56 protein-coding genes and 1 tRNA gene (1 of these 57 only partly in view) are annotated in these 55,533 nt (G+C 60.0%); 27 read left to right on the top strand and 30 right to left on the bottom strand.

Translation table 11 applies throughout. From position 1 onward, the window contains the following. The 4 genes from P775_RS27005 to P775_RS26990 form a co-directional block, all read right to left on the bottom strand. Window positions 1-503, bottom strand: the 5' portion of a protein-coding gene (locus P775_RS27005; protein ID WP_099913892.1) for an ABC transporter ATP-binding protein. 211 nt of this gene lie to the left of the window's left edge; 503 of the gene's 714 nt are visible here — the first part of the coding sequence; it begins with the start codon at window positions 501-503; its stop codon lies off the left edge, out of view. Between the two features lie 141 nt (window positions 504-644). Continuing rightward, window positions 645-1,424 carry an ABC transporter ATP-binding protein gene (locus tag P775_RS27000; protein WP_099913891.1) on the bottom strand — a complete coding sequence of 260 codons (780 nt, stop codon included), beginning with the start codon at window positions 1,422-1,424 and terminating at the stop codon, window positions 645-647. Window positions 1,425-1,520: 96 nt separating this feature from the next. Then, window positions 1,521-2,717 carry an ABC transporter substrate-binding protein gene (locus P775_RS26995; protein WP_099913890.1) on the bottom strand — a complete coding sequence of 399 codons (1,197 nt, stop codon included), beginning with the start codon at window positions 2,715-2,717 and terminating at the stop codon, window positions 1,521-1,523. A 103-nt stretch (window positions 2,718-2,820) separates the two neighbouring features. After that, window positions 2,821-3,822 carry a GlxA family transcriptional regulator gene (locus P775_RS26990; protein ID WP_099913889.1) on the bottom strand — a complete coding sequence of 334 codons (1,002 nt, stop codon included), beginning with the start codon at window positions 3,820-3,822 and terminating at the stop codon, window positions 2,821-2,823. Between the two features lie 174 nt (window positions 3,823-3,996). Between P775_RS26990 and P775_RS26985 the strand changes: the two genes are divergently transcribed. Continuing rightward, window positions 3,997-5,364, top strand: a complete 1,368-nt coding sequence (locus P775_RS26985) for a class II 3-deoxy-7-phosphoheptulonate synthase (protein ID WP_099913888.1) — start codon at window positions 3,997-3,999, stop codon at window positions 5,362-5,364. A 78-nt stretch (window positions 5,365-5,442) separates the two neighbouring features. Here the strand turns inward: P775_RS26985 and ggpS are convergent, their stop codons facing one another. The 3 genes from ggpS to P775_RS26970 are packed head-to-tail and all read right to left on the bottom strand — an operon-like array spanning window position 5,443 to window position 8,784. Next, window positions 5,443-6,957, bottom strand: a complete 1,515-nt coding sequence (ggpS, locus tag P775_RS26980; RefSeq protein WP_099913887.1) for a glucosylglycerol-phosphate synthase — start codon at window positions 6,955-6,957, stop codon at window positions 5,443-5,445. A gap of 1 nt (window position 6,958) precedes the next feature. Further along, window positions 6,959-7,738 carry an HAD-IIB family hydrolase gene (locus tag P775_RS26975; RefSeq protein ID WP_099913886.1) on the bottom strand — a complete coding sequence of 260 codons (780 nt, stop codon included), beginning with the start codon at window positions 7,736-7,738 and terminating at the stop codon, window positions 6,959-6,961. Beyond that, window positions 7,735-8,784 carry an NAD(P)H-dependent glycerol-3-phosphate dehydrogenase gene (locus P775_RS26970; RefSeq protein ID WP_245875890.1) on the bottom strand — a complete coding sequence of 350 codons (1,050 nt, stop codon included), beginning with the start codon at window positions 8,782-8,784 and terminating at the stop codon, window positions 7,735-7,737. Before P775_RS26970 ends, P775_RS26975 begins: the two co-directional genes overlap by 4 nt. 561 nt (window positions 8,785-9,345) lie before the next feature. Between P775_RS26970 and P775_RS26965 the strand changes: the two genes are divergently transcribed. Then, window positions 9,346-10,254, top strand: coding sequence for a UTP--glucose-1-phosphate uridylyltransferase (locus P775_RS26965; protein ID WP_099913884.1), 909 nt, complete (start codon window positions 9,346-9,348; stop codon window positions 10,252-10,254). A 70-nt stretch (window positions 10,255-10,324) separates the two neighbouring features. On the opposite strand, the gene P775_RS26960 is transcribed toward P775_RS26965, so the two are convergent. Continuing rightward, on the bottom strand, window positions 10,325-10,960 hold the full coding sequence (locus P775_RS26960; RefSeq protein WP_245875883.1) for a PAS domain-containing protein: 636 nt from the start codon (window positions 10,958-10,960) through the stop codon (window positions 10,325-10,327). Between the two features lie 303 nt (window positions 10,961-11,263). Here P775_RS26960 and P775_RS26955 point away from each other — a divergent pair, with 303 nt between their 5' ends. From P775_RS26955 to P775_RS26945, 3 genes are read left to right on the top strand one after another with little or no spacing between them, the layout of a single operon-like run. Then, on the top strand, window positions 11,264-12,142 hold the full coding sequence (locus tag P775_RS26955; RefSeq protein WP_245875882.1) for a YicC/YloC family endoribonuclease: 879 nt from the start codon (window positions 11,264-11,266) through the stop codon (window positions 12,140-12,142). A gap of 3 nt (window positions 12,143-12,145) precedes the next feature. Further along, the gene (gmk, locus tag P775_RS26950) at window positions 12,146-12,790 is read left to right on the top strand and encodes a guanylate kinase (protein ID WP_099913881.1); all 645 of its coding nucleotides are present in this window, start codon (window positions 12,146-12,148) and stop codon (window positions 12,788-12,790) included. Continuing rightward, a complete protein-coding gene (locus P775_RS26945; RefSeq protein ID WP_099913880.1) occupies window positions 12,787-13,308 on the top strand; it encodes a gamma carbonic anhydrase family protein in 522 nt (173 codons plus the stop codon). Before gmk ends, P775_RS26945 begins: the two co-directional genes overlap by 4 nt. Before the next feature lie 94 nt (window positions 13,309-13,402). Here P775_RS26945 and rocF read toward each other — a convergent pair whose 3' ends face one another. The 3 genes from rocF to P775_RS26930 form a co-directional block, all read right to left on the bottom strand. Continuing rightward, the gene (gene rocF / locus P775_RS26940) at window positions 13,403-14,326 is read right to left on the bottom strand and encodes an arginase (protein ID WP_099913879.1); all 924 of its coding nucleotides are present in this window, start codon (window positions 14,324-14,326) and stop codon (window positions 13,403-13,405) included. A gap of 131 nt (window positions 14,327-14,457) precedes the next feature. Further along, the gene (locus P775_RS26935) at window positions 14,458-14,919 is read right to left on the bottom strand and encodes a disulfide bond formation protein B (RefSeq protein ID WP_099913878.1); all 462 of its coding nucleotides are present in this window, start codon (window positions 14,917-14,919) and stop codon (window positions 14,458-14,460) included. Beyond that, entirely contained in the window at window positions 14,916-15,494 is a 579-nt protein-coding gene (locus P775_RS26930; RefSeq protein WP_099913877.1) for a YqaA family protein, read from the bottom strand. Before P775_RS26930 ends, P775_RS26935 begins: the two co-directional genes overlap by 4 nt. Window positions 15,495-15,696: 202 nt before the next feature. On the opposite strand from P775_RS26930, the gene P775_RS26925 reads away from it, so the two are divergent. The 3 genes from P775_RS26925 to P775_RS26915 all read left to right on the top strand — a co-directional run bounded on the left by P775_RS26925 (window position 15,697) and on the right by P775_RS26915 (window position 18,693). Then, window positions 15,697-15,780: transfer RNA gene (locus P775_RS26925), tRNA-Leu, on the top strand. A 669-nt stretch (window positions 15,781-16,449) separates the two neighbouring features. Continuing rightward, entirely contained in the window at window positions 16,450-17,784 is a 1,335-nt protein-coding gene (gene tig, locus P775_RS26920; RefSeq protein WP_099913924.1) for a trigger factor, read from the top strand. Between the two features lie 159 nt (window positions 17,785-17,943). Then, window positions 17,944-18,693, top strand: a complete 750-nt coding sequence (locus tag P775_RS26915; protein WP_099913876.1) for a lysozyme family protein — start codon at window positions 17,944-17,946, stop codon at window positions 18,691-18,693. Window positions 18,694-18,839: 146 nt separating this feature from the next. Here P775_RS26915 and rplI read toward each other — a convergent pair whose 3' ends face one another. From rplI to rpsF, 3 genes are read right to left on the bottom strand one after another with little or no spacing between them, the layout of a single operon-like run. Continuing rightward, a complete protein-coding gene (gene rplI / locus P775_RS26910) occupies window positions 18,840-19,469 on the bottom strand; it encodes a 50S ribosomal protein L9 (RefSeq protein ID WP_099913875.1) in 630 nt (209 codons plus the stop codon). A 12-nt stretch (window positions 19,470-19,481) separates the two neighbouring features. Next, window positions 19,482-19,709 carry a 30S ribosomal protein S18 gene (gene rpsR / locus P775_RS26905; RefSeq protein WP_073249614.1) on the bottom strand — a complete coding sequence of 76 codons (228 nt, stop codon included), beginning with the start codon at window positions 19,707-19,709 and terminating at the stop codon, window positions 19,482-19,484. A gap of 21 nt (window positions 19,710-19,730) precedes the next feature. Further along, window positions 19,731-20,126, bottom strand: coding sequence for a 30S ribosomal protein S6 (gene rpsF / locus P775_RS26900; RefSeq protein ID WP_099913923.1), 396 nt, complete (start codon window positions 20,124-20,126; stop codon window positions 19,731-19,733). Window positions 20,127-20,395: 269 nt separating this feature from the next. Between rpsF and P775_RS26895 the strand changes: the two genes are divergently transcribed. Continuing rightward, window positions 20,396-20,968, top strand: coding sequence for a YceI family protein (locus P775_RS26895; RefSeq protein ID WP_099913874.1), 573 nt, complete (start codon window positions 20,396-20,398; stop codon window positions 20,966-20,968). A gap of 416 nt (window positions 20,969-21,384) precedes the next feature. Next, the gene (locus P775_RS27795) at window positions 21,385-21,963 is read left to right on the top strand and encodes a VPLPA-CTERM sorting domain-containing protein (RefSeq protein WP_143521011.1); all 579 of its coding nucleotides are present in this window, start codon (window positions 21,385-21,387) and stop codon (window positions 21,961-21,963) included. A 106-nt stretch (window positions 21,964-22,069) separates the two neighbouring features. Here P775_RS27795 and P775_RS26885 read toward each other — a convergent pair whose 3' ends face one another. Beyond that, window positions 22,070-23,275, bottom strand: coding sequence for a cytochrome b/b6 domain-containing protein (locus P775_RS26885; protein WP_099913872.1), 1,206 nt, complete (start codon window positions 23,273-23,275; stop codon window positions 22,070-22,072). Between the two features lie 175 nt (window positions 23,276-23,450). Between P775_RS26885 and fabD the strand changes: the two genes are divergently transcribed. The 3 genes from fabD (at window position 23,451) to P775_RS26870 (ending at window position 25,689) form a co-directional block, all read left to right on the top strand. Next, complete coding sequence (gene fabD / locus P775_RS26880) at window positions 23,451-24,389, top strand: ACP S-malonyltransferase (RefSeq protein ID WP_099913871.1); 939 nt, start codon at window positions 23,451-23,453, stop codon at window positions 24,387-24,389. A 101-nt stretch (window positions 24,390-24,490) separates the two neighbouring features. Continuing rightward, complete coding sequence (gene fabG, locus P775_RS26875) at window positions 24,491-25,228, top strand: 3-oxoacyl-ACP reductase FabG (RefSeq protein ID WP_099913870.1); 738 nt, start codon at window positions 24,491-24,493, stop codon at window positions 25,226-25,228. A 227-nt stretch (window positions 25,229-25,455) separates the two neighbouring features. Next, window positions 25,456-25,689 (top strand): acyl carrier protein, encoded by a 234-nt coding sequence (locus P775_RS26870; RefSeq protein WP_089269757.1) that lies wholly within the window; start codon window positions 25,456-25,458, stop codon window positions 25,687-25,689. 182 nt (window positions 25,690-25,871) lie between these two features. Here P775_RS26870 and P775_RS26865 read toward each other — a convergent pair whose 3' ends face one another. Then, entirely contained in the window at window positions 25,872-26,873 is a 1,002-nt protein-coding gene (locus P775_RS26865; protein ID WP_099913869.1) for a Fe(3+) ABC transporter substrate-binding protein, read from the bottom strand. 131 nt (window positions 26,874-27,004) lie between these two features. Beyond that, window positions 27,005-27,811, bottom strand: a complete 807-nt coding sequence (gene mazG / locus P775_RS26860; protein WP_099913868.1) for a nucleoside triphosphate pyrophosphohydrolase — start codon at window positions 27,809-27,811, stop codon at window positions 27,005-27,007. 62 nt (window positions 27,812-27,873) lie between these two features. Here mazG and P775_RS26855 point away from each other — a divergent pair, with 62 nt between their 5' ends. From P775_RS26855 to P775_RS26825, 7 genes are all read left to right on the top strand, one after another. Further along, window positions 27,874-29,061: a M20 aminoacylase family protein gene (locus P775_RS26855; protein ID WP_099913867.1), complete on the top strand. Its 1,188-nt coding sequence runs from the start codon at window positions 27,874-27,876 to the stop codon at window positions 29,059-29,061. A 55-nt stretch (window positions 29,062-29,116) separates the two neighbouring features. Continuing rightward, a complete protein-coding gene (locus tag P775_RS26850) occupies window positions 29,117-30,277 on the top strand; it encodes a M20 aminoacylase family protein (protein WP_099913866.1) in 1,161 nt (386 codons plus the stop codon). Window positions 30,278-30,352: 75 nt separating this feature from the next. Then, entirely contained in the window at window positions 30,353-31,315 is a 963-nt protein-coding gene (gene speB / locus P775_RS26845) for an agmatinase (protein WP_099913865.1), read from the top strand. Between the two features lie 88 nt (window positions 31,316-31,403). Next, a complete protein-coding gene (locus P775_RS26840; protein ID WP_099913864.1) occupies window positions 31,404-31,814 on the top strand; it encodes a DUF1499 domain-containing protein in 411 nt (136 codons plus the stop codon). Between the two features lie 118 nt (window positions 31,815-31,932). Then, window positions 31,933-32,982, top strand: a complete 1,050-nt coding sequence (gene prfA / locus P775_RS26835) for a peptide chain release factor 1 (protein ID WP_099913863.1) — start codon at window positions 31,933-31,935, stop codon at window positions 32,980-32,982. Continuing rightward, window positions 32,979-33,824, top strand: a complete 846-nt coding sequence (gene prmC / locus P775_RS26830; protein ID WP_099913862.1) for a peptide chain release factor N(5)-glutamine methyltransferase — start codon at window positions 32,979-32,981, stop codon at window positions 33,822-33,824. The genes prfA and prmC overlap by 4 nt, the downstream gene beginning before the upstream one ends. A gap of 212 nt (window positions 33,825-34,036) precedes the next feature. Further along, complete coding sequence (locus P775_RS26825) at window positions 34,037-34,897, top strand: DUF4167 domain-containing protein (protein WP_099913861.1); 861 nt, start codon at window positions 34,037-34,039, stop codon at window positions 34,895-34,897. Window positions 34,898-35,096: 199 nt separating this feature from the next. Here the strand turns inward: P775_RS26825 and rsmA are convergent, their stop codons facing one another. The 6 genes from rsmA to lptF are packed head-to-tail and all read right to left on the bottom strand — an operon-like array spanning window position 35,097 to window position 42,558. Then, window positions 35,097-35,945 (bottom strand): 16S rRNA (adenine(1518)-N(6)/adenine(1519)-N(6))-dimethyltransferase RsmA, encoded by an 849-nt coding sequence (rsmA, locus tag P775_RS26820; protein ID WP_099913860.1) that lies wholly within the window; start codon window positions 35,943-35,945, stop codon window positions 35,097-35,099. Continuing rightward, window positions 35,942-36,913 (bottom strand): 4-hydroxythreonine-4-phosphate dehydrogenase PdxA, encoded by a 972-nt coding sequence (gene pdxA / locus P775_RS26815; RefSeq protein WP_099913922.1) that lies wholly within the window; start codon window positions 36,911-36,913, stop codon window positions 35,942-35,944. Before pdxA ends, rsmA begins: the two co-directional genes overlap by 4 nt. Further along, window positions 36,913-38,154, bottom strand: a complete 1,242-nt coding sequence (locus tag P775_RS26810) for a peptidylprolyl isomerase (protein WP_099913859.1) — start codon at window positions 38,152-38,154, stop codon at window positions 36,913-36,915. The genes pdxA and P775_RS26810 overlap by 1 nt, the downstream gene beginning before the upstream one ends. Continuing rightward, a complete protein-coding gene (locus tag P775_RS26805; protein ID WP_099913858.1) occupies window positions 38,145-40,328 on the bottom strand; it encodes an LPS-assembly protein LptD in 2,184 nt (727 codons plus the stop codon). Before P775_RS26805 ends, P775_RS26810 begins: the two co-directional genes overlap by 10 nt. Then, complete coding sequence (lptG, locus tag P775_RS26800) at window positions 40,328-41,422, bottom strand: LPS export ABC transporter permease LptG (RefSeq protein ID WP_099913857.1); 1,095 nt, start codon at window positions 41,420-41,422, stop codon at window positions 40,328-40,330. The genes P775_RS26805 and lptG overlap by 1 nt, the downstream gene beginning before the upstream one ends. After that, window positions 41,419-42,558, bottom strand: coding sequence for an LPS export ABC transporter permease LptF (gene lptF / locus P775_RS26795; protein ID WP_099913856.1), 1,140 nt, complete (start codon window positions 42,556-42,558; stop codon window positions 41,419-41,421). The genes lptG and lptF overlap by 4 nt, the downstream gene beginning before the upstream one ends. Before the next feature lie 124 nt (window positions 42,559-42,682). Here lptF and P775_RS26790 point away from each other — a divergent pair, with 124 nt between their 5' ends. Both P775_RS26790 and P775_RS26785 read left to right on the top strand, forming a co-directional pair. Continuing rightward, window positions 42,683-44,155 carry a leucyl aminopeptidase gene (locus P775_RS26790; RefSeq protein WP_099913855.1) on the top strand — a complete coding sequence of 491 codons (1,473 nt, stop codon included), beginning with the start codon at window positions 42,683-42,685 and terminating at the stop codon, window positions 44,153-44,155. A gap of 1 nt (window position 44,156) precedes the next feature. Further along, window positions 44,157-44,615, top strand: coding sequence for a DNA polymerase III subunit chi (locus tag P775_RS26785; RefSeq protein ID WP_099913854.1), 459 nt, complete (start codon window positions 44,157-44,159; stop codon window positions 44,613-44,615). Between the two features lie 4 nt (window positions 44,616-44,619). Here the strand turns inward: P775_RS26785 and P775_RS26780 are convergent, their stop codons facing one another. The 3 genes from P775_RS26780 to P775_RS26770 form a co-directional block, all read right to left on the bottom strand. Beyond that, on the bottom strand, window positions 44,620-45,201 hold the full coding sequence (locus tag P775_RS26780; protein ID WP_099913853.1) for a retropepsin-like aspartic protease family protein: 582 nt from the start codon (window positions 45,199-45,201) through the stop codon (window positions 44,620-44,622). 57 nt (window positions 45,202-45,258) lie between these two features. After that, window positions 45,259-45,879: a MarC family protein gene (locus P775_RS26775; RefSeq protein WP_099913852.1), complete on the bottom strand. Its 621-nt coding sequence runs from the start codon at window positions 45,877-45,879 to the stop codon at window positions 45,259-45,261. 227 nt (window positions 45,880-46,106) lie between these two features. Then, entirely contained in the window at window positions 46,107-47,960 is a 1,854-nt protein-coding gene (locus P775_RS26770) for an ABC-F family ATP-binding cassette domain-containing protein (RefSeq protein WP_099913851.1), read from the bottom strand. 281 nt (window positions 47,961-48,241) lie between these two features. Here P775_RS26770 and ndk point away from each other — a divergent pair, with 281 nt between their 5' ends. Further along, window positions 48,242-48,664, top strand: a complete 423-nt coding sequence (gene ndk, locus P775_RS26765) for a nucleoside-diphosphate kinase (protein ID WP_099913850.1) — start codon at window positions 48,242-48,244, stop codon at window positions 48,662-48,664. A 51-nt stretch (window positions 48,665-48,715) separates the two neighbouring features. On the opposite strand, the gene P775_RS26760 is transcribed toward ndk, so the two are convergent. The 4 genes from P775_RS26760 to P775_RS26745 all read right to left on the bottom strand — a co-directional run bounded on the left by P775_RS26760 (window position 48,716) and on the right by P775_RS26745 (window position 50,951). Then, window positions 48,716-49,096: a DUF4112 domain-containing protein gene (locus tag P775_RS26760; protein ID WP_099913849.1), complete on the bottom strand. Its 381-nt coding sequence runs from the start codon at window positions 49,094-49,096 to the stop codon at window positions 48,716-48,718. After that, window positions 49,093-49,266 carry a YqaE/Pmp3 family membrane protein gene (locus tag P775_RS26755; protein ID WP_099913848.1) on the bottom strand — a complete coding sequence of 58 codons (174 nt, stop codon included), beginning with the start codon at window positions 49,264-49,266 and terminating at the stop codon, window positions 49,093-49,095. The genes P775_RS26760 and P775_RS26755 overlap by 4 nt, the downstream gene beginning before the upstream one ends. A 67-nt stretch (window positions 49,267-49,333) precedes the next feature. Beyond that, window positions 49,334-49,681 (bottom strand): TfoX/Sxy family protein, encoded by a 348-nt coding sequence (locus P775_RS26750; protein ID WP_099913847.1) that lies wholly within the window; start codon window positions 49,679-49,681, stop codon window positions 49,334-49,336. Between the two features lie 70 nt (window positions 49,682-49,751). Further along, window positions 49,752-50,951, bottom strand: a complete 1,200-nt coding sequence (locus P775_RS26745) for a pyridoxal phosphate-dependent aminotransferase (protein ID WP_099913921.1) — start codon at window positions 50,949-50,951, stop codon at window positions 49,752-49,754. Between the two features lie 174 nt (window positions 50,952-51,125). On the opposite strand from P775_RS26745, the gene P775_RS26740 reads away from it, so the two are divergent. The 4 genes from P775_RS26740 to P775_RS26725 form a co-directional block, all read left to right on the top strand. After that, the gene (locus P775_RS26740; protein WP_099913846.1) at window positions 51,126-51,509 is read left to right on the top strand and encodes a VOC family protein; all 384 of its coding nucleotides are present in this window, start codon (window positions 51,126-51,128) and stop codon (window positions 51,507-51,509) included. A 208-nt stretch (window positions 51,510-51,717) separates the two neighbouring features. Further along, a complete protein-coding gene (gene cysS, locus P775_RS26735; RefSeq protein ID WP_099913845.1) occupies window positions 51,718-53,085 on the top strand; it encodes a cysteine--tRNA ligase in 1,368 nt (455 codons plus the stop codon). An 87-nt stretch (window positions 53,086-53,172) separates the two neighbouring features. Beyond that, window positions 53,173-54,795 (top strand): citramalate synthase, encoded by a 1,623-nt coding sequence (gene cimA / locus P775_RS26730; protein ID WP_099913844.1) that lies wholly within the window; start codon window positions 53,173-53,175, stop codon window positions 54,793-54,795. Between the two features lie 152 nt (window positions 54,796-54,947). Beyond that, a partial coding sequence (locus P775_RS26725) for a squalene/phytoene synthase family protein (RefSeq protein ID WP_099913920.1) occupies window positions 54,948-55,533 on the top strand: 586 nt, incomplete at its 3' end.

Below are 55,533 nucleotides of genomic sequence, written 5' to 3'. Positions count from 1 at the left end.
ACGCCGGCCGTCGGCTCGTCCAGCATAAGCACGCGGGGCTGCGTCATCAGCGCGCGCCCCACCGCCACCTGCTGGCGCTGCCCGCCCGACAATTCGCCCGCCGCCTGGTATCGCTTTTCCTTGAGGATCGGAAACAGGTCATAGACCTGCGCCAGCGTGCCACGGAAATCATCGCGCCGGATAAACGCCCCCATCTCCAGATTTTCCTCGACCGTCATCGAGCCAAAGATGTTTTGCGTCTGCGGCACAAACCCCATGCCCTTGGCGACCCGGTCCTGCGGCGAAAGCTGGGTGATATCCTCGCCCGCCAGCCGCACCGATCCTTCGCGCAAATTCAGCATGCCAAAGACCGCTTTCATCGCCGTCGATTTGCCCGCCCCGTTTGGCCCCACAATCACCGCGATTTCGCCGCGCTCCACCGCGATGGTGCAGCCCTGCAGAATGTCAGCGCCGGTGCCATAGCCCCCGGTCATGGCCTCGCCAATCAGATACGGCTCACCCATGAACAGACCCCGTCTTCATCTGCCCAAAAATATCCCAGAGAGTGTGAGAGACAGCGTCTCTCATATCCCGCAGGGATCCAAAACGGACTGTATGCGCGCCATACGAAAACCATACGCTTTCCATACGCATTCCATATTGCCTCATCCCACGGTTTCCTTGTTCTTCAGTCCCGTGCCCAGATAGGCCTCGATCACCGCGTCATTGGCCTTGATCTGCGCGATTGACCCCTCGGCCAGAACCTTGCCCTCGGCCATCACGATGACCGGATCACAGAGCCGTCCGATAAACTCCATGTCATGTTCGATCATGCAAAATGTATATCCGCGCTCCTGGTTGAGCCGCAGGATCGCATCGCCGATGGTGTTCAGCAGGGTGCGGTTCACCCCCGCGCCGACCTCGTCCAGAAAGACGATCTTGGCATCCACCATCATGGTCCGCCCCAGCTCCAGCAGCTTTTTCTGACCACCGGACAGGTTCCCGGCCTTTTCATCCTTCAGATGTGAAATTGTCAGAAAATCAAGAACTTCGTCGGCTTTCTTCAACAAACCCGCCTCTTCCTGCGCAATCCGCCCGCGTCCGAACCAGGCGTTCCACAGCGTCTCACCCGATTGCGCGCCGGGTACCATCATCAGGTTTTCGCGGCAGGTCATCGAGCTGAATTCATGCGCAATCTGAAAGGTCCGTAGCAGCCCCTTGTGAAACAAGGCATGGGGCGGCATCCCGGTGATGTCCTCACCATCCATGAACACCTTGCCGGATGTGGGTTCAAGAACGCCAGCTATCACATTGAAAAGCGTGGTTTTTCCGGCGCCGTTGGGCCCAACGAGCCCGGTGATCGACCCGGTGGCGATCTCTAGGCTCGCGCCATCAACGGCACGAAATCCGCCAAAGTGGCGGTGCAGGGTCTCGACCCGGATCACATGACTATCCCTTTGTCCCAGGCGCCTTTGGTGGCGCCTTTCCTTATGATGACAGCCCGGATCGCGCCGGGCTGCCGTGCCTGCTAACCGGTTGTGTTACCGGAAATCAACCGTTTCGAAGGCACCATCGGTGATGGTGTAAAAGCGATAGCTGCCCGCCGCTTCGCCCGGTCCGATCAGCTCCACATTGGTGGCGCCGACATAGTCGATATCGCCGCCGTCCTTAAGGATTTGCAGTGCCTTGCCCAGCTCACCCGGCAGGATCTGTTCACCGGGGGCGTTGGCCACTGCCAGCAGGTTGTCCTTGACCGCTTCAGATGTCGCCTCACCGCCCGCCATCATCGCCAGCGCAATCAGCGCCGCCGCGTCATAGCTTTCGCGGGTATAGGTCGATTCGCCATTGATCCCGGCGGCGTCGCTGACTTCCTTGAACTTTTCCGTGCCCGGGCCTTCGCTCCACGGTACGGATCCAAAAGATCCGTCCAAATCCGTCCCCAGATCGGCCAGCAGGGCATCGCTGTACATGCCATCGCCCAGCATGAAGGTGTCAAAGGCGCCGGTGTCCAGTGCTGAGCGGATCATGCCCTTGCCGCCGGAATCCGAATAGCCCAGAACCACCAGCAGATCGCCCCCGGCAGAGGCCAGCGCGCCAATCTCTGCGGAATAGTCGGCCTTGTTGTCCTCGTGCGGAGCGCTCAGCGTCACGGTGCCGCCATTCGCCTCGAAGTTGGAGATGAAGGCGTCCGACAGGCCCTTGCCATAGTCATTGTTTGTATAGGTCACCGCGACCGTGCTGATGCCCTTGTCGGCAAGGATTCCGGCCAGAACCTCGCCCTGACGTGCATCAGAGGGGGAGGTGCGGAAAAACAGACCGTTGTCTTCGGCAGTGGTCAGGCCCGGCGATGTGGCCGAGGGTGACACCATCGGGATGCCGTTCGGCAGGGCCACATTCGACAGCACAGCGCCGGTCACACCCGAACAATCCGCGCCCATGATCGCCACGACACCATCGGTGCTCACCAGTCTTTCGGCAGCGGCGGTGGCAGCAGCGGAATCAACGCAAGTCGAATCGGCCCGCACCGGCGTCAGCGTCACACCGTCAAGGAAGTTGCCGGAATCATTGACTTCTTTGAGCGCGAGCTCCGCGCTGTCTGCCATCATCGGGGTGAGCGATTCAATTGGGCCGGTAAAGCCCAGAATCACACCGATTTTCGCTTCAGAAGTCTGCGCTTCGGCAAAGCCTGTGCCTGCCGTCAGCGCCGTGGCCACAGAGGCCAGCAGCAATTTTCTCATGATCTTCTCCCAGTTGGAACAGAATGCCCGGAGCGGAGCCTAAGCGGCGAATTTGTAAAAGAAAAGTCCCAAGATGCGTCGTCGCGAATGCCGTCAGGTCCCGTCAGACCGGCACCCGCGCCGCATGGGATCCGCGTTCGCGATAGGGGGTGGTTTCGTAATGGGCGCGGTAGCATTTGGAAAAATGCGACGGGCTGGCAAAACCACAGGCAAGGGCGACATTGATCACGCTCATGTCTGTCTGCATCAGCAGGTTGCGCGCCTTCTGCAGGCGCAGTTCCATGTAATATCTCTTGGGGCTGCGGTTGAGGTAGCGGCGAAACAGCCGCTCCAGCTGACGGGTGGACAAGCCGACGTCCGTTGCCAGAAGCGCCGGGCTGATCGGTTCTTCGATATGGCTTTCCATCATCTGGATCACCATGCTCAGCTTGGGGTGTCGCACGCCGATCCGGGTCGGTACCGACAGGCGCTGGGTGTCCTGATCCGTGCGGATCGAGGAATAGATCAACTGGTCCGCGACGGCATTCGCCAGCTCTTCGCCATGGTCATCCGCAATCATTTTGAGCATAAGATCGATGGAGGACGTGCCCCCCGCAGTGCTCATCCGGTTGCCATCGACGACAAAGACCGACTTGGTCAGATGCACCTCTTCGAAATCCTCGGCAAAGCTGTCTTGGTTTTCCCAGTGGATCGTCGCCTTCTTGCCATCCAGCAGCCCGGCGCGCGCCATGGCATAGCTGGCCGTGCACAGCCCGCCCACCTTGAGCCCACGTCGCGATTCCCGTCGCAGCCAGTTCAGCAGTTTCTTGGTGGTCGCCGCCTGTACATCAAGCCCGCCGCATACAAGCACCGTGTCGTCGCGGCTCAGTTCCGGCAGATCGCATTCCAGCTTGAAAGCGGTGCCCGCGGAACAGCTGATCGTGTCGCCGCCTTCGCCGGTCACCGTCCAAGTGTAAAGTGTCTTGTTCGCCATGCGATTGGCGATCCGCAAGGCGTCTACCGCAGCGGCAAAGCACAGCAACGTAAAGCGGGGCAGCAGGACAAAGATAAAGCGACTTGGCTTTCCGCTGGCTTCGACCTCGATGATCTGACGCTGGGCATCCATGGCCGCGCTCCCTGTTCCGACGACTTTGACGCGTCGTGTGATTTTGATCCAAATGGACAGAATGGTTCACAAGCGTCAAGGGATGTCGTTTATTTCACGTATAGCCAGCAGGGCTTTGCTTTTGTATAGAGCGCTGTGCAAAGTTTACGACCTCTTACTGACCGGAGACACCAGATGACCGAGTGGCAAAAGACGAGCTGGCGCAACAAGCCTCGGGTGCAGATGCCCGACTATACGGATTCCGACGCCCTGCATGCCGTAGAGGCGCAGCTGGCCAAGTATCCGCCGCTGGTGTTTGCAGGTGAGGCGCGCAAGCTCAAGAAGGCCCTCGGCGCGGCGTCGCGTGGCGAGGCGTTCCTCTTGCAGGGTGGCGATTGCGCCGAGTCCTTTGAACAGTTCAGCGCCAATGGCATCCGCGACACCTTCAAGGTGATGCTGCAGATGGCAATGGTGCTTACCTTTGGCGCCAAGGTGCCGGTGGTCAAGGTGGGTCGCATGGCGGGTCAGTTCGCAAAGCCGCGTTCGGCCCCAACCGAGGTTGTGAATGGCGTAGAACTGCCCAGCTACCGCGGCGATATCATCAACGAGCTGGGATTTTCCGCCAAGGAACGCATTCCCGACCCCAAGAAGATGCTGCAGGCCTACACTCAGGCGGCGGCAACGCTAAACCTGCTGCGCGCGTTTTCGACCGGTGGCTATGCCGATATCAACGAGGTGCATTCCTGGACTCTCGGCTTTACCGAGGGCGAAAAGGCGGCCAAGTATCGCGATATGGCGAACCGGATTTCGGATGCGCTCGACTTCATGCGGGCGGCGGGTCTGGAATCCGAAACGAACCACAACCTGCGCACAGTTGATTTCTACACCAGCCATGAATCGCTGCTGCTGGAGTATGAAGAGGCGCTGTGCCGTATGGATTCAACCTCTGGCAAATGGCTGGCGGGGTCAGGCCATATGATCTGGATCGGGGATCGCACACGTCAGCCGGATGGCGCGCATGTGGAATTTGCCCGTGGCGTACTGAACCCTGTTGGTCTGAAATGCGGCCCGACCACCACGGCAGAAGATCTCAAGGTTCTGATGAACCGGCTGAATCCGACGAACGAGGCGGGCAAGCTGACCCTGATCGCGCGTTTCGGTGCGGGCAAGGTGGCAGAAAACCTGCCGCGTCTGATCAAGGCGGTGCGCGAAGAGGGGGCCAATGTCACCTGGGTCTGCGATCCGATGCATGGCAACACGATCAAAAGTTCGTCCGGCTACAAGACACGGCCGTTCGATCTTGTCCTGCGCGAGGTGCGTGAATTCTTTGCCGTTCACAATGGCGAAGGCACCATCCCGGGTGGCGTGCATTTCGAGATGACCGGTGATGACGTCACCGAATGTACCGGCGGCGTGCGCGCCGTGACGGATGAGGATCTGAGCGACCGCTATCACACCGCCTGCGATCCGCGCCTGAACGCGTCGCAGTCGCTTGAACTTGCCTTCCTCGTCGCCGAGGAGCTTACTGCTCGCCGCACGGATGCTGCAGCCGCCAACGGTTGAACCCCCACAAGAGCACAAAATAAAACCGGCCCCGAAAGAGGGCCGGTTTTTTCATGTCTTCAATGTTCTCTGGATAGATCAGGCGGCAGCCGTATCCTTGTCCTTGTCGAACACCTCGGGGGAAAGCAGTATCAACTGCGCGCGCGCCCAGGCTTCCGTGTCGTATTTAGCAACCATCCGGCGCAATTCCTTCATCCGGATGTGCCGCTCTTCATCGGGCATTTCCAGCGCCATTTCGATGGCGTGGTCCATTGAGCGGTTGGAATAGGGGTTGGTCAGAACAGCCGAGCTCAGCTCGATCGCGGCGCCGGCGAATTCGGACAGGATCAGAACGCCATCCCCATCTGTACGCGAGGCAGCAAATTCCTTCGCAACCAGATTCATCCCGTCCGCAAGCGGCGTGATCCAGGCGACATCAGCCGCACGGTAATAGGCGACCAGAGTCTCAAATGGGATCGCACGCGAAATCAAAGTGACTGGGGTTGAGGTGAAAGACCCGAATCTGCCGTTGATCCGCCCTGCGATCTGTTCGATCTCTTCCTGAATCTCTCGGTAGACGCTCATGTTGCGGTTTGCACTGACCGAGACGTGCAGCAGGCGCACATTGCCCACCAGATCAGGGCGGCGTTGCAGCAGGCGTTCGAACGCCAGCAACTGATCCGCACCACCTTTGGTATAGTCTGTCCGCCCCACGGACAGGATCAGTTGTGCGTTTCCCAACTCTTCCTTGATGCCACGGGCACGGTCTGCAGTGTCCTGCCGTCCTGCCACTTCGTTGATATAGCTGGTGTTTACGCCAACCGGCGTCGTGCCAAGCTGCACGATATGGTTGTTGCTGTCTTCGAGGTGGATCGACGTTGGCACCGTCCGGTCACTTAGCGCAGAGCCTTCCGAGATGAAATCCGGGTCGACCTTGATTCGCGGCACTGAACCGACGTCGCGCAGGGATCGCACGACAGAGACAAAGTTCGCGGCATAGCGCGGGATGTGGAATCCAACCACGTCACAGGCCAGCAGGCTGTCGATGATCTCTCCGCGCCAAGGCAGCACGTTGAACATATCTGCCGACGGGAAAGGCGTGTGGTGAAAGAAAGAAATCCGCACGTCTGGGCGCAACTGGCGCAGATACCCGGGCACGAGCCAGAGGTTGTAGTCATGCACCCAGACCGAAGCACCTGGTTTGGCCTCGGCGGCGGCGGCCTCTGCAAAGGCCCAGTTCACTTCGCGGAAGGTGGGCCAGTCAACGGGGTCATAGTTATACTTTTCCTTGAACCCGTGCAGGATCGGCCAAAACGCCTCTTTCGACGTGACGTGGTAAAAGCTTTTGACCTGCGCCTCCGTCAGGGGTAGGCGGGACACGGTGTATTTGCCAAAGCTGTCCTCGATTTCGATGACACGTTCAAACCCGGGGTTCGAAGTGTCTTCGGCCTGCTTCCAGGCGACCCAAGCGGCATTGTCGACTGCGCCGAAAAAACTTTTGAGCGTTGGAACAATTCCATTTGGGCTTTTGTTCTCTTTGAAGACGATTTTGCCGTTTTCTTCCACCTCCTCATAAGGTTGACGGTGATAGACGATCACGAGATCGCTGGGCATATCAGTCTCCTTTCGGTGTCGCGTGTAGATTTCGCACGGACACCGCCTCAAGAATACCGGCGGCGCCAATGGCGGTCGCTTTGTGGACCTGCTCCAGATCCCTAACGCGTGAGAGGAGATCCGGTTCCGATCCGCCGACTGCAACAGCCGGAAGGCCGCATTGCAACATAGACAGATCGTTCATTGTATCGCCCGCAGCCAGCACCGTTTTAGGGTCGATACCCAGATGCGCCACCAGCCGTTTCAGCGATGGCCCCTTGCTGACACCGCGGGGCAGGACGTCAAAGTATTTGTTGTCCGACACAAGCGTATCATACCCCAATTGCTGCACGATGTCATGCGCTGCGGGATCAAAGTCGTCGGGATGCAGGTCATAGCTTACCCGATAGCGGAATTCCGTGGGCTGCAATGACAGGCCCGGGTGCCCCTCAAGCGCTGCGCGCACGGATGCACCGGCGTCACCCCAGCGGCTGGCGATGTCCTCTTCCAAGGGTATGATAGGGTCGATCACCCGGTTGTTCACCTTGGCGATGGTGGTACCCACGTCGCCAATCACATATTCGGGCCATGGCACCCCACCATCGCACAGCTCGCCGATGAACTTGGGGTCACGTCCGGTGACAAAGATCAGGCCGATCGTGTCGCGGTTCGCCTCGATCCAGTCATAAAGTGTCTTGCGGTCAGCGTCAGACCCACCAAGAAAAGTCCCGTCCAGATCTGTCGCCAGAACGAATTTGCGGGCGTTGATCGGAACAGCGGTCACTGGGGTGTGCAGGGTCATAGGGTCTCTCGCAATAATGTTGTCGGATGCGCCAGTTCTATATCCAGCGCCCGAGGTTCTGATTCGATGGGCCGAGCCCAGAGGTCGGAAAAGGCTTTGCCCAGATCGGCGCCTTCATAGAGGATGGAATGCACTGCCTCGCAGATCGGCATGCTGACACGGATGCGATGGGCGAGGTCGACGACGGAAACGGCGTTCACTTCGCCCTCGACCACCACATCTCGGCCATCAAAGCATTCGCTGCGTGGTATGCCCTTGCCCAGCTGGACGCCCAGCGACATGTTGCGTGAGGTCATGCTCGAACAGGTCAGCGTCAGGTCACCCGCACCGGAAAGGCCGGTCACTGTTTCGCGCCTGCCGCCAAGCGCTTCGGCCAGGAACTTCATCTCGTCGATGCCTCTGGTGATCAGCGCGGCGCGGGTGTTCTCGGCGAAACCGGCGCCGGTCATCATCCCGCAGGCGATGGCAATGACGTTCTTGACCGCACCTCCGATTTCAACGCCCACGAGGTCATCTGAAACATAAGGGCGGAACGCGGCGGAGGACATTGAAACGGCAAGACGCGCCGCGGGACTTTTGGCCGGGTCGAGCCGGTCCTGATAGCTGAAAGGAAAGGCGATTGTGGCCGCTGTGGGATGACCGAGCGCGGTTTCTTTGGCAAAGGTTGGCCCCGAGAGGGCACCGACCGGATGACCCGGCAGCTCTTCGGACACCAGATGCGACAAAAGAAAGCCTGTGCCCCTCTCAATACCTTTGCAGCATAGCGCAAGCGGGATGCCCTTGGGCAGATGTGGGCGGATCGACGCACAGACTTGGCGCAAAGTGAGCGATGGTGTCACGATCAGCACGGCCTCGGATCCCTCCAGCGCCTTGGCCAGATCGCTGGTTACCATGATCCTGTCATGCAGAGGCACGTCGGGCAGGTATTCCGCGTTGATTCGCGTGGCGTTGACCGCTTCGCTCAACTGGTTGCGTCGCCCCCAGAGCCGCACGTCACGTCCCGCAGTAGCGGCAACCATGGCCAGTGCCGTGCCCCAGCTGCCCATGCCAAGCACGGTGATCTGTCCATATGGGTGGGCATGCACACGTCCCGAACTCGCATTGTTTGTCCGAGTGAATGAATTCTCCAAACTGTCTCCGTCCATTTTGTTTCTGATCTGTGGCTCTAAGTCTGGCACCGCTCTGTTGATCTCATCAAGAGAGCTAGGAGTGCCTGCAAGCCTGTCTAGCATGACACGGGCACCTTTTGCCTGTCATCCGATGTGAAGCCAAGATTGACTTAATTTTATACAGTTTTGGCCGCAGCCTGCGCAGATTATAGGCGGCAACAGTCGGGGTAGGGCAATTTCAACCACAAACATGACCTCTGTATCGGACGGGCATGATCGGAATTTCGGGTGCTTCGCGAAAACTGTCGCAAAACTGAAATCGACGCAAGGTACTGAAATTAAACCATAGCGTGAGTGACAAGGAACCCTGCACATTTTTGCGCGTTGTAGCCCAGACTTAGACTTTTTGACTCAACCGCTTGCTTGAATAAGTTGGCCGAATATGCTGCGCTGCAGCGATCACTGCAATTTGAACCTCTGACCAGGAGACGCGATCAAATGGAACCGAAAGAAACTGCAACACCTCTGAGTGTACGCACTGCGATCTTTCCTGTCGCTGGCTTGGGGACCCGCTTTCTTCCTGCGACCAAGGCGACACCGAAGGAGCTTTTGCCGGTGCTGGACCGTCCGCTTATCCAGTTCGCCATCGACGAGGCGCGCGCCGCAGGGATCGAACGCATGATCTTTGTCAGCCATCCTACGAAGTCCGCCATCGAACGGTATGTGACTCATGACGCGGATCTGGACGCACAACTTTGTGCCAAGGGCAAACATGAGCTGGCCCAGCGTTTGAAGGACAGCGCGCTGGACACAAAGCAGATTGATGTGCGGTTTGTAATGCAGGACGAGCCTCTTGGACTTGGCCACGCTGTGCTCTGTGCCGCCGATGATGCACTGCCGGGCCCGGTTGCTGTGGTGCTTCCCGACGATCTGATCCTCGGTGAGATCGGCTGCCTTTCCGAGATGATCGAAGCCTATCAAAAAGGTGGCGCTGGCCACATGGTCGCAACAATGCAGGTCGAGCAGGATGCGGTGAAAAGTTACGGCATTCTGTCAGTGACGGGTCGTGATGAAAATGTCCTCTGGGCCGATGGGATGGTCGAAAAGCCGGAACCTGCCGATGCTCCGTCACGTCAGGCTGTTGTCGGGCGCTACGTGCTAGACGGTTCGATCTTTGATGATCTGCGCGATCAAGAACCTGGTGCGGGTGGTGAGATTCAGCTGACAGACGCCATTTCCCGAGCAACTCCGCGCGTGGGATTGTCTGGTTTCCGCTTCAGCGGTCAGCGGTATGATTGCGGTTCCAAGGAAGGGATGCTGCGCGCGATTCTTGCGTATGCAGGCGCATCGCCCGAATTCCGCGAAGTGCTCAGCGAACACAAAGCTAGCCTGTTTGCTGCTGAGTAAAATCGCTTATCTCATGTGGAAAGGCCGCTGTGGATATTCACAGCGGCCTTTTTTTGAGCTGCAGTTGAGTTCAGTCGTTTGATACAACGATGCGCAAATGTGAGCGCTTTGAAATGTGACCGCTCACGACTTTAGGCGCTTTGGGCGCGTGCAGTTCACTAACAGGGATCAAAGCAGGCTTTTTCTGGGTCTCTGTTGCCGTTTCGGGTTGTTTTTCGGGAATGATCGCAGCCTTGTGGAAGACTGGTGTGACTTCGGAACTTCCAATTAAAAAGCGCCGAGGCGCGCGGCCAACGCGTCCACGCGTGATCAGACACCCCAGAGCCCGGGTGATATCCCCCATATCCGACCGCAGCGGCAGTATCAGCAGTTGTCCGCTGATCTCAGGTTTGCCGAAGCCTTCTTCGCCACGTAGATAGGCGCGCAAGATCGCCGGTTCCGCAAAGACGCGCGCGATGTCGCGCGCTAGGGCCTCACGCGCGCTGGGCGCAAACAGGCTGCTGAGTGGCATACCGGATACTTCCATGCCCATCAGGTCCGAAAGATGCGATCCGGCGACACGGATCTTTGCCATGCCCGGCGCAATGCGCTCAGCCAGGAAGGCATATTCAAGCGCGCCTTCCATACCACGCGGATCAATCTGGCTGCGCGCAGGCACTTTGTCCGCGCTACGCAGGGCCTGCCAGTAATTTTCGACCTCGCGCAACGGGGCGTTGCGGCGTTCATTTTCCCGGGTGATCATCGACACCACGTTTTGATCGTCTCTTCCGAAACCAAACATCTTCCCGCTCCTGAGTCGGATCAGGCACTCCCGCTTTTTAGCGGTTTTTTAACTAAGTGCCTTCATAAACCTTGATGAAACGTTAATACTCCACTCCCGCCTCTAAATCGCCTTAATTTGAGCCAAATGGTTAATGCCTATGACCTGCCTTCGTGCGCTGGGACGGGGACTTGCCTTGAGGACGGCTGTTGTCTAGGGGAAACCTCGGAGGTGGTCATGCGGCAGTCAATGACAGGATTTGCAGGGGCAGCTGGTGGGCTTGGCGGTCTTAACTGGTCCTGGGATATGCGTGGTGTGAATGGCAAGGGGCTGGATTTACGGATCCGCGTGCCGGATTGGATAGACGGGCTTGAGGCTGGTCTCAAGGGCATCGCGTCCAAAGTTCTTGCCCGCGGCAATGTCACGATTTCGCTGCGCCTGCAGGGCACCGAGGAGGAGGGAGCAGTGCAGTTGTCAGAAGCTCATCTTGCCTTGGTTCTGGAAGCGATGACCTTGATCGAAACGCAGGCCATGAACAAGGGGCTGTCCCTGGCTCCCTCAACCGCCGCCCAGATCGTCGGGCTGCGCGGAATTCTTAACAGCGGAGCAACGCAGGGAGACAGCAAGGCGCTCTGTGCCCAACTTTTGTCGGAATTCAGTCACGTTCTCGCCGAGTTCACCGCGATGCGCGGAGCCGAAGGGGATGCCCTTCAGGCGATCCTGTCCGCGCAGGTGGACGAGATAGAGGCCTTGACTAAAGTCGCCGCAGAGCAGGCTGAAATGCGTCGCGATGAACAGGCGGCAAGGCTTCGCGCAGCGCTGGCTCGCGTGATGGACAATACGGATGGCGTTGATCCCCAAAGGGTGGCGCAGGAACTGGCGCTGATTGCCGTCAAGGCGGATGTGACCGAAGAGCTGGACCGCCTTCGCGCCCATGTACTGGCGGCGCGCGATCTTCTGAGGCAGCCCGGAGCAATTGGGCGAAAACTCGATTTTCTAATGCAGGAATTCAACCGGGAGGCCAACACCCTGTGCTCCAAGGCGCAATCGGCGGCGCTGACTCGGGTGGGTCTCGACCTCAAGACAGTAATCGAGCAGATGCGCGAACAGGCGCAGAATGTGGAGTAAGACATGAGCGACAGGCGCGGCCTTCTGATCATCCTCTCTTCGCCCTCCGGGGCGGGAAAATCGACGCTTGCGCGTCGGCTTAGGGCCTGGGACGAAAGAATCGTCTTTTCCGTATCGGCGACGACCCGTGCACCTCGATCCGGAGAGGTGGATGGCGAAGACTACCATTTCCTGACCGATCTTGCCTTTAAAAAACAGGTGTCGACCGGCGGAATGCTGGAACACGCGCATGTCTTTGGAAATTTCTACGGCTCGCCAAAGGAACCGGTCCGCGATGCGATTCAGTCCGGCCAGGATGTGCTGTTCGACATCGATTGGCAGGGCGCGCAGCAGATCCGCAATTCGGATCTGGGTCTGCACACACTGTCAATTTTTCTGCTGCCTCCCTCGATACTCGAACTGCGTCGGCGGCTGATGGCACGCGGGCAGGATACGGAGGAAACCATTGCCAAGCGCATGCAGAAAAGCTGGGACGAGATCAGCCACTGGGACGGCTATGACTTTGTGCTGGTGAACGATGATCTCGACACGACCGAGGCGCATCTTAAGAGTATCGTTACCGCAGCGCGTCTGCGCCGCAGCCAGCAGCCTGGGCTGAACGCGCATGTGCGCAAGCTTCAGGACGAATTCGAAGAAGGACAGATATGACACTCTACAGCCTTGACGGGCAGGGGCCCGATATTGCCGAAGATTGCTGGATCGCACCCGATGCGAATGTGATTGGTCGCGTGGTGTTGGAACCGGGGGCCTCTGTCTGGTTCGGCAGCACCTTGCGCGGTGACAACGAAGAAATCCGCGTGGGTGCAGGCAGCAATGTGCAGGAAAATGTCGTCTGCCATACCGACATGGGTTATCCGCTGGTGATCGGCGCAGGCTGTACCATCGGCCACAAGGTCATGCTTCATGGCTGTGTGATCGGCGAGAATTCCCTGATCGGGATGGGGGCAACCATTCTGAACGGTGCAAAGATCGGCAAGAACTGCCTGATCGGCGCTGGTGCGCTGATCACAGAGGGCAAGGAGATCCCCGATGGATCGCTTGTCATGGGTGTTCCGGGCAAGGTGGTCCGGATGCTGGACGCGGCAGCAATTGAAGGGCTACGCAAGTCCGCGCGCAGCTATCAGGCGAATATGCGGCTGTTCCGCGATGGTTTGCAGGTACTTTGATTCATTTTCCTGCGCGATAAGAGAGGCTGCAGGGGGCGCTTCCCCTGTCCTGCAGACTCCTCGTCGGATATTTGGGGACAGACGAAGATGGAGCTCAGAGGCCGCGCGGGGTGGGGCGATCAAAGACGCGACGTCCCAGTGCAGATGCGGCAAGGTCGACCATCAGCTGTGCTGTGCGGCCCCGCTCGTCCAACATCGGATTCAGCTCGACCAGGTCCATTGATGTCATGAGGCCGCTGTCGTGCAGCATTTCCATGACAAGATGCGCCTCTCGTACCGTGGCGCCTCCGGGAACGGTGGTGCCGACTGCGGGTGCGACGGAAGGATCAAGGAAATCGACGTCGAGCGAGACATGCAGCGCGCCGTCGGCTTGCGCTACCAGTTCCAGAAAGGCGCCTAGCGGCTTGGCGATGCCGTTCTCGTCGATGTCGCGCATGTCATGACGACGGATTGTCGTCGCTTCCAGCATCTTGCGTTCCGCTGTGTCGACAGAGCGAAGGCCTATGATACAGACGTTCTCTTCGGGGATGGGGTGTGGCACGGCGGGGAAGCCGTCAAATCCGGTGCGACCGGTCAGATAGCCCAGCGGTGTGCCGTGCAGATTTCCGGAGTCCGTTGTCTCAAGCGTATGGAAATCGCTGTGGGCATCGAGCCAAAGCACGAATTGTGGCTTTCCTTGTGCGGCGGCATGGGCAGCGACCCCATGCACCGTGCCAAGAGACAATGAATGATCGCCGCCCAAGAAAATCGGCAGCCCCTTCGCGATCGCTTCGCGCGCTGCGCGGCTGAGCGCCGTGGTCCATCCGATGGTTTCTGGCAGAGAGTTCAGACCGGCGCGTGGCGCCACATCCGAGCGGTCGGGTGCGACATTTCCCAGATCGGTCACATCATGTCCAATATCTTGCAATGCACTGCCCAGTCGTGCTGTGCGGTATGCATCCGGCCCCATGAGGCATCCAAGGCGTATCTTTCCGCTGTCCACCGGGGCACCGACGAGAAGGATGCGTTTGTTTTGCATGGTGGACTCCTGTAGGAAATAGGCCTTTTGGCTGGTTGCTTTCAAACGGTTCTAACAGGCTGGCCGTTAAAGTGCGAGTTTGGCAGAGAATGCTGATATTTCTTGTGCAGCCTCTTCATGCCAGTACGAGATCACGCCTTGCGGCGCGCCGCAGTGATCCAGATCAGCGCAAGCACAAGCGAGGCGATCGCGTTCCAGCTGGCCATCGAGAGGCCCAACATCTGCCAGGCGACATCATCGCAGCGCACCATCGGTGCCGCCATAATTTGCTGCAGCAGGGCATCGGCGGACAAACCGTCGATCGCACCCGATGTGCAGGTTGTCGGACCTTCCCACCAACCCCGCTCGACCCCGGTGTGATAAACGCCGATGTTCGCGGATGTAAGGGCCGCCAGAGCACCGAAAATCGGCAGCAACCGGCTGCTCAAGAACAAGGCAACAACGCCTATCACCACCGCAACCATATGCGGATATCGCTGCAGGTAGCAGAGGTGGCATGGTGGCATCCCGCCGATGTACTGAAACCCTAGGGCGCCAATCAGAAGGGCAGCAGAACCGGCAGCAGCAATGAAAACCAGCAAATTTCTGCTCATAGGTATCGCACCAGATAGAAGCTGCCCACCAGCAGCACGATGAAGGCGGTAAAGACAAGGCCAAGCCGTTTCTCTATGAAAGCCCGTGCCGGGGCGCCAAAGACCCGCAGCAGGCCCGCTACAATGAAGAACCGTACGCCCCGCGCGATGATCGAGGTGACGATGAACGTGCCCAGCGGCATCGCAGTCCAGCCCGACATGATGGTGATCACCTTGTAGGGAAAGGGCGTTATTCCCGCAACCAGCACGGCCCAGAAACCGAAGTCGTTGAACTTTGTACTGAAAGTTTCCATCGCATCCCCTTTGCCCAGCGATTGCAGGATGGGCGCGCCGATCTGTTCATAAAAGAAATAGCCGATTGCATAGCCCAGCATCCCGCCCAACACAGAGGCGACCATCGCAACCCCCGCAATCAGCCAGGCACGGCTGGGCCGGGCGATAATCATCGGGATCATCAGCACATCAGGGGGAATCGGAAAGACCGAGCTTTCCACAAAGGCCACAAAGGCAAGCACCCAGAGGGCCTGTGGGTGGTCAGCCAATGACAGCATGCGGGAGTAAAGGCGGTGCAGCATCTGGCCCTCGTTCAGGTTTCTTCTGCCTCAGAGCACGGGGGACGCGGGTGGTCAAGCCTTGGCGGACCTCATGAATTGCGCGGGCAGCGATTAGGTGAGGCTGCGCGCTGACAGTTAGACGCAGGTTTGTCCTGGTGGTCGAAAACCTGTCGCACTTAACCTGCTTGACGGTCTGCCTGTAGGGACATAAACGGATTCCCGTGCGGGTGTGGCGGAATGGTAGACGCGAGGGTCTCAAACACCCTTTCCTCACGGAGTGCCGGTTCGAGTCCGGCCACCCGCACCAGATTTACCCTGCCTGCCACTTAATAGCGTTCCGGCGGGAAAGTCCTCTTTAGGGCTACGCTAGGCTGACCTCAATCGTACCTTCTCTTGGCGTGTCGAGGCATCTGGCGCCAGGCCAATCAATTGTATCGAGTTTAAGATTTATTTACCGAAACTGGCGCAGATTTGTCATTCACACAGTTCAGCGTGCGGGGAAGGCGATGAAGCTCATTCTGATAGTGATAGCGGCACTGTTCATTCTGGCAGATCGATCAGCATGGGCCACTACGGCATCATCATGGATATCAATGGCGCAAGAGATTGTCCCAGCCCAATGCCTCAACCGTGATATCTTAAGGCCTGTTAATGGTATTGCATCTCTAACCGACTTTGAACGCTGAACATCAGACTCTCTTTGGCAAGCACTTCACAAACTTGACCCCGATCCTGCGCACCTTTGCGGAATAGGTGCTGTCTATCAAACCGCCGTTGGCAGGGATTTGCACCGATGCTTCCAAGCGGGAACCAGCCTGTGCAGCACTATTCCAAACAGATCTGGGAAAAGAATTTGGGCAAGGGCCGCCCGGGTATCACACGAATACGCCTTGCACGCTTGGGCTGCGACGCATAGAAGACCCCGAATTCGGAACATATCGGGGCAATGGCTCCGGACTGAACTATGGGGTATTGCATGCAGGTCACCGAGACGCTGAACGAAGGTCTGAAGCGCGGCTACGCGATCACCGTGACAGCCGCAGAGCTGGACGCGAAGGTTGTGGAAAAGCTGTCCGAAGCGCAGCCGGACATCGAGATGAAGGGTTTCCGCAAAGGCAAGGTGCCGATGCCGCTTCTACGCAAGCAGTACGGTCAGCGCCTTTTGGGCGAAGCGATGCAGGAAAGCATCGACGGCGCCATGAGCGAGCATTTTGAAACCACTGGCGAGCGTCCCGCGATGCAGCCTGAGGTGAAGATGAGCAACGATGACTGGAAAGAGGGCGATGACGTCAAGGTCGAGATGTCCTATGAGGCTCTGCCGACCATTCCCGAGCTGGACCTGTCCGTCGTTTCGGTTGAAAAACTTGTCGCCAAGGCGGATGATGCCTCGGTTGACGAAGCGCTGGCAAATCTGGCCGAGACGGCACAGGATTTTGCTGACCGCGAAGAGGGTGCCAAGGCTGAAGACGGTGATCAGGTCACTTTTGATTTCCTCGGAAAGGTTGACGGCGAAGCATTTGACGGCGGTTCGGCCGAAGATTATCCGCTGGTCCTCGGCTCCGGCTCGTTCATCCCAGGCTTTGAAGAGCAGCTCGTCGGTGTGACCGCAGGCGAGGAAAAGGCTGTCGATGTCTCTTTCCCCGAGGAATACGGCGCGCCGAATCTCGCGGGCAAGGCTGCGACCTTTGATTGCAAGATCAAGGCCGTGAAAAAGCCGGTTGCCGCAGAAATCGACGATGAGCTGGCAAAGAAGTTCGGCGCAGAAGATATCGCCGCGCTCAAGTCCCAGATTTCAGAGCGCCTAGAGGCGGAATATGCTGGCGCGGCGCGTCAGGTTATGAAGCGTTCCCTGCTCGATTCGTTGGATGGTCTTGTCAGCTTTGACCTACCGCCGAGCCTTGTCGAGGCCGAAGCCAAGCAGATTGCGCACCAGCTCTATCATGAAGAGCACCCGGACGATCACGGCCACGATCACGGCGAAGTTGAGCCAAGCGATGAGCACAAGTCCCTTGCCGTACGCCGCGTGCGTCTGGGTCTGCTGCTGGCCGAGTTGGGTCAACAGGCCAAGGTGGAAGTGTCCGATGCCGAGATGACACAGGCGATCATGAGCCAGGCACGTCAGTACCCGGGTCAAGAACGTCAGTTCTTTGACTTTGTGCGTCAGAACCAGCAGATGCAGCAGCAGCTGCGCGCGCCGATCTTCGAGGATAAGGTCATTGACCACATCGTCGCTCAAGCTCAGGTGACCGAGAAAGAAGTCTCGAAAGAAGAACTCCAGAAAGCTGTTGAGGCGCTGGAAGACGAAGCGTAATTTATCGCATCATCGTTTTACAAAGGGCCGCCCTCTGGGCGGCCTTTTTCGTTTTTGAACCGTCCGATTGAAAATGGCAAAATCTGGGCAAACTGAAACGAAATTTCAATGGCAAAGGATCACAGTCCAACCAAACCCGCTGTCCCGGAAGAGGTATGGATGATCTGCAAACGATACGCTCTTGCCATGACGATGATGGGTTCGCTTTGGCTTCCCACTTCAGCACTGGCCGACTCTGCAACGCTTTTTGGTGGGAGTGGCTTCCTTCAGAATCGTCGGGCCTTTATCCCGCAGACCGCCCGGGCTGATCCACAGGAGGTGCCGCGTCGCGTGGCCAGCCTGTTTGCCGGACAGGAAGGCAGCAGTCTGTTTGCTCCCTGGCCGCAACGCTACCTGGCATCCGATTCACCGTTCGCATGGGGTCCGAACGCCACTGCAGCCGAGCGGATCCGCCATTTGATCGGCTATGCAGAAGCCGGGTCTCTGGGGTATGACGCGGTTCAGTATGGTGCCGTGCAAAAGCCAGCCAAACGGCCGACAAACATGACGCTTATCGAAATCTACCGCTGGATTGCAGACACCCCGGGGCAGCCGCATGCCATCGGGCGCTATCAGTTCATTCCCGAAACGCTCAAACGTGTGGTGGCCAAGACCGGTACCGATGTGGGTCAGTTCTTTTCACCCCAGCTGCAGGACCAGCTGGCGGATGTGTTGCTGGTCGAAGCGGGGTTAAACGACTTTCACGCAGGACAGATCGGCCAGCAGGCCTTCATGAACAATCTGGCGAAGATCTGGGCGGGACTGCCGACGTCATCTGGCAGATCCCATTATGATGGCTTTGCTGGAAATCGCGCAACGATGACATGGGATCGGTTCGACAAGGAAATAGCGAGCATTTTCCCGGGCTGAACGTTGCTGAGCGGGCAGGGAAGCGCCGTCAGGACATCGACCCTCTTTCCCAAAAGAAGGGGCCGCTCTGCAGTCCGTAAAAAAGCCGCGCGGGGTGGGCCCGCGCGGCTGACACACACCCGGAGGTGCGTGATGAGACTTCTGTCTCACTTCTCTTCGTCGTCGCCTTCGGAATCGTCGACGCGCGGCTGGTCGCTGTCGTCACCGTAATCGTCCATACCGGCAGCGCCGATATCGTCGAACAGCTCGGAGATTTCGAATTCAGCAGCAGCTTCTTCTTCGGCGGCGAGTTCCTGAATCGACTTGCCCGATGCCTGAAGTTCGGCTTCTTCGGGCGAACGCGCTACATTCAGCTCGATCACCACTTCGACCTCGGGGTGCAGGTTCACGTGTACGTCGTGAATGCCCAGCTCCTTGATCGGTGTCTTGATGATGACCTGTTTGCGGTCGATCGAAAAACCCTCCGCCGTAGCGGCTTCGGCGGCGTCACGGGTGGTAACGGAGCCGTAAAGGTTGCCGCCATCCGAAGCGGAGCGAATCACAACGAATTGCTGACCGTTGAGCTTGTCGCCCAGGGCCTGTGCTTCTTTGCGGGTTTCGAGGTTTTGCGCTTCGAGCTGAGCTTTCTGACCTTCGAATGCCTTGATGTTGGCAGCCGACGCGGTCAGTGCCTTGCCCTGCAGCAGCAGGTAGTTGCGTGCAAAGCCGGGCTTGACGTCGACGACGTCGCCCATCTGGCCCAGCTTGGCCACGCGTTCCAGAAGGATAACTTGCATGTCAGTCGCTCCTTATTTCACAGCGTAGGGCAGAAGGGCGAGGAAGCGGGCGCGCTTGATTGCACGGGCCAGCTCACGCTGCTTCTTAGCCGAAACGGCGGTGATGCGGGACGGCACGATCTTACCACGCTCGGAAATGTAGCGTTGCAGCAGCTTCGTGTCCTTGTAGTCGATTGCAGGTGCATTGTCGCCCGAGAAGGGGCAGACCTTGCGGCGGCGGAAAAACGGTTTTGCAGCCATGGTATAACTCCTTTTCTGACGTTACGCGCGACGTTCGCGGCGTTCACCGCCACGGTCGCCACGATCACCACGGTCGCCGCGATCCGAACGCTCGTCACGTTTCTGCATCTGGACCGAGGGGCCTTCTTCGTGCGCATCGACCTTGATCGTCAGAACGCGCATCACGTCGTCATGAAGGCGCATCAGGCGTTCCATTTCCTGCACGGCGGCTGCAGGCGAGTCGGTGCGCAGATAGGCGTAATGACCCTTGCGGTTTTTGTTGATCTTGTAGGCCATGGTCTTCACGCCCCAGTATTCACTTTCAATCAGCGTGCCGCCGTTGTCAGTAAGTACCGATGTGAAGTGTTCGACAAGGCCCTCGGCCTGTGTGTTCGACAGGTCCTGGCGCGAGATAAAAACATGCTCATACAGCGGCATGTGGTCTCCGATTCCATTGTGGCGCATTTCAAAGAGCAGGCTTTTACCCCTTCGCGCCTGCCCACGAGAGTCTGCGCGGTTCATAAACGTGCGAAAGGAAGGCTCCATATACACGGTTTCCCTTGGCGCACAAGGGCGGGGGCGCATGTGCAGCTTTATGCGGCCGAGTGTTCATTGCTCCACAGGGTCTGTGGGTTTTCATGAGGTTGCAAGACAACGCCAGCTGCAACATCTAGGCAGCGATAGCACCCAACACGGAGAAACACGTAATGAAACATCTTATGCTTGCCACTGCTCTTGCGACACTGCCCATGGTCGCCTTTGCCGCACCTGAAAAATACACCCTCGACAGCGGTCACAGCCAGATCGTCTTTAGCTACAACCACCTTGGCTTTTCCACAGGGACCGGCATGTTCTCGGGCTTTGAGGGTGAGATCATGTTCGATCAGGAAGATCCTGCAAACTCCTCCGTCACAGTGTCTATGCCCGTCACGTCGATGATCACCGGCTGGGAGCCGCGCTCCGAGCATTTCATGTCTGACGACTTCTTCGGCGCGTCCGAGGATAAGACTGTCACCTTCACTTCGACCGGAATCGAAGTGACGGGCGAGGACACTGCAAACATCACCGGTGATCTTACACTGAACGGCGTGACCAAGTCAGTTGTTCTGGACGCCACGCTGAACCAAGTTGGTCAGCACCCCATGGAAAACAAGCCTTGGGCCGGTTTTGAAGCCACAACAACCCTGCTGCGCAGCGACTATAACGTTGGTGCCTTTGCACCTTACGTCAGCGACGAGGTGCAGGTGCACATCTCGATCGAAGCGATGAAGGCTGAGTAGACCCAGAGCTTCATCATTTGATTCCAATTCCAAAGAAGACCCGACGGCTCTCCCGTCGGGTCTTCTGCCTTAATGTTTGTGGTTGTTCAGCGGTATGGGCGTCTTGCCAACCGACTCTTCAGAGGTGGGGGCTTTCACCACTGTTCGCGGGGAGATGAGAAATTAATCTATTTTCAACCAGAATTTGACATTTGTGCTTTGTGAGAGGCAAGTCAGACAAGACTTGGACACGTCCTGGTTGAAGCCGATCAAGTTAAGATCCTGTTTTTGCATTTTGACAATTTGTGGTTTTGCATTTAGGCAAAAATGCGTCTAAATGATGGCATGCCTTGTTGCGATGCATCCGAGAATCGAGGGTGCCAAGCAGTCTAGAGGTTGTGACTTATGTCTAGAGTTTCTTTTTTGAGGAAGACAAAATGAGATCGAGTATACGTGGTATCGCTTTGGCGGCGATCGTTTCATTGGCCCCGATAAGCGCCATGGCAGCAACAGTCGGCGGCGCATTATTCGACGGGGGGGCAACCCTTAATCCAAACAGCGGACTTGTCGGTTTTGTGGCTGCGCCTCAAGGTGACAATCTTTCAGCTGCAAATGGTGGTCAGGGATACATTGGGTCATTCACATCAGGTGGCGCTTTTGACCTTTTGGTCTCTTTTACGATAAACCCTTACAATGTCACAGGTGGCGTCATCCAAAACTCCATCGCTCTGGCGTATAGCATCGATAATGGTACGAAGATTCCTCTGACGATTTCAGCAGCGAACGGTTCTGGGTCAGCGTCGTTCTTGGCGTCTGTCGCGGACGGAACCTTCGTCCAATTGTTCGTTACTGGAGTAGCCAACACGAAGAACTTCATCGGCAACTTCATATACGCTACCGTTGTGACCCCCCCTCCTGCAACTGTGCCTTTGCCCGCTGCGGGCGCTCTGACATTGCTCGGCCTGGGTGGTCTTGCCGCACTTCGTCGCAAAAAGCGTGAAGCTGCTGAAGCGTAAAAGCGCTGACAGTTTTTGAACTTAGCGCTCTAAGATAGTCGAAAGGCTGGTCAGATAACTGACCAGCCTTTTTTAGTTCCTAGTCCGGGTGATCGGGCTCTACCTCTCAGGACTGCGTCCCTCGGGTTGCGGTCAGCTCTACAAGGACATCCGCATTGAAGCCAAGTTGACCGTCGTCGCTCATGGTATCACCTATCGCGTATTTGCGCCGGTCCAGCTTGGTGCGGCCTTGCATGTGGGCTGTATCTCCTTCCAGCGTCAGGGTGAAGGGCAGTGTTACCGGAACCGCTGTGCCGCGCAGGGTCAGTTTACCGTGCGCCTCATAGCCATCAGCGACCTTCATTATATCTGCGTCAAAGATAGCGGTCGGGAATTGCTCGGCCGCAAAGAAATCCGCGCCAAGCGCTTGTGAGGTGACCGATCCCAATTTCAGGGACCCGATGGCCACGGTAACTGTGACCTCACCTGCCTTGCCGGGGGTGTCACGTTCGTCGAAGGTGATGTCCGCCGTCCAGTCGGAAAAACTGCCGGTAACCTCGGATCCCAGCTGCATCACGGCAATCGTCAGACTGCCGTCCTCGACCTTCCAGTCGCTTTCCACCTGGTCGAGCGCCGCGATCTGAGCTGTGCTGCCCTCATGTTCGAATGCCCCAAGACCCGCGCCGACCCCAAGCGCAACGGCCCAGATGGTGAGAGCGCTTGCGATTGGCAAAAGAACTGCGTGACCATGGCGCGGGTTTCCGGCCTGGGCCGTTCCGGGCAACATCCTGCGGAGGGTTAAATCGCGGTCCATGAAATGATGCTTCAGCGCGCCGACAATGTGCAGGATCACCGAGATCAGCAACACGCGCTCAAACACAATGTGCAGTGCAGCGGTGACATCCGCTAGGCTTTCGGATTTCGGGATAAAGGGCAGGGATTGACCAAAGGGCCACCAGATTGGCGCAAATCCCGCAGTTGCCGCATGATGCATCCAGCCCGTCAATGGTACCAGAACCAGCGAGCCGTAAAGCAGCCAGTGCACCGTCTCGGCCAGCCAGCTCTCCAGGCGTCTTTCGGGATGCAGAGGGGCAGGCTTTGGCTGACTGAGAGCCCAGAGTATGCGTATCAGAGCGATGAAAAAGATCGTGACACCCAAAGTCTTGTGCGTTGAGAACAGCCAGGCCTTTTGTGCCAGCTGATCACTGGTTGCATAGGGGGCATCATTGGCAATGATGCCCAGCGGAATGGCCAGCAGAATGCCAAGGGCAGTCAGCCAGTGCAGGGTCTTGGTCACCCCTCCGAAACGGGTTGCGGTATTGGTCAAAGGCATGTGTGAAAATCTCCGGATCTGAGTTGGCCACCTTCTTAGAACATACGCGGATTGCAGCAATCCGCACAGCCGCACAGTCCCCCTGCGCGGCCTATGTCGGACCAAGGCACGTTGCACGCCGCGCAAAGGCCGGATAGGTCTGTGCCGCACATGAATAGAGGCAGGGAGGTCCCAGATGACCCGCGCATTCGTATTTCCCGGGCAGGGTGCCCAGATCATCGGCATGGGCCGGGATCTGGCAGACGCCTATCCAGCCGCGCGAGCGGTGTTCGAAGAGGTGGACGAAGCGCTCGGCGAAAAGCTGAGCACATTGATCTGGGAGGGCGAGGCTGAGGTGCTGCAGCTGACTCAGAATGCCCAACCGGCCTTGATGGCGACATCGCTTGCGGTGATGCGCGCACTCGAATCAGAGGGTGTTGAGGTGACATCAGCCGTCTTTGTGGCCGGGCACAGCCTTGGTGAATATTCTGCCCTTACGGCGGCAGGGGCGCTGAGTGTTTCGGACAGTGCACGCCTGCTGCGCGCGCGTGGACGCGCAATGCAAGAGGCCGTGCCGGTCGGTGTCGGCGCAATGGCCGCACTGCTCGGACTGGACTTTGCAACTGTATCCCAGATCGCGGACGAGGCGGCGGAGGACGAAATTTGCGCCGCTGCAAATGATAATGATCCCGCGCAGGTCGTGGTCTCCGGCCATCGCGCAGCCGTCGAACGGGCTGTTGAGCTGGCCAAGGCCAAGGGTGCTAAGCGGGCCGTGATCCTGCCAGTCAGTGCACCGTTTCACTGCCTGTTGATGGAGCCTGCCGCGCGGGTCATGGCCGAAGCGCTTGAGGCCGTGACGATCCACCCTCCTGTGGTGCCGCTGGTTGCCAATGTGACCGCAAGCGCCGTGAGTGAGCCGGATGCTATACGGTCCTTGCTGATCACGCAGGTGACTGGATCGGTGCGCTGGCGCGAATCCGTGATGTGGATGGCCAACGAAGGTGTGGACGAGATCTGGGAGATTGGCGCGGGTAAGGCGCTTTCTGGTATGGTGCGTCGCATCGCAAAGGATGTGGCGACACGGTCCATCTTGGCGTCCGCAGACGTACGCGCCGCAGTGGAGCAACAGGTTTGAACGTTGGGCGCTGATGCAAAACTTTTCAGAAAAGTTTTGCCTAGAGTTTTTCAGAAAAACTCTGGGGCGCACGCAGCAGAAGTTGAGAAAAAGGAAGTCAAATGTTTGACCTGACAGGAAAGTCAGCGCTGATCACCGGCGCCTCTGGTGGGATTGGCGGCGAAATCGCCCGCACATTGCACGCCGCTGGCGCCAGTGTGGGCCTGAGCGGCACACGGACCGAACCGCTGGAGGCGCTTGCGGCAGAGCTTGGCGAGCGTGCCTTCGTCCTCCCCTGCAACCTTGGCGATTCGGCATCTGTTGACGCGCTGCCCAAGGATGCGATCAAAGCGATGGGGGCGGTCGATATTCTTGTGAACAATGCGGGCATTACCCGTGACAATCTGTTCATGCGTATGTCTGACGACGAATGGCAATCTGTGATTGACGTGAACCTGACCGCGACCTTCAAGCTCTGCAAGGGGGTGCTGCGTGGCATGATGAAGGCCCGCTGGGGCCGCATCGTGAACATTTCTTCGGTTGTGGGCTCCACCGGCAATCCGGGTCAGGGCAACTATGCTGCCGCGAAAGCGGGCATGGTGGGCATGTCGAAATCTCTGGCCTATGAGGTCGCAAGCCGCGGCATAACGGTCAATGCCGTTGCCCCCGGTTTTATCACCACCGCCATGACCGAAAAACTGAGCGATGACCAGAAAGCCGCGATCCTGTCACAGGTGCCTTTGGGCCGTATGGGCGAGGCGCAGGAGATCGCAGCGGCAGTACTGTATCTTTCCAGTCCCGAGGCTGCATATGTGACAGGGACCACCTTGCATGTGAACGGCGGGATGGCCATGCTCTGACTTTGTGCCGCATGGCATCCAGTGAAGGAGTTGGGAAAGCGTTTGCCAACCTCTTTCCATGTGCTATAGGCGCGTCAGTTCCGGTTCGGGCCGTTAAAATGCGGTCTGGCTCCGGTCCCGCCTGGCGGGCAAACGAACCGCCCGAAAGGGCAAGACAGAAGCCACCCCGCTGGGGGCGAGGGCAAATCCGGGTGCAATGCACCCGACAGTTGAATGAGGATGACAGAATGAGCGACGTCGCAGCACGCGTGAAAAAGATTGTGGTTGAGCATTTGAGTGTGGAAGAGTCCAAGGTGACGGACAACGCCTCGTTCATCGACGATCTGGGCGCAGACAGCCTTGACACGGTCGAGCTTGTGATGGCTTTCGAAGAGGAATTCGGGATCGAGATTCCTGACGATGCTGCCGAAAACATCCAGACCTTCGGCGATGCGGTGAAATTTATCAGCGAAGCATCCTGATACGGATTCGGGCCAAAAGAGATTTGAAAACGGCGCGCCCGAAAGGGACGCGCCGTTTTCGCATGAGCAGATCATGACCGCGTTCCAGCAGCGCATGTTTGCAGAGGTTCAGAAAACAAATGCCCCGGAACATCCGCATTCGGGGTGTTCCGGGGCATTGTCTGCCTGACTGTGGTGCTTGGTCAGCCGTCGAAGTCGATCTCTTCCATCAGGCGCAGCGCGTCACCGCGCAGCGCGGCAAGTTCGATCAGATCGACGGGATCGGGCGTGAAATCCCCCCAAGAGGCGACAAGATCAGAGCGTGGTACGCCCGGCTTGACCGGGAATTCGTGATTGGCCTCAGCATAGATCTCCTGCGCTTCGGGGGAGGCGAGAAATTCCATGAATTTCAGCGCATCCTCGCGGTGCGGCGCGGCGGCCGTCATGGCCACACCAGAGACATTCATGTGAGTGCCGCCGTCGCTGAAGGTCGGAAAGATGATGCGCACGGAATTTGCCCATTCCGCCTGTTCGGGATCTTCCAGCATCTCACCCATGTAATAGGTATTTCCGAGGGAAATGTCGCATTCCCCGGCCCAGATCGCCTTGACCTGCGCGCGGTCGTTGCCTTGCGGTTTGCGCGCCAGATTGGCCTTGAGCCCAAGCGCCCATTTTTTGGCGGCGTCATACCCATCATGTTTTATGACGGCAGAGAGCAGCGCAAGGTTATAGGGATGGGTGCCCGAGCGTGTGCAGATGCGGCCCTTCCATTTCGGATCAACAAGGTCCTCGTAGGTCGTGACCTCACCATCGGCCACGCGGTCCTTGCTGGCATAGACGATACGGGCGCGGGTGGTGACGCCGAACCACTGGTTGGCGGGATCGCGGAACTGCGCGGGAATGTTGTCGTGCAACACGGCGCTGTCGACCGCTTGGGTGACACCGGCATCAACGGCCTGAGACAGACGGGCGATGTCCACGGTCATGATGATATCGGCTGGGCTGCGGCTGCCTTCGGCGCTCAGGCGCTCGGTCAGACCCTGGTCCAGAAAGACGATATTGGTTTCGATGCCGGTCTCGGCCGTGAAGGCATCAGCGATGGGCGCAATCAGGTCAGGTTGGCGTTGGGAATAAATGTTCACTTCGGCCAGCGCCGGTGTGGCTGCGATCAATGCCGCAAGGGCTGTGGTGATGCGTAAGGTCATATCTCTCTCCATCGGAGTTGCGGTGATGGAGGTGTTAAACCTGAGGGTTTTGGTTGGGTCAATGTCCGAATGAAACAGTCAGGAATAAGTCTGGCGTCTGAACCCAGAGCCTTTTCAGAGAAAACTCGGGCTCAGCCTGCGCGCTCTGCGGCTTTGGCCGTGTCCCACAGAGCGTCCATCTCTGCCAAGTCGCTGTCCTGCGGGCTGCGTCCCTGTATCGCCAGTGCCGCCTCTATGAAACGGAACCGCCGCATGAACTTTGCATTTGCGGCACGCAAGGCTTCTTCGGGGTCGATGTCCATATGACGGGCCAGATTGGCCATAACGAACAGCAGATCGCCAAATTCCTCTTTGGCGTGCTCGGCATCGGCCGCTTCTCGCAGCTCCTGTGCCTCTTCGACAATCTTGTCGATCACCTCGTCAGTGGTGGGCCAGTCAAAGCCGACCCGCGCCGCGCGTTTCTGCAGTTTTACTGCACGCATGAGCGCGGGCAGCCCCATCGCAACCCCGTCGAGCACGCCGGTTTCCTGTTTTTCGGCGCGTTCTGCGGCTTTGATCTTTTCCCAGTCCCGTGTCTGCTGCTCGGCGGATTTGTCGCGGGTCTCATCGCCGAAGACATGGGGATGACGCGCGACCATCTTGTCGGAAATCCCATTGGCCACATCGTCAAAAGTGAACATTCCGGCCTCGGTTGCCATCTGGGTGTGATAGACCGATTGCAGCAGAAGATCGCCCAGCTCGCTTTTCAGCTCATCCCAGGCTTTGCGCTCGATCGCATCGGCCACCTCATAGGCTTCTTCGATGGTATAAGGCGCGATCGAGGCAAAATCCTGTTCGATGTCCCAGGGACATCCGGTTTCCGGGTCGCGCAGGCGGGCCATGATTTCCAGAAGGCGCGGCATGCCGCCTTTGGGATCAAAGATAAGATCTTCAGACATTGCGGGGCCTTTCGATTTGGGTCAGGAGCAGCCATGCGACAGGAAACAAGGAGTGTCCAGCCATGCCAGTTGTGAACCGTATCGCCGACTATGCCCAGGATATGGTCGGCTGGCGCCACCATCTGCACCGTAACCCCGAACTGGGCCTCGACTGCCATCAGACGGCGGCCTTTGTCGCGGCGCGGCTGCGCGAGTTCGGTGTCGATGAGGTGCACGAGGGGCTCGCGGAAACCGGCGTCGTTGCGATCATTCGCGGGCAGGGGGCGGGTCCGGTGACCGGTCTGCGTGCCGATATGGACGCTTTGCCGATGGATGAGGAGACTGGCGCCGACTGGGCGTCCGAAGTGCCGGGACGGATGCATGCCTGCGGCCATGACGGGCACACGACCATGCTGCTGGGCGCGGCGCGCTATCTGGCCGAGACGCGGAATTTCAGCGGCGCTGTTGCGCTGATCTTTCAGCCGGCCGAAGAAACCACCGGCGGTGGGAGGATCATGGTCGAAGAGGGGCTGATGGACCGGTTCGGGATATCCGAAGTCTATGCCCTGCACACCGATCCCGCTGGTGCGCTTGGGGAATTTCGCACCACGCCGGGGCCGATCATGGCGGCGGTCGATGATTTTGAGATTTTTATCACCGGCAAGGGCGGACATGCTGCGCAACCGCACAATTGTCTGGATCCGATGCCCTGTGCGCTGGCCATCGGGCAGGCGCTGCACACGATCGTGTCGCGCAATGCCAATCCGCTGCAGGGAATCGTGGTGTCGCTGACCCAGGTGCATGGCGGATCCGCCATGAACGTCATCCCTGAAGAGGTGCGGCTGGCGGGCACCGTGCGCACCTTTGACCCCGATCTGCGCAATCTGGCCGAGGCGCGCCTGCGCACCATCGTTGAAGGTCAGGCGCTTGCTTATGGTGTCACGGCCCGCGTGTCGTACGAACGTAGCTATCCGCCGACGGTGAACCATGTGGATCAGACGGGCTTTGCCGTTGATGTCGCGCGGGGCGTCGGAGGCTCGGTCGTGGACGATCTTTCACCCGAAATGGGGGCCGAGGATTTCTCCTACATGCTGAACGCCCGCCCCGGTGCCTTTCTGTTTCTGGGGCAGGGCATCGGCCCGTCGGTGCATCATCCGAAATTCGATTTCAATGACGAGGCCGCACCCTTTGGCGCATCGTTCTTTGCACGGCTTATCGAGACCCGCCAGCCCCTGGGGCACGGCTTGCACCCATCCCGTGATGGTGGTTGAGTGGGCTCTGCGTCCTAAAGAAACCCTGACGCCTGCCAGTTCTTGGAGAAGCCCGATGCCCGTCATCAACCGCATTGCCGCTTATGGTGAAGAGATGACCGGCTGGCGGCGGCATCTGCACCAGCATCCCGAACTGGGGCTGGAATGTCATGAGACTGCGCGTTTCGTTGTAGAGAGACTGCGGGAATTCGGCGTCACTGACATCCATGAAGGTATCGCCACCAGCGGTCTGGTCGCACTGATCGAGGGCAACCGTCCCGGGCCAACCATCGGACTGCGCGCCGATATGGACGCCTTGCCGATGGAGGAGACGAGCGGTGTCGCCCATGCGTCGACCGTTCCCGGAAAGATGCACGCCTGCGGCCATGACGGTCACACCACAATGCTGCTTGGTGCGGCGCGATATCTGGCCGAGACCCGTAACTTTGCCGGGCGGGTCGCGCTGATCTTTCAGCCGGCCGAAGAGGGGGGTGGCGGCGGGCGCATCATGGTCCAAGAGGGGATCATGGAGCGTTTCGACATCTCACGGGTTTTTGGCATTCACAACTCGCCCGGCACGCCTTTAGGCCATATCCTGACCGCGCCGGGGCCGCTGATGGCGGGGACAGATGTCTTTCGCATTGATGTGCAGGGGTTTGGCGGGCATGCCGCGATGCCGTATCGCGCGCGGGATCCGATCATGGCGACAGTTTCGATCGTTCAGGCCCTGCAGACCATCGTCAGCCGCAATACCAATGCGATGGACAAGCTGGTGCTGACCGTGACGCAGATCCATGCCGGGACTGCAACCAATATCATTCCCGACACCGCGCAGATCGTGGGCACGGTGCGCAGCTTTGATCCGGCAGTGCAGGCGATGGTGATCGAACGTATGGAAGAAATCGTTCATCATCAGGCGGCCTCGCTTGGGATGAGTGCGACACTGCAGTATGAAAAGGGTTATCCGGCAACAGTGAACAACGCGGCCGAAGCCGCCTTTGCGGCCGAGGTGGCGCGGGAGGTTGTCGGCGCGGATCGGGTGGATGCAGACTGTGCACCCAAGATGGCTGCCGAGGATTTCGGTTACATGCTGCGGGCGCGCCCGGGGGCCTATCTGTTTCTGGGTCAGGGGGACACACCGTCGTGTCATCACCCTTCCTATGATTTTCAGGACGAGATCGCCCCTGTGGGCGCCTCTTTCTTTGTTCGGCTGGTTGAAAAGGCCCTGCCGCTGTAAACAAACGTGGGGGTGGCAGAGGCCGTATCCGGCGCCTGCCATCGCTTAATCAGGCGCCGGAAAGGGCTTTTTTACATGGCATTGGAAGACGCAAAACATCAGGTGGATCAGGCTTTTACGCGCGATACCTCGCGTGGGCTGAGTTACGAGAATGCCTTTGGCGGGGCACCGTCCTTTCTGCGCCGCCGCTATACCAAGGATCTGAAAGGCGTCGATGTGGCCGTGACCGGAATCCCGTTTGACCAGTCGGTGACAAACCGCCCCGGCTGCCGCTTTGGCCCGCGTGCCATCCGCGAGGCAAGTACATTGCAGCCCTATGATCCGCCATATGGCTGGGGCTTTGATCCGCTGGTTGATTTCATCGTCGTTGATTACGGCGATATGGCGTTTGACTATGCCAAGATCAGCGCCTTTCCCGCCACGGTGACCGATCATTTTCGCACCATCCTGGATGCGGGCGCGGCGAGTATCACCCTCGGCGGCGATCATTTCATCACCCTGCCTATCCTGCGCGCCTATGCCGAAAAATATGGCCCCGTCGCCCTGCTGCAGTTCGACGCTCATTCCGATTCCTGGGTGGATGACGATGCAGAGCGTATCGATCATGGCACATTCGTCTACAAGGCCGTGAAAGAAGGACTGATCATCCCTGAAAAATCCGTGGCCGTGGGCATTCGCACGGAAAATCCCGATACAATGGGGGTGAACATCATCGACGCCCCCGAAGTGCACCGCATTGGCGCCTCAGCCGTCGCCCAAAAGGTGCGCAGGATCATCGGCGACACGCCCTGCTATCTTACGTTCGACATTGACGGGCTGGACCCGGCCTTTGCACCGGGCACGGGGACTCCTGTATGGGGCGGGCTGAGTTCGGCGCAGGCGGCGGTGATCCTGCGGGAAATCGCCGGCCTGAACATTCTTGGCGGCGATGTGGTTGAGGTTTCGCCACCATACGATACAACCGGTGCCACCGCCGTGGCGGGGGCGCATGTTGCGATGGAGATCCTGTGCCTTTGGGCCTGGACCCGACGGAGATGAAATACGGGGCACAGGGTGGGACGGCGTCCCAACTTGGTTTTTGCGCGTCAGTCAGACGCGATTTTAAGGGGAAAAAGGCATCGTGCGTATGATATTCTGGAGCATTGTCCTGATTGTGGTGGGCGGTATCGCCTGGATTCGTCTGGCACCCTCGAACCCGGAGGTTTGGAACGTCGATCCCATGGTGACGGCTGATCAGGACCTTGCCGGCGGCGTGCGGCGGCGGCTGGACGGCGGGCGCGAGGCATTCGAGGCGCTTGACCGCATCATCCTCGCCACCCCCCGCACAGAGTTGCTGGCAGGGAGCGCGGCAGACAGCCGGATCACCTATATCACCCGGTCGAAATGGATGGCCTTTCCTGATTACACTACGGTCGAGCTGGATGGTGACCATGTGGAGCTGTATGCCCGGCTGCGCTTTGGCCAGTCCGACATGGGTGTGAACAAGGCACGGGTCGAAGGCTGGCTTGCGCAGCTAAAGGCCCAGCAGGGAAGCTGAGCATATCGCCCCACTGACGATAAGATGAGTGCCGGGCATATGTTGTCCGGCGCCCATCGTCTTGTCCAGACTGCTCGGGGTCTTGACCGACCGCGCCCAATAAGGGACAGAGCATCCTATGGTTCCCAATGACAGACTGATACAGATCCGCCAGCGCTTCGAGTTTCTCGAAGCCAAGTTGTCTGCCGGGGGCGGCGATCTTGCCGCTTTGGGCCGCGAATATGCCGAGCTGAAACCGGTGATGACGCAGATCGACGCCTGGGAGGCCCTGCAGTCCGGTATTGCCGAGGCCGAGGTGATGTTGCGCGAACCCGAGATGAAAGCTCTGGCCGAGGAAGAACTCTATTCCCTGCGCGGCACGGTCGCTGCCGCCGAAGAAGCCCTGCAACTGGCTCTACTGCCGAAAGATGCCGCCGATGCGCGCCCTGCCATGCTGGAAATCCGGCCCGGCACAGGGGGCGAGGAGGCCGCCTTGTTCGCAGGCGATCTGCTGCGCATGTATCAGCGCTATGCCGAAGCGCAGGGTTGGCGGGTCGAGATCATCGAGGAACAGGCGACCGAACTGGGCGGGATCAAGGAGGTCGTCGCCCATATCACCGGTCAGAACGTATTTGCCCGGCTGAAATACGAATCCGGTGTGCACCGTGTACAACGCGTGCCGACAACCGAGAGCGGCGGGCGCATCCACACTTCGGCGGCGACGGTGGCGGTGCTGCCCGAGGCGGAAGAGGTCGATGTGAAGATCGATGCCAATGACATTCGTATCGACACGATGCGCAGCTCTGGTGCAGGGGGGCAGCACGTCAATACAACCGATTCGGCGGTGCGGATCACCCATATGCCCAGCGGCATGGTCGTGACCAGTTCCGAGAAATCCCAGCACCGCAACCGAGAGATCGCCATGCAGGTGCTGCGCACCAAGCTGTTTGATCTGGAACGTCAGAAGATCGACAGCGAGAGGTCCGCGAACCGCCGCGCGCAGGTCGGGACCGGTGACCGGTCCGAACGCATCCGCACCTACAACTTTCCCCAGGGGCGGCTGTCTGATCACCGCATCAACCTGACACTCTACAAGCTTGATCAGGTGATGCAGGGCGATCTGGACGAGATCATCAATGCCTTGACGGCCGATGCCCAGGCCACGCTACTGGCCGAGATGGGGGCGTGACCGGATCAGAGCTGTTGGTTCTGGGCATACGTGCGCTGAACGCGGCGGAGGTGCCCGATGGTGCCAAGGACGCGCGCCGTTTGCTGGCCCACGCCCTGACGGTCGAAAGCGGGCGACTGACGCTGGTCCTGCCGGACCCGGTCACGCCGGAACAGACGGCTGTTTTCCAGAATCTGATAGCGCGGCGCGCGGCACGGGTGCCCGTGTCGCATCTGACGGGACAGCGGATGTTCTATGGCCGCACCTTTTGTGTCAGTGGTGATGTGCTCGACCCGCGACCTGAGACTGAAACTCTGATCGAAGCTGCGCTGGCACAGCCATTTCAAAGGGTTCTGGATCTGGGAACTGGCTCTGGCTGTATCCTTTTGACGCTGGTCGCAGAACGTGACGGTGCCACGGGCATGGGCGTCGATCTGTCAGAGGCAGCGCTGAGCGTCGCTGTTGCAAATGGCAGGGCGCTCAACCTTGCGCACCGCGTCGCGTTTGCACAGGGAAGCTGGTTTGCCGCCCTTCAGGGGAGCGAAGAGCGCTTTGATCTGATCGTGTCCAATCCACCCTATATCGCTGCGGATGAGATGGCGGATCTGTCGCCAGAGGTGCGGGACCACGAACCACGCATGGCGCTGACTGACGAAGGTGACGGGCTTGCCGCCTATCGTGCGATCATGGCGGACGCCCCTGAGCACATGAAGCCGGGTGGGCGTCTGATGGTCGAAATAGGGCCGACGCAGGGTGCTAAGGTCAGAGCGATGATGCTAGCGGCTGGATTGGCTCCGGTCGCTGTTTTACGTGATATGGATGGCCGGGATCGTGTGGTTTTGGGCGGGAAGCCGCGAGTTTAGGCATATCTCTGTTACAAAACTGCCGAATTTTTGTGTTTTTTGCTTGTGTGACGTGCCCGGACGTGTTTATTCAAAGAGGTCGAGACGGAGGATGCCCTTGGGCGGTCCCGCTCGACGCTAAGCCACACATTGAAGTGATCTGGTAGGCACGGTGCAGATATATAGCGCCAAGACGATCACAGGACAGTCACAGATAGGGCTGAAGCTCGAATATGAGATCATCAAAATCACGCTCGCGGTCCAAGAACAACCGCAATCGGTCGTCGACATCCTCTGTCGGCAACGTTGTCAATCGCGTCTTTGACAGCTCTGGCCCTGACGGAAAGGTGCGCGGCACGCCGCAGCAGATTATCGATAAATACAATCAGCTTGCGCGTGATGCGCAGCTGAGCAACGATCGCGTTGCGGCTGAGAACTTTCAGCAGCACGCTGAACATTATCTGCGCATGCTCAGCGAAGCGCAGCGCGAAATGGACCAGCGCCGCGAACAGCAGGAGCAGGAAAACCGCGACCGTCAGGCACAGCGGGATCGTTCCGAAAACAACAATCAGAATAATAACCAGAACAATTCGAATAACGGTGGTGGCCAGAATAACGGCAACAACGGCGGCCAAAATGGTGGCGACCAGAACAACGGTCAGCACAACGGTAATGGCCAGAACAGCAACGACGCTCAGAACTCTGGCGGCAACGATCACAACAGCGGCCCGCAAGCGGGAGAGAGCAATCCGCGTCCGCCGCGGCGTGCGCGGAATGAACAGCCCCGTTATGTTGCGCAGGATGTTGTTGATCTGTCCGAAGGGGCTGACGAGGACAGCGGTCTGGTCGAAACGCCCGAGAATGCCGCGCGGAACGCACCTGCTCCGATTCCTACTCCGGCCGCTCTGACAACGCCCGATCACGTTCCCGCAGAGCAGCCCGTGGCCGAAGAGGCCCCCAAGCCTAAACCCAAACGCAAGCCGCGCAAAAAGCCAGAGCCAAAGCCGAAGCCCGTGGCGGAAAACGCCGCTTCGGGTGACGCACCCTCTGGGGATGCTGGCCCGGGAGAAGGTTCCGCAGACGCGGCAGAATAACACCTTCGTCGGTGGCATGATCTTTGATGATCTACCCTTGCAGCGCCGTCCTTCGGGATGGCGCTGCAGTGATTCGAGGGGCGGTGATTTTCTGAAAAATCAGCACAGACCATGGGGCAAGCTCTGGTCGGCAGCGTCTGGCATGAGTAATTCGGCGCTGGAAGCGCCTTGATCGCATGCCATTACTGAGCCGAATAAATTATGCGCGTGCGGCAGACAAGCCACGCGCCAGCGCGCAGAATGCCTCAAGCGACACTTGTTCAGCCCGTTCAGTCGGGGCGATTCCGGCGCTTTTCAGAATCTCTTCAATATCCGGATGCTGGCCTTTCAGGGAGCCGCGCAGCATCTTACGGCGCTGATTGAAGGCGGCTGCCACGATGCCTTCGAGAACCTTTGGATCTGCGGGAAAGCGCGGTTCGGGCAGCGCGGTCAGATGCACCACGGCCGAGGACACCTTGGGTGCCGGTGTGAACGCCTCGGGCGGAAGGGACAACATGATGCGCGCATCGGCGCGCCACTGGGCGAGCAGGGCTAGGCGGCCATAGGCCTTTGATCCGGGGGCTGCAACGATGCGTTCGGCAACTTCGCGCTGAAACATGAGCGTCAGGCTTTGCCAGAACGGCGGCCAGTCCTTGGGGGTCAGCCAGCGCACCAACAATTCCGTCCCGACATTGTAGGGCAGGTTGGCTGCGATGGCGATCGGCGGGGTCAGATGTTCCAGTGGATCAATCTTGAGCGCATCACCTTCGATCACCGTCAGGCGCCCGGGATAGGCCGCGCTGATTTCGGCAAGGGCAGGCAGGCAGCGCGAATCCTTTTCGATAGCCAGCACACGCCGCGCGCCTTCGGCCAGCAGACCACGGGTCAGACCACCAGGACCGGGTCCGATTTCCAGCACATCCATGTTCGTGAGGTTGCCCGCCTGACGCGCGATCTTGGCCGTCAGGTTCAGGTCGAGCAGAAAATTCTGGCCCAAGGATTTGCGCGCAGTCAGGCCGTGGCTCGCGATCACGCGGCTCAGCGGGGGAAGGTCGTCAATGCCGCTCATGGAGATATTCCTTGCGCCATGGTCCATGCCATGCGCATGGCGGCAATGGTCGAGGACGGGTTGGCGAGGCCTTTGCCCGCGATGTCAAAGGCTGTGCCGTGATCAGGTGAGGTGCGAATGAAGGGCAGACCGAGGGTGACGTTCACGCCCTGGTCAAAGTCCAGCGTCTTGATCGGGATCAGCGCCTGATCGTGGTACATGCAGATCGCGGCATCATAGCCTTTGCGCGCGGCGGCGTGAAACATGGTATCAGCAGACATCGGGCCGCGCAGGTCCAGACCTTCGGCACGCAGGGCGTCAAGCACGGGGATGATCAGATCGATTTCCTCGTGTCCCATGCGGCCCCCTTCGCCGGCATGGGGGTTAAGGCCGGCCACAGCGATACGCGGCGCTGCAATGCCGAATTGCGCCTTGAGCGCGGCATGGGTTATTCGAATGCGTTTGCTCAGCAATTCGCCCGTCAGGGCCTGCGGGACATCGCTCAGCGGGATATGGATTGTGGCGGGAACAACGCGCAGTTGTGATGAGGCAAGCATCATCACCACCTCATCCGCGCCCGCCAGATGGGCGAGGTATTCGGTATGGCCGGGATAGGCGAAACCGGCGCCTTCCTGCAGCGCCTGTTTGTGGATCGGCAATGTGCAGATCGCAGATGCGGTGCCCGATCGTGCCAGATCGACCGCGCGGGCGATGACATCAATCACACCCTGCGCCTGTGCGGGCTGGGCAGCTCCGGGGGTTCGGACACCGGCAAAGACGTGACGCAGGACCGGCAGGGCGCCCCCTGCCTGATCTGCCGCAGCATCAGGGTGGTCGATCAGCCGGTATCGCGCGCCGTCGGGCAGATGGGCCGGGTCACCGATCCAGAAAAACGGCAGTTCTGTGCGCAGAGCATCCCATACCGCAACGGCCAGTTCCGGGCCGATTCCCGCAGGTTCGCCGCAGGTCAGCGCGATGGGTGCGGGCATCATTGTTCGATGATGCGGGCGTCGGCGCGCAGCTGTGCCAGGTATCCGTCCGCCAGGCCGCTCAGTCGCTGATTGCGCAGGCCAAGCACCAGATCCTCGCGCGAGGCATCTTCAGATATTGCGTTTGTACGCCCGCAGAGCATCAGAAACATCAATGTTTGGCCGTCTGTGCGGGTCAAAGCGGTCGAAACTTCGCCGGGGTCAAGTTTGGACAGTTCCATCGCGATATCGGTCGGAATCTGCGCAGGGGGCAGGCTGGTGCGGTCAAGTACGCTTTCCGGCTGACCCTTTGCCACGGCAAAAAGGTCATCGCATCGGTCGAGCTTTGAGGCCAGAACCCGTGCACGCGCCAGCGTTTCGGGGCTGCGACCGCCAGACATGTAGTAAGTGGCATATTCCACGGCGGCCACTTCGGGAGTGCTGTAACCCGTTTCTTCGATTGCGCGCAGCTGGAACAGGGCGACGGCATTGGGGATCGGGATCGGCGCTGTCACCTGACCGGGGGCCAGCGCCATAACCAGAGGACGCAGAACGGGCGGCAGATCGGTGATGTTCTGCCAGGGAAGACGTCCCCCGGCATCCCGGCTGGCAGTCGCCGAATATTGGCGCGCCTCGGCTGAAAATGCGCTTTCCGAGGTCAGTTGCGAGATGCGCTCGGCCCGTGCGCGAACAGCTTCTGCCTCTTGTGGGGGGGCGGGCATGATGATTTCAGACAGCTGGACACGCACATTGCTGGCGCCTGTCCCACCTGAGGACAGCGCGCGGTCCACCTCTGCGTCACTGACCGTGCTCTGGCTGGCAAAACGGGCCTGCACCAACTGACGCCAGGACAAACCGGCCAGCACAAAATCGCGGAAGGTCTGTTCCGAAACACCTGCGGATTCCAGCGAGCGCACAAATTCGTCACGGCTGACATTGGCACGTCCGGCAAATTCGTCCATGCCGGCCAGCACCTCTTCTTCGGTGGGGCGGATCCCCGCATCCTGACTGGCCTGCAGGCGCAGCCGGTCTTCGATCAGCTGTTCGCGGGCCAGTTTTGCTGGATCACCCGGCGCGTTCAGCACTTGAAGCATGCGCGCGCGCTGCTGCAGTTCGTATCCGGTGATGACCTTTTCATTGACGATGATCGCCGGGGAAAAAAGCCCCTGCGCCTGTGCGGTCGAAACGAGACTGACGGATCCTAGCAACAGTGGTGCTGTGACGGCCAGTGCGCGGATAAGGCTGGTGAATTTTAGCGGCATGATTGGCGGTACTCCCCGGCGCTGCTCGCGGTGCTGAAGCCTTTCAGCTCAACGGTCAGGCCAAAACTTGTGGATGGTTCAAGACTATCGGAAGAGGCATAGCGGCGCGAGACCGAAAAGGTCACAACCGCGCATTCGTTCTGATATTCGAGGTCGAGCCCGGCCCGTGCAAAACGCCCGTCGGCCAGATCGTAACGCATTTCGGACGCAGTGGCCCAGTTGTCCAGAAAACGGTATCTGCCATCAAAGCTCCATTCCGACAGGGTCCCATCGCGGGATTCATCCGGATCGGTGGCCAGCAACAGGTAGGATGCGCCCAGATTCATTCGGCTTTTGCTCCATACAGCACGGGCTTCGGCCTTTGAAACGCGCTGTTGTTGCACGTCAAAGAGGCTGCGGACGGAGAGAACCAAACCGTCGGATGTATCGATATGTCCAGCCAGCAGCCAGTCGGAGGTGGCACTGGACAGCCCCGAAGAGCGGGTGAAGGCGCTGTCGTCTTCTTCGCGCCACACGCGGCCAAGGGTCAGGCCAGCAGTGAGGCTCGCAGGGTCGTCGCGCAGAAGCCGCAAGCCGAGTGCACTGGTATAGCCGCGCTCGCGCCGGTCGGGCGCGGGAAAGCGCGACAGGGACAATAGGTTGCCTTCGTCGAAGTCCGGGCGGGTGCTTTCATCATTGGTGACCTTTACCCGTTCGCCGCCGATCCAGCCGGCCTGCGCGACCGGTTCGATGAGCCAGCGCGCACCGTTTGCACCGGCCCGCGCCCAGGGCCAGCGCAGATCAACGGCGACGGCAGGTGTGATCTGACTGACGTTGGAGGGCATGGTCGAATCCTGATTGATCCAGAAGCGATCAATCCAGAGCTCACCCAGCACACCGGCGCGCACGCCTCCGGCCAGCGTCCAACGGTTGCGCCAGCTCAACTCGCTGTTCAACCGTGTCACGTCGCGGCCATCCACAAGGGAATCGCTGTCGTTGCTGTCCACATCCAGATCGGAATAGCGATAGTGGTTGTGCAGCTCGGCGCCCAGACGGAATTCGCCGCCAAAACGGGGAAAGAAGCGCCTTTCGTATTCGGCAAGGCCCACGATAGAGGGCTGTGTGGCGTTGCTGTCATCATCGCGCAGGGATTGGTAATGTGTCAGCGACGCCGACAGCATCTCGTTTCGGCGAAAACGCGAAATGGTGATGTTGCTTTCCAGCCGGTCGGCGCCGGAATAGTCGTAATCGTTCAGATACGCGTCGTCCGTTGTGGTCTGAATGCTGAAGCTGAGCTTGAAGTCGCGTTTCAGATCAAAGGACCCTGTTGCGAAAAAATAGCCGCGGGTGTCGTCCGAAGTTAGTGTATCGGCTGAGAAAGCACCGTTCAGCGTGATCTCTCCATAGCGAAAGGCCTGTCGGTAACGCGCCTCAAGCGTACGGGTGACGGGCGACAGATAGGGGGTTAGGGTGAGGTCCTTGTCATCGCCGATGGGGATGAAATAGGGCGTCTTTATCCCGAATCCCAGCAGGGTGGTCGAGCGGATTGACGGTATCAGGAAACCGCGGGCGCGCGCCAGTGTCGGATCCGGCAGCCGCATGTAGGGCACGTAGAAGACCGGAACGTCCAGAATGCGCAGCTGCGCATTTTCAAAGTACATCTGCCGTTCTTGCTGGTCGTGCACCACACGGCTGGCGCGAATCTGCCAGAGCGGTGCGCTCTGGTCGCCGCAAACCTGGCAGGACGTCACGGCGACACGCGAGAGCTGCGTGTAACGTCCGTCCACCCGGCGCGCCTCGACCGAGGCCAGCTGAAGCTGCTGGTCCAGTACCATGCGCGCACCGCGCAACAGCCCGTTTTTCATCCCGGTGTCGAGCTGTCCGGCATCAGCCACCAGCACATTGCCTTGCGGGTCCGTGATCCGGATCGGCCCTTCGAGCGTCAGGGAATCATTGTCCCTGTCATAGATGATGCGGCTTGCCGTCAGGCGGGTGCCGTCCTGCAGCGCCTCGACATTGCCGGTGGCGATCAGACGGCTTTGATTCTCGACCACCACCTGATCGGCGATCAGCAGGGCGCCATCCTGCGCGAGGGTCTGTGTGCTGGGCGCCGTCTGCGCGACAACAGGCCCTGCGGGCAGGGATGCGGCCAGTAACAGACCGAACAGCGGGGGAAGGGTGCGGAACAGGCGCATCAGCCGTCCTCCATATGCAGGATCAGGCCCAGTGCCAAGAGCAGCGCCGCGACCGGGGGCGCCCAGGCTGCCAGATAGACAGATATCTGGCCATTTTCACCCATGATCTGGGCGAAGTTGCGGATGTAATACAGCCCGAACCCCAGCAGGATCGCCGCAAGAACGGAAATGCCGGTGCGTCCCAGACGGCTGTGACGCATGGTGAAACCGGCGCCTACCAGCAAGAGCGCGACAAGAAACAGGGGGCGGGCCAGTTCCATCTGCAGCCAGACCTGATAGCGTCTGGCAGAAAAACCTGCCTGTTCGAGGTCACTGATAAAGCTCGACAGGTTCCAGATCGACACCGAAGAGGGCGTGCCGAACCGGTCGCGGATGTTGTCCTGCGTCAGTGTCGACGGCAACAGAAGTCTGTCCGCGCGGCTGGACGCGGATTCAGGGTTCAGCGCGCTGTTCAGCGGCCAAGACTTTGTATCACGCAGCACCCAGGTCCCGGGTTCGAGGGAGGCTTCTGCCGCTTCGATCCGGCGCAGCGGGCCGCCATCGGGGGCATAGGTGACAAAGCTCACGTCAAAAAGCTTTGTGGCTTGGGCATTGGTGCGGGCCGCGCGGATCACGGTCTGTCCCATATCGCCCCCCTGACGCAGCCACAAGCCTTCGGAGCCGATGGACAGCACGTTCAACCCGCCATTGTCGTACTGTTCCGCCAGTTCGCTGTAGCGTTTTGACGTGGCGGCAACGATGGGATTACCCAAACCCAGGGCCAGTGCGCCGATCAAACCCGCCATGATGGAGGGGGCAACCAGCGCCGCCATACCCGAACGCCCGGAGGCGCGCGTGACAACCAGTTCGGATGATCGCGACAGCGACAGGAAGAGCGCGATCGACGCCAGGATCATCACCAGCGGCAGCATCTGATACAACGATTGTGGCGTGTTCAGCAGGGTCAGTTGCAACACCTGACCAAAGCTGACCGAGGAATCGAACCGGCGCAGCTGATCCACCAGATCCAGCAGGGCCACAAACAGGAAAAAGATCGCGAGCATGCCAAGGAACACGCTCAGAAAACGGCGGGCAAAATAGAAATGCAGAATCATGCGCTGCCCTCTGCCGACATGCTGCGCGCAGACTTGCCAGGTTTGAACGGGCCCGCAGCGCGCTGCAGTAGCAGCACGCAGATCGCAAGACCGATCAAGGTGGGCAGGTAGATCAAGGGCCAGAGCGCGGCATTCTCTCGCACAGGGTCGGTCACCGCACTTTCGACAAGCTTCACCACCACCAGCAGGAATATCGCAAAGACGATCTGTCGACCAACGCCAAAGCGGCTGAAACCGCCGATCATCAGGGCAGAATAGCCGATCATCGCGGCAACCACCGCCAGCAGCGGCTGCTGAAAGCGGTTGTTCGCCTCTTCCAGCGTCTCACCGATGGTTTCATTTGCGGCCTCGGCCACAGCGGCGGTATCCCTCAGCAGCTCTAGCGTGGGGACGAACTGGATCTTGCGGCGGGGTTGGCTGTCGGCTGTGACCAGCCCGCTGATATCGTAGGTGAGATCGGTGAAATTGGTGGTCGACAGCGTCTCTTTGGGCACGTTTAGGGTCTGCGCCAGCCCGCTTTGCATCACCAACTTGGGCCCGGCTGCGTCGCGCAGAAGATAGGCGTTTTCGGCAGTGTAGGTCACCACACGGTTCGGCAGTCGGCGGTCCGACAGAAAGACATTGCGCAGTTCTCCCTCATTGGTGATTTCACGAATGTAGAAGGTTACGCCGCTTGTAGGATGCAGAAACGTGCCCTCTCGCAGAAGGCGTGCGCTGACCGAGCCGGAAATTTCCGTCTCGCGCAGGCGAAGCTGTTCGAGGCTTTTGGGCACCAGAAAATGCGTCAGGATGGACATCATCACTGCAACGATCAGCCCGAACATAAGCACCGGACGTGCCAGCCGCCAGGGCGAAAACCCTGTAGACTGAACGACCGTCAGTTCGGATTCAGAAATCATGCGGTTGGTCACATAGACAGTGGCGGCAAAAGACGCCATCGGCAGCACCATCCGGATCACGTTCGGCAGGCTGAGTGCGGTGAATTCTAGGAAGATACCGGCAGAATGCCCTTCCGCGATCAGGCGGTCAAACAGGATCACTGCCCGGTTCACCCAGTAGACTGACACCAGCACCAGAGCGAAAAAGCCGAACAGCACCATGAGTTGCGACAGCACGTATCTGTCGAATCTGGCCAAGGCGATCCCCCAAGTACCTGTTACGTCGGATGTGACCGTACACTGGCCTGATCTGCTGGAAAATGTCGCTCTGGTCAATGGGGCCTCGGCGCTTTACCTCTTGGGGCAAATCAGGAGAAGTGACATGACCGAGCTGAGAGAGATCACCTTTGCCCCCGTGGACGTCGAGACGCTTGCCGAGGTTGAGGGACGGGTCGCCGTCTTTATCACCGCCGATGGCAAGATGAGCCCGGGCGCGCGGCGCCTGAACCGTCTGACAAAGGGCGCTGTCGCCCGTGCGGTCGAATCCGAGCGTTGGGAAAAACTGGCCGAGGGTGATGTGCTGAGCCTTGCCTATCCCGCCGGTATGCTTGCTGACGGTGTTGATCTGGTCCGGCTGGAACGGCGCGCCGAAGCAGGCGTGGCGCGCAAGGCCGGTGCTGGGCTGGCGCGCGTTGCAGGCACGGCGGAACTGACGGTTCTGGCGGAATCCCAGCGCCACGCCGAAGAAATCGCGCTGGGTCTGGCCCTGCGCGGCTACGGCTTTGACGCACGCAAGTCGCAAAAGGCTGATCCGCTGGGCGCGGCCGTGTTCATGTGTACCAAACCGGACGAGGTTGCCGCCGCTGCCGCGCCGCTTATGGCTGTGGCAAGCGGTGTGGTCTTTACCCGCGATCTGGTCAACGAACCTGCCAATGTGCTCGACACCGTCGAATTCGCTGACCGTCTGCTGGCGCTCAGGGATCTGGGGGTCGAGGTCCAGGTGCTGGAAGAAGCCGAGATGCGCGAGCTGGGCATGGGCGCGTTACTGGCGGTGGGCGAGGGGTCTGAATGCCCGTCCAAGGTGGTCATCATGCGCTGGAACGGTGGCGTTGACGGCGTCGCGCCGCTGGCCCTGATCGGCAAGGGTGTGGTGTTCGACACCGGCGGGATTTCGCTCAAGCCCGCTGCAGGGATGGAGACGATGACCATGGACATGGGCGGCGCGGGGGTTGTGTCGGGCGTGATGCGCACGCTGGCCCTGCGCAAGGCCAAGGCGAATGTTGTGGGTCTGGTCGGCATCGTCGAAAACATGCCGGATTCCAAGGCCATGCGCCCGGGCGATGTCGTGACGTCGATGAAGGGGGACACGATCGAGATCAACAACACCGATGCCGAGGGGCGTTTGGTGCTGTGTGACGTGATGTGGTACGCGCAGGAACATATCAAACCCGCTGCGATGATCGATCTTGCCACCCTGACCGGTGCCGCCATCGTGGCGCTGGGGCATGACAATGCCGCCGTCTATTCCAACGACGATACGCTTTGCGCCAACTTCCTGAAGGCTGCTGCGGCAGAGCAGGAGGGCGCCTGGCGCATGCCCATGGGGCAGCCCTATGCGGATCTGCTGAAATCGCCGATTGCCGATGTGAAAAATTCGGGTGGTCGCCCTGCCGGGTCGATCACTGCCTGCGAATTCTTGCGCCGTTTCGTGCAAAACGGCATGCCGTGGATTCACCTTGATATTGCAGGTGTCGCCCATGTGCCGCGCGATCTGACCTTGTCGCCCAAGGGCGCCACGGGCTGGGGGGTGATGTCGCTCAACCGGCTGATCGCGGAGCAGTTCGAGTCCGCGTGATATGGGAGCTGCCTATTTCTATCACCTGACGCATCGCCCGCTTGAGGTGGCCTTGCCACAGCTTTTGGAACGCGCGCTGGCCAATGGCTGGCGCGTGGCGGTGCGCGGGCGCAACCCGGGACAAATGAGCTGGCTTGACGAACAACTCTGGCTGCGCCCTGACGATGGCTTTCTGCCCCACGGGCTGGCGGGCGGGGCGCAGGATGCGGCGCAGCCGGTGCTTCTGACGACCACGTCAGAGGTGCCGAATGCGGCGGTCTGTCTGATGACGGTGGACGGGGCAGAGGTGTCGGCAGGGGAAGTGCAGGCGATGGAACGCACCTGCGTGCTGTTCGACGGCAATGATCCGGCCGCGGTGCAGGCGGCGCGGGTGCAGTGGAAAGCCCTGACAGATGCCGGGTGTTCCGCGCAATACTGGTCCGAAGAGTCGGGCCGCTGGGAGAAGAAGGCCGAGAAGTGAGGAATCACCGCTCCAGGATCATCTTGCCGCCGGAAATCTCCAGCCGCTTGAACCGCTGCAGATAGGTCATGCCCAGCAGCGACTCATCCATCTCGCCGTCATTCACATAGGCGCGCACCTCGCTGTCGCTGAACGGACCCAGGGACATCTGCGCAATCTCGACAGGCGCGGTCTGCACCGGGCCATTGGCGGTCATGGCCGTGGCATAAAATGCCAGACCTTGCAGATCGAGACCGGCCCTGAGCGCATCATCGCGGGTCAGAACGATCCCGCTGGCGCCAGTGTCCACCACGAAGCGCACCGGCGCGCCGTTGAGCGTCAGTGTCACATAGTAATGACCGTCCGGCGCGCGGGGCAGTTCGACGCGGCCCTGATCTGCAAAAACCGCCTGTTGCGGGGCCACCGTCTGGCGGATGTCATCCCAAAGGCCGATGCCTGCAATAGTGCCCAGAAAGATCAGCCCCCAGGCGGCAGCGGCCTGCGCCTTTTTTCCCAGGGAATCGCGGTTCTGCACAAACAGCCAGAACACCAGCACCGCCCCCAGAAGGATCAGATAGGCAAGGTTTCCGCTTTCAGGTGACGACATCTCTGCATCCTTTGCGGCTTGCCCTCATGTAGGTACGCAAGTCGGGCGATAGTAGGGTCAGCCGCCAAGACCAAAGGCGCGCAGCCCGTCCAGCACAAATTGCACCGACAATGCCGCGAGCAGCATCCCCAGAAGCCGCGTCACCACGGTGATCCCGGTTTTGCCCAGAGCACGTTCGATCACGCCGGCGCTGAAAAACATCATCAGCAGCAGCATCAGTACGCCGATCAGCACCCCCAGAACCGATGCAACGCCAACCGCGTCTTCGGCCTGACCGGTCAGCAGGATGACCGAGGCTATGGCCCCGGGCCCGGCAATCAGCGGAATGGCAAGGGGAAAGACCGATGGGTCGGGATACTCCTGTTCCGGCTCAGCCTTGTCCGCGCGCCGTTTGGTGCGGCGTTCGAACAGCATGTCCAGAGCGGTCAGGAACAAAAGGATCCCGCCCGAGATCCGGAAGGCGGGCATCGAAATGCCGATGAAGCCCAGAACCGATTCCCCAAGAAAGGCGAAGAGGACCAGCACACCTGCGGCGAGGGCACAGGCGCGTATCGCAACAGAGCGACGATGACGGGCATCGGTGTCTGCAGTCAGGGCGATGAACATCGGGGTCAGCCCGATTGGATCGATCACCACAAACAGCGTGGCAAAGGCGGTGATGAGAAAGGCGCTGTCCATCCCTCTGGCTTAGGCAGAGTCTGGCACTGTGGCAAGCCAGTTTGAGCGTCGCGGGTGGAGAGCGCCGGAGTGAGGGGCCAGCCCCTCACACTCCCCGGGATATTTAAGGGCAGATGAAGCAGGGGCTCTGTTCTGTGCGTCTTTTCTTTGCAGACCGGCCCGGCGGAGGCGCAACAGGCGCAAGGTCCGTTATGCGAAGCCTGCGCCGGTTGTCAGACGAGGGCGGATCAGACCGTTTCGGCCTGATCCAGTTTCTCGAGCGCGGCCATCCAGAGCGCCTCGGCGCGGCCAAGCGCTTCCATCACCTCGGCGTATTTCTTGTTCCAGGTGGCGAGTTCACCCGCGCGGCTGTCTTCGTAAAGCTCTGGGTCAGAGAGTTTCTTGGCCAGCTTGTCGCGCATCTCGTTGATTTTTTTCACCCGTTCTTCGCCTTTGCGCGCATCGGAGCGCAGGGCGAGGATGGCATCGCGCGAGGGCCGCTTGGGTTTCTCTGCGGCGGGTTTCGACGATTTTGCAGGTTTGTCCGAGGCGAGCAGCAGTTTGCGGTACGCCTCGAGATCATCGTCATAGGGCGCAACGGTGCCGTCCTTGACCAGCCAGAGCCGGTCCGCGACCATGCCGAGCAGGTGCATGTCGTGGCTGACGAGGATCACCGCACCGGAATAGGCCGTCAGCGCATTGACCAGTGCCTCGCGGCTTTCGATGTCGAGGTGGTTGGTCGGCTCATCGAGGATGAGCAGGTGCGGCGCGTCGATGGTGGCAAGCAGCAGCGACAGACGCGCCTTTTGCCCGCCCGAGAGGCGCCCGGCCTCTGTATCGGCCTGATCTGCGCCAAGGCCAAAACCGGCCAGCTGAGCGCGCAGTTTGGATTGCATCGTGTCCGGGCGCAGCCGCTGCAGGTGGCTGAGGGGGCTTTCGTCAATATGCAACTCGTCCACCTGATGCTGGGCGAAATAGCCGATGCGCAGCTTGTTGGAGCGGGTCATCTTGCCATCGATCAGCGGCAGGCGGTCCGAGAGCAGTTTGGACAGGGTGGATTTGCCCTGACCGTTCTTGCCCAAGAGCGCGATGCGGTCGTCCTGATCAATGCGCAGGTCAAGCTTGCGCAGCACCACAGTGTCGCCATAGCCGGTCGAGCCACCTTCGATGTGAATGATCGGGGGCGACAGCTCGTCCGGTTGTGGGAAGGTGAAAACGCGCTTTGCCATTTCTTCCGGCGGGGTGATCGTGTCCATCTTTTCGATCATCTTGACGCGGGCTTGGGCCTGTTTGGCCTTTGAGGCCTTGGCCTTGAATCGGTCCACAAACTTTTGCAGGTGATCCTTGCGGGCCTGCTGTTTCTTGGCCATCGAGGTCAGAACGGCGCGCTGTTCGGCGCGTTGGCGCGCGAACTGATCGTAGGGGCCGTTCCAGTAGGTGAGCTTGCGTTCCTCAAGGTGGAGGATGCCGCCGACGGCGCGGTTCAGCAGGCCGCGGTCGTGGCTGATGATGATGACTGTGTGCGGGTATTTGGCGAGGTAGTTTTCCAGCCAGAGCGCACCTTCGAGGTCGAGGTAGTTGGTCGGTTCGTCCAGCAGCAGCAGGTCGGGCTGCGCAAACAGCACGCCCGCCAGCGCCACACGCATCCGCCAGCCGCCCGAAAAGGCCGAGCAGGGCTGAAGCTGTTCGTGATCGTCAAAGCCGAGGCCCTTGAGGATCGACGCGGCGCGTGCTTCGGCGGACCAAGCGTCGATATCCGCGAGCCGTGTCTGTACCTCGGCGATGCGATGGGCATCGGTCGCGGTCTCTGATTCCGCCATGAGGCTTGCGCGTTCGGTATCCGCCGCAAGCACCGTGTCGAGCAGCGAGGTTTCCGAGGCAGGCACCTCCTGCGCGACGCCGCCGATCTTGGCGCGGCTGGGCAAGGATATGGTGCCGGTGTCGAGCGTGAGTTCGCCACGAATCAGCTTGAATAGCGTGGTTTTGCCCGCGCCGTTGGCTCCGACGAGGCCCACCTTGTGGCCTTCGGGGATCGTCGCAGAGGCTTCGACCATAAGCGGTCGGCCTTCGACGGAATAGGATATGTCCTGAATCTTGAGCATGGGCGCGCCATAGCAGAGGTCTTTGACGGGCGCCAGAGAGTGAAAGGGGGAGACAGGATTTTGATCGCTCGAGGTCGCTGGACTGCTGAGTTTCGATGCGATCCTGACTGGACAGACCTAATTCATGGTTAATGCAGCGTTTCCGGGCGGGGGCGCCCATGTGAAATCCCGCGTGCTGCGGCCCTGCATCAGGTCTTTCCATGGTCCGAGCCGCGTGGTATCGGGGCCGCAATCTGGACTTTACCCAACCCATTTTGGGTTTGAACTATGGAGCACGACACATGGCCACCGAACGCACCCTGAGCATCATCAAACCCGATGCCACCAAGCGCAACCTGACCGGCAAGATCAATGCCAAATTCGAAGAAGCAGGCCTGCGCATTGTCGCGCAGAAGCGCATTCACCTGAGCAAAGAGCAGGTCGGCGTTTTCTATGCCGTTCACAAAGAACGCCCCTTTTACGACGAACTGTGTGAATTCATGGCGTCCGCACCCGTTGTTGTTCAGGTTCTGGAAGGCGAAGGCGCCATCTCAAAGAACCGTGAAGTTATGGGCGCGACCAACCCCGCCGACGCAGCCGAAGGCACGATCCGCGCAGAGTTCGCAGAATCCGTTGGCGAAAACTCGGTTCATGGCTCTGACGCGCCCGAGACTGCTGCCGAAGAAATTTCCTACTTCTTCGCGGGTCTTGAGCTGGTCGGCTGATCCTCTAGCTCACCTTCCGATCTGAATGAATAAGGGCACCTTCGGGTGCCCTTATTGCGTTCTTTCGGGGGCGTTCAGCGGGCTGTGGCGCTGCTCGACATAGGCACGCAGCAGTGCGGCGTTGCGCAGGTTTGATTTGAATCCCACATCGAAAATATCGCCGACAATCGGGACCAGGCCGATCAGCCAGTCTGCACCTGAATTCAGAACCATGCGTGTTATCATGGACTTGGGCGCGCCAAGACTGCGGGCGGTGTGCAGCTGATAGGCGAGCGGGAAAAGTGCGATCGTGTCACCAACGCCCGGCACAAGGCCGATGATGCTGTCCCAGCCGAGCCGGATGCCCGTCAGGGGCACCCGGAAGGCCGAGTCCATGCGGCGTGCCAGCCTTTCGACCCGCGCGACAGCGCGAAAATCGGCCTCTGCGCTCATGCGCGGGAGGGGCCGGTGCGAGCGATGATCCAGACGGCATGGACGATTCCGGGGATATAGCCGCAGAGGGTTAGAAGAATATTCAGCCAGAAATGCTTGCCCAGGCCTACCTGAAGAAAGACCCCAAGCGGCGGGAGAATGACGGCAAAGATGATGCGTATGAGATCCATTGGGAACATGCCCTTTCGTGCGATGTCGATTGAAGAGTCAACGTCACAAAAGGACAAATGTTCCGGTTTAACCCTGTCTGGGCAGGTTCAGACCTATGTCGCGCAGAAACTTTTCCAGCGCTTCAGGGGGGTGATCGGGATCAGTTGACCGTGCGGTTTTCAGACTGTCGAACTGGCTGCGCAGGCCCAGTTTTTCCGCGCCTTTGCAGTCGTTCCACGGGCGCCCCTGCAGGGCCATGTGCAGCACGTAATAGCTGATGAAATGCGGTCGGGTGCCGGTGGCCATCATCCGGCGGTAAGCCTCGTGTGCACCCAGGTCGCGCAGGGTTTCTGCGCTGTCGATCCCGGCGCGGGTGCAGGCCTCTTCGACGGCGGGGCCGAGATTGCGCAGACTGGATACCGGCGTTTTGGCCATCTGGACCTCGTATGGAAAACGTATGGGAACCGTCTGGTTTCCATATGGCTGCAGAAGGTGCCCAGAACTGCTAGGCTGGGGCGAAGTCCGAGGGGATCAGCATTCCGGCAAAGCTGCACAGCGTCTGCAGTGCCACGGCAAAGCTGTCATCTGCCACCGTCATTGCCAAGCGGATGTGACCGCTGGCCGCGGCGCCAAAGCTTTCACCGGGCATCACCGCGATCCGGTGGGTGTCGAGCAGAGCATTGGCAAAGGCTTCGCCCGTCATGCCGGTGCTGCGGATGTCGAGCATCAGGTACATGGCACCCTGGCTGGGGATGTGGCCCACGACATTCTGGCCTTCGAGGATGGACATCGCGAGCGCGCGGCGGCGGCGGAAGGGGGCCGCGACCTCTTCTTCCAGCGCGGCGCCTTGGGCGAGGGCAAAGACGGCGGCGTCCTGAATATAGCCGGGCACCCCGTAGGTGGTGTTGGTAGCAAGATCCGAGAGCTTTTCGATCACGTGTTCGGGTGCGACGATCCAGCCGATGCGGCTGCCGGTCATGGCGTGGCTTTTCGACATTGACCCGACCACCAGCGTGCACTGATCCATCCCCGGCAGCGCGCGGGGTGACAGATGCGCGCCTTCCCAGATCTGGGTTTCATACACCTCGTCCGAGATCACCCAGAGGTCATGATCGAGCGCTGCATGGGCAATGTCTTCGAGTGTGCTGCGCGGATAGACGACGCCTGTGGGGTTGTTGGGGGTGTTCACCAGCAGGCTTGCGGCGCCATGGGCAAGGGCCGCGTCGCTGATCCTGTCATAATCGGGCAGAAAGCTGTCCTCGGCCCGGGTGGCGATCGCCTGGGGGACGGCTCCGGCGGCACGGATCGTGCCGGGATAGGTCGCATAATAGGGATCGATGTAAAGCGCGGTTTCCCCGGGGTTGCAGCAGGCCATATGCGCGGCGAACAGTGCCGATTGCCCGCCTGGCGTGATCAGCACATTTTCGCGCGCCGTGGGAATGCCGGTGTTCCGGGTGATCCGGGCCGCCACGGCGTCGCGCAGGGCCGTGATCCCGGGAATCGTGGCATAGCCGGTGTGCCCGGCCTGTGCGGCGCGGTGCATCGCATCAAGAATTGCGGGATGGGTGCGGATGTCATGTTCACCGATGGTCAGTTCGGTCACCATCTCACCTGCCGCGACCATGGCCCGGGCGCGGTAAAAGACCCCCCATCCGTCAGAGCCGCTGCCATTGATCGAGAGGATGCGTGAAGAGAGATGTGGCATGACAGAGGCTTTCACAAAGGGAAGAGCGTTGCGACTCTTTTGCCAAGCGCGCGTGGCGGGGGCAAGGGGGTGCTGCGTTGCGGCAAGTGACGAGGAATGTTTTTGTGCTTGATCTCAAGTGGACTTGAGGAATTAGCAAGAGCGCATTGATCTTGAAACCAAAGGAGCGAGACAATGTCGGCACGGTTGGAACATATGAATATTACGGTGGCGGATCTGGAGGCGACGGCGGCGTTTCTGGCGGCGGTGTTTGGCTGGTCCGTGCGCTGGAGCGGGGCGGCGATTGCCAATGGATACGCGGTGCATGTGGGGGATGATGCGGGATATGTTGCGCTCTACCGGCCCGGCGACGGGCGCACGCGTGACGTGGCCGAACGCTATGCCGCCCGTGGCGGGCTGAACCACATCGGCATCGTGGTGGAGGATCTGGCGGCGGTCGAGGCGCGTGTGGTTGCCGCAGGCTATGTGCCGCACAGCCATGCGGATTATGAACCCGGGCAGCGGTTCTATTTCGAGGGGCCGGATGCGGTGGAATACGAGGTGGTGTCCTACGGCTGAGGGCGCGGCGGGGCCGGGGGTATTTCTGCCCCGGCCCCTGTGCGGCGTGCTTGTCAGGCGGGGGCGGGCGTGCTAATCGGATCGCCATGAACACCGCTGCACCCCTTATTTGCTGCATTACCTGCTGATCTTTCGGCGGGCCGGTATTCTGTTTCCTTCTCAAGACTGAATTGCTAAGTCCGCCGCGACCCCTCGCGAGGACGGAGCTATGGATATCTTTCTGACCAACACCGCAACACGCAAGAAAGAGCTGTTTGCGCCGCTGAACCCGGACGATGTGCGCATGTATGTCTGCGGGCCGACGGTCTATGACCGCGCCCATCTGGGCAATGCGCGCCCGGTGATCGTGTTCGACGTGCTCTATCGGCTGCTGCGGCATGTCTATGGCGAAGGCCACGTGACCTATGTGCGCAATTTCACCGATGTGGATGACAAGATCAACGCGCGGGCGGCCGAGTCGGGCCGGACGATCGGAGAGATCACCGCCGAGACGACGCAGTGGTTTTTGGACGATATGGGCGCGGTTGGCGCGCTGGAGCCGGACCACATGCCGCGCGCCACGCAGTATATTCCGCAGATGGTGGCGATGATCGGCGATCTGATTGCCAAGGGCCACGCCTATGCTGCCGAGGGGCATGTGCTGTTTTCCGTCGATTCCTACGCCGAATATGGTCGCCTGTCGGGCCGGTCGGTTGACGATATGATCGCCGGGGCACGGGTCGAGGTTGCGCCCTACAAGCGCCATCCGATGGATTTTGTGCTGTGGAAGCCATCGTCAGACGATCAGCCGGGCTGGGAGTCGCCTTGGGGGCGGGGGCGTCCGGGCTGGCATATCGAATGCTCGGCCATGGCGTTCGAGCTGCTGGGCGAGTCGTTCGACATTCACGGCGGCGGCAATGATCTGATGTTCCCGCATCATGAGAACGAGATTGCGCAGAGCTGCTGCGCCCATCCCGGCGGCGGGTTTGCCAAGGTCTGGCTGCACAACGAGATGCTGCAGGTCGAGGGAAAGAAAATGTCTAAATCTTTAGGCAATTTCTTTACCGTGCGCGATCTGCTGGATCAGGGCGTGCCGGGCGAGGTGATCAGGTTCGTGATGCTGAGCACGCATTACCGCAAGCCGATGGACTGGACAGAGCAGAAAGCAAAAGAGGCGTCACGGACGTTGCTGAAGTGGCGCAAACTTGTTCAGGACGTTGTAGCGGCCCCGATGCCCGCTCCCGCTGTATTGGAGACGCTGTGCGACGATCTTAACACGGCGGGCGCGATCGCGGCGATGCACGAACTGGCCAGCCAGGGGGCGCTGCCGGAACTGAAGGCGAGCGCGCAGATGCTAGGATTGCTGGGCGATGATATGGGCGACTGGGTCGAGAGACCGGGCCAATTGCTTGATGCTTGGTCGCAGCGTCTGACGCAAGCGCGTGAGCTGGCCATGCAGACCAAGGACTTTGCAGAGCTTGATCGGCTGAAAGCCACTCTTGTCGATGTGGGGGTGTCTGTTCAGATGAGCAAAGAAGGCGTGGTCTTGGCCGCAGGTCCAGAGGTCGATCTGGCGAAGCTGGAGGATCTGACGTGAAAGGACAGTGCAGTCTGATCTCTTGCAGTGGGGGCCAGCCCCCACTCCCCCGGGATATTTTTGGGCAGATGAAGCGGGGGCGGTGTGATGGGTAAGGAGCGGCTTTATCTCTATGACACCACTCTGCGCGACGGGCAGCAGACTCAGGGTGTGCAGTTTTCCGTGGCGGAAAAGCTGCGGATCGCGGCGGCTCTGGATGCTCTGGGCGTGGATTACATCGAGGGCGGCTGGCCGGGGGCCAATCCGACGGATTCCGGATTCTTTGATGCGGTCGGGGCGACGCGGGCGCGGATGACCGCCTTTGGCATGACCAAACGCGCCGGGCGGTCGGCCGAGAATGACGATGTGCTGGCGGCGGTGCTGGATGCGGGCACTGGGGTGGTCTGTCTTGTGGGCAAGGCGCATGAGTTTCATGTGACCACGGCGCTGGGCATCACGCTGGACGAAAATGTCGAGAATATCCGCGCGAGTGTGGCCCATTGTGTGGCCAGCGGGCGCGAGGCGTTGCTGGACGCCGAGCATTTCTTTGACGGCTACCGCGCCCATCCGGCCTATGCCTTGGAGTGTCTGCACGCCGCGCTGGGCGCCGGGGCGCGCTGGGTGGTGTTGTGTGACACCAATGGCGGCAGTCTGCCGTCTGATATCGGGCGGAGTGTGTCCGAGGTGATTGCGGCGGGTGTGCCCGGGGATCGTCTGGGCATTCACACGCATAATGATACCGAGATGGCGGTGGCCTGTACTTTGGCGGCGGTGGACGCGGGGGTGCGGCAGGTGCAGGGCACGCTGAACGGGCTGGGCGAGCGGTGCGGCAATGCCAACCTCGTGTCGCTGATCCCGACGCTGCTGCTGAAGGCGCCCTATGCGGAGCGGTTCGAGATTGGCGTGTCGCTGGACGGGCTCGCCGGGCTGACGCGGCTCAGCCGGATGCTGGATGATATCCTGAACCGGGTGCCGATGAAGCAGATGCCTTATGTGGGCGGCTCGGCCTTTACCCACAAGGCGGGCTTACATGCCAGCGCGATCCTCAAGGATCCGACGACCTATGAACACATCGACCCCGGTCTGGTGGGCAACCGGCGCTTTGTGCCGATGTCCAATCAGGCGGGGCAAAGCAACCTGCGCCGCCGGCTGGCCGAGGCGGGGATAGAGGTGGCACCGGGCGATCCGGCGCTGGGGCGCATCCTTGACGTGGTGAAGGCGCGCGAATCCGAGGGGTATTCCTATGACACCGCTGAGGCGTCATTCGAGCTTCTGGCGCGGGCCGAGCTGGGGAGGCTGCCCGAGTTCTTTGAGGTCAAGCGCTACCGCGTCACGGTCGAGCGGCGCAAGAACAAGCGCAACAAGGTGGTGTCGCTGTCCGAGGCGGTGGTTGTGGTCAAGGTTGATGGGGTCAAGACCCTGTCGGTGAGCGAATCCATGGACGAAAGCGGGTCGGATCGCGGCCCGGTGAATGCGCTGTCCAAGGCGCTGTCCAAGGATCTGGGCCGCTATCAGGCGATGATCGAGGATCTGCGGCTGGTGGATTTCAAGGTGCGCATCACACAAGGCGGCACAGAGGCTGTGACCCGGGTCATCATCGATTCTGAGGACGGGCAGGGGCGGCGCTGGTCCACGGTCGGTGTCTCGGCGAACATCGTCGATGCCTCGTTCGAGGCGCTGCTGGATGCGGTGCGCTGGAAGCTGGTGCGCGATTGCGGGGATGGCGCGTGACGTCGCAACGCCTCGCGTCTTCATCTGCCCCTAAATATCCTCGGGGGTGAATGCGCGCATCGCGCGCAGAGGGGGCAGACAGCCCCCTTTGCTCTGTAAACATGTGCGGGACAGCCGGTTGCTGCCGTGCGCTGGTCACGCTAGGGGACACCATGACTTTTGACGATGATCTTATCGCCTGCGCGCAAATGGTCGAACGCGCCGATCCGGACCGGTTCCGCGCCCTGATGGCGACACCCGTCGCGGCGCGGGCCAAGCTGTTCCCGATCTATGCCTTTAACATCGAAGCCGCGCGCGCGCCCTGGGTGACGCAAGAGACGATGATCGCCGAGATGCGCCTGCAATGGTGGCGTGACGCGCTGGAGGAGATCCGCAGCGGTGCCACGGTGCGCCGGCACGAGGTCGTGACGCCGCTGGCCGGTGTGCTCGACAGCACCTCTGCCGAACTGCTGGACCGGGGCGTTGCGGCGCGGCGCTGGGATATTTACCGAGACCCGTTCGAGGATGTCGCGCATTTTCAGCGTTATATCGAAGAGACGGGCGGTCATCTGATGCTGGCCTCTGCCCGCGCCCTGGGCGGCCAGGACGATGCCGCCGCGCTGGACCTGGGGTATGCGGCGGGGCTTGCCGCCTATCTGCGCGCGGTGCCGGAACTGGAATCGCGCGGGCGGGTGCCTCTGGTCGATGGAAGGGTCGAGGCGGTGGCAGAGCTGGCACGCGGCGGGCTGGAACGTCTGG

The sequence above is a fragment of the Puniceibacterium antarcticum genome, assembly GCF_002760615.1.
Classification (GTDB): domain Bacteria; phylum Pseudomonadota; class Alphaproteobacteria; order Rhodobacterales; family Rhodobacteraceae; genus Puniceibacterium; species Puniceibacterium antarcticum.
Note: the sequence above shows the minus strand (reverse complement) of the source record. Positions and strands in the feature narration are given on the sequence as shown.

Excerpts from the sequence above, each read along its gene's own strand:
- P775_RS26995 (WP_099913890.1), bottom strand. The coding sequence starts at position 2,717 with ATGAGAAAATTGCTGCTGGCCTCTGTGGCCACGGCGCTGACGGCAGGC.
- P775_RS26990 (WP_099913889.1), bottom strand. The coding sequence starts at position 3,822 with ATGGATGCCCAGCGTCAGATCATCGAGGTCGAAGCCAGCGGAAAGCCA.
- P775_RS26985 (WP_099913888.1), top strand. The coding sequence starts at position 3,997 with ATGACCGAGTGGCAAAAGACGAGCTGGCGCAACAAGCCTCGGGTGCAG.
- ggpS (WP_099913887.1), bottom strand. The coding sequence starts at position 6,957 with ATGCCCAGCGATCTCGTGATCGTCTATCACCGTCAACCTTATGAGGAG.
- P775_RS26975 (WP_099913886.1), bottom strand. The coding sequence starts at position 7,738 with ATGACCCTGCACACCCCAGTGACCGCTGTTCCGATCAACGCCCGCAAA.
- P775_RS26970 (WP_245875890.1), bottom strand. The coding sequence starts at position 8,784 with ATGGGCAGCTGGGGCACGGCACTGGCCATGGTTGCCGCTACTGCGGGA.
- P775_RS26965 (WP_099913884.1), top strand. The coding sequence starts at position 9,346 with ATGGAACCGAAAGAAACTGCAACACCTCTGAGTGTACGCACTGCGATC.
- P775_RS26955 (WP_245875882.1), top strand. The coding sequence starts at position 11,264 with ATGACAGGATTTGCAGGGGCAGCTGGTGGGCTTGGCGGTCTTAACTGG.
- gmk (WP_099913881.1), top strand. The coding sequence starts at position 12,146 with ATGAGCGACAGGCGCGGCCTTCTGATCATCCTCTCTTCGCCCTCCGGG.
- P775_RS26945 (WP_099913880.1), top strand. The coding sequence starts at position 12,787 with ATGACACTCTACAGCCTTGACGGGCAGGGGCCCGATATTGCCGAAGAT.
- rocF (WP_099913879.1), bottom strand. The coding sequence starts at position 14,326 with ATGCAAAACAAACGCATCCTTCTCGTCGGTGCCCCGGTGGACAGCGGA.
- P775_RS26935 (WP_099913878.1), bottom strand. The coding sequence starts at position 14,919 with ATGAGCAGAAATTTGCTGGTTTTCATTGCTGCTGCCGGTTCTGCTGCC.
- P775_RS26930 (WP_099913877.1), bottom strand. The coding sequence starts at position 15,494 with ATGCTGCACCGCCTTTACTCCCGCATGCTGTCATTGGCTGACCACCCA.
- tig (WP_099913924.1), top strand. The coding sequence starts at position 16,450 with ATGCAGGTCACCGAGACGCTGAACGAAGGTCTGAAGCGCGGCTACGCG.
- P775_RS26915 (WP_099913876.1), top strand. The coding sequence starts at position 17,944 with ATGATCTGCAAACGATACGCTCTTGCCATGACGATGATGGGTTCGCTT.
- rplI (WP_099913875.1), bottom strand. The coding sequence starts at position 19,469 with ATGCAAGTTATCCTTCTGGAACGCGTGGCCAAGCTGGGCCAGATGGGC.
- rpsR (WP_073249614.1), bottom strand. The coding sequence starts at position 19,709 with ATGGCTGCAAAACCGTTTTTCCGCCGCCGCAAGGTCTGCCCCTTCTCG.
- rpsF (WP_099913923.1), bottom strand. The coding sequence starts at position 20,126 with ATGCCGCTGTATGAGCATGTTTTTATCTCGCGCCAGGACCTGTCGAAC.
- P775_RS26895 (WP_099913874.1), top strand. The coding sequence starts at position 20,396 with ATGAAACATCTTATGCTTGCCACTGCTCTTGCGACACTGCCCATGGTC.
- P775_RS27795 (WP_143521011.1), top strand. The coding sequence starts at position 21,385 with ATGAGATCGAGTATACGTGGTATCGCTTTGGCGGCGATCGTTTCATTG.
- P775_RS26885 (WP_099913872.1), bottom strand. The coding sequence starts at position 23,275 with ATGCCTTTGACCAATACCGCAACCCGTTTCGGAGGGGTGACCAAGACC.
- fabD (WP_099913871.1), top strand. The coding sequence starts at position 23,451 with ATGACCCGCGCATTCGTATTTCCCGGGCAGGGTGCCCAGATCATCGGC.
- fabG (WP_099913870.1), top strand. The coding sequence starts at position 24,491 with ATGTTTGACCTGACAGGAAAGTCAGCGCTGATCACCGGCGCCTCTGGT.
- P775_RS26870 (WP_089269757.1), top strand. The coding sequence starts at position 25,456 with ATGAGCGACGTCGCAGCACGCGTGAAAAAGATTGTGGTTGAGCATTTG.
- P775_RS26865 (WP_099913869.1), bottom strand. The coding sequence starts at position 26,873 with ATGACCTTACGCATCACCACAGCCCTTGCGGCATTGATCGCAGCCACA.
- mazG (WP_099913868.1), bottom strand. The coding sequence starts at position 27,811 with ATGTCTGAAGATCTTATCTTTGATCCCAAAGGCGGCATGCCGCGCCTT.
- P775_RS26855 (WP_099913867.1), top strand. The coding sequence starts at position 27,874 with ATGCCAGTTGTGAACCGTATCGCCGACTATGCCCAGGATATGGTCGGC.
- P775_RS26850 (WP_099913866.1), top strand. The coding sequence starts at position 29,117 with ATGCCCGTCATCAACCGCATTGCCGCTTATGGTGAAGAGATGACCGGC.
- speB (WP_099913865.1), top strand. The coding sequence starts at position 30,353 with ATGGCATTGGAAGACGCAAAACATCAGGTGGATCAGGCTTTTACGCGC.
- P775_RS26840 (WP_099913864.1), top strand. The coding sequence starts at position 31,404 with ATGATATTCTGGAGCATTGTCCTGATTGTGGTGGGCGGTATCGCCTGG.
- prfA (WP_099913863.1), top strand. The coding sequence starts at position 31,933 with ATGGTTCCCAATGACAGACTGATACAGATCCGCCAGCGCTTCGAGTTT.
- P775_RS26825 (WP_099913861.1), top strand. The coding sequence starts at position 34,037 with ATGAGATCATCAAAATCACGCTCGCGGTCCAAGAACAACCGCAATCGG.
- rsmA (WP_099913860.1), bottom strand. The coding sequence starts at position 35,945 with ATGAGCGGCATTGACGACCTTCCCCCGCTGAGCCGCGTGATCGCGAGC.
- pdxA (WP_099913922.1), bottom strand. The coding sequence starts at position 36,913 with ATGCCCGCACCCATCGCGCTGACCTGCGGCGAACCTGCGGGAATCGGC.
- P775_RS26810 (WP_099913859.1), bottom strand. The coding sequence starts at position 38,154 with ATGCCGCTAAAATTCACCAGCCTTATCCGCGCACTGGCCGTCACAGCA.
- P775_RS26805 (WP_099913858.1), bottom strand. The coding sequence starts at position 40,328 with ATGCGCCTGTTCCGCACCCTTCCCCCGCTGTTCGGTCTGTTACTGGCC.
- lptG (WP_099913857.1), bottom strand. The coding sequence starts at position 41,422 with ATGATTCTGCATTTCTATTTTGCCCGCCGTTTTCTGAGCGTGTTCCTT.
- P775_RS26790 (WP_099913855.1), top strand. The coding sequence starts at position 42,683 with ATGACCGAGCTGAGAGAGATCACCTTTGCCCCCGTGGACGTCGAGACG.
- P775_RS26785 (WP_099913854.1), top strand. The coding sequence starts at position 44,157 with ATGGGAGCTGCCTATTTCTATCACCTGACGCATCGCCCGCTTGAGGTG.
- P775_RS26780 (WP_099913853.1), bottom strand. The coding sequence starts at position 45,201 with ATGTCGTCACCTGAAAGCGGAAACCTTGCCTATCTGATCCTTCTGGGG.
- P775_RS26775 (WP_099913852.1), bottom strand. The coding sequence starts at position 45,879 with ATGGACAGCGCCTTTCTCATCACCGCCTTTGCCACGCTGTTTGTGGTG.
- P775_RS26770 (WP_099913851.1), bottom strand. The coding sequence starts at position 47,960 with ATGCTCAAGATTCAGGACATATCCTATTCCGTCGAAGGCCGACCGCTT.
- ndk (WP_099913850.1), top strand. The coding sequence starts at position 48,242 with ATGGCCACCGAACGCACCCTGAGCATCATCAAACCCGATGCCACCAAG.
- P775_RS26760 (WP_099913849.1), bottom strand. The coding sequence starts at position 49,096 with ATGAGCGCAGAGGCCGATTTTCGCGCTGTCGCGCGGGTCGAAAGGCTG.
- P775_RS26755 (WP_099913848.1), bottom strand. The coding sequence starts at position 49,266 with ATGGATCTCATACGCATCATCTTTGCCGTCATTCTCCCGCCGCTTGGG.
- P775_RS26750 (WP_099913847.1), bottom strand. The coding sequence starts at position 49,681 with ATGGCCAAAACGCCGGTATCCAGTCTGCGCAATCTCGGCCCCGCCGTC.
- P775_RS26745 (WP_099913921.1), bottom strand. The coding sequence starts at position 50,951 with ATGCCACATCTCTCTTCACGCATCCTCTCGATCAATGGCAGCGGCTCT.
- P775_RS26740 (WP_099913846.1), top strand. The coding sequence starts at position 51,126 with ATGTCGGCACGGTTGGAACATATGAATATTACGGTGGCGGATCTGGAG.
- cysS (WP_099913845.1), top strand. The coding sequence starts at position 51,718 with ATGGATATCTTTCTGACCAACACCGCAACACGCAAGAAAGAGCTGTTT.
- cimA (WP_099913844.1), top strand. The coding sequence starts at position 53,173 with ATGGGTAAGGAGCGGCTTTATCTCTATGACACCACTCTGCGCGACGGG.